Origin of the sequence: Tistrella mobilis KA081020-065, assembly GCF_000264455.2 — a bacterium.
GTDB classification, from domain to species: Bacteria; Pseudomonadota; Alphaproteobacteria; order Tistrellales; family Tistrellaceae; genus Tistrella; species Tistrella mobilis.
In genome coordinates this window covers 2,298,043-2,353,908 of the sequence record NC_017956.1, presented here as the reverse complement: position 1 = coordinate 2,353,908, position 55,866 = coordinate 2,298,043, and the positions used below count along the sequence as shown (strand labels likewise).

The window sequence follows — 55,866 nt, the reverse complement described above, 5'->3', positions numbered from 1 at the left end:
CGAGCGCGATGCCGGTCATCGGCAGGAAGATGGTCATCGGCGCCATCGGCAGCAGGCCGGCCGCCAGGATCAGCGAGCCGTAGCCGGCAACCGCCGCAATCGCGCCCGCGGCCAGCATGCGCATCGGCCCGACGCGCGAGGCGAGGCGCGCGGTGATGATGTTGCCGATCATGTAGCCGCCCGAGGCGACGATATACCAGAGCCCGAATTCCGCCGGGGTGCGGCCCATCAGTTCGATGATCACATAGGGCGCGCCGGCGACGAAGGCGAAGAAGGCGGCGGTGCCGAAACCGGCGGCGCCGGCATGGCCCAGGAAGCCGCGATCGGCCAGCAGGCCGCGATAGGCGCGCAGCATGGGCGCCAGGCCCGGCATCGGCCGGCGGTCGTGATGGGTTTCGGGCAGGCGCAGGGTCACCGCCACGAAGATCGCGGCGGCGATCGAGGTGATGACCCAGAACCCGGCCCGCCAGCCCAGCCATTGATCGGCATAGCCGCCGACCGCGGGGGTCAGCATCGGCGCCAGCATCATGGCGAGCGTGACGGTGGCGATCCGCGACGCCGCCTCGGACGGATCATGGCGGTCGCGGATCATCGCCCGGCCCAGCACCAGGCCGGAACAGCCGCCGATCGCCTGCAGCACCCGGCCGCTGACCAGCTGCACGGCATCTTCGGCAAAACCCGCGACGACACTGCCCAGCGCCAGGCACAGCATGCCGAAGATCAGCGGCGGCTTGCGGCCGAAGCGGTCGGAAACCGGGCCATAGATCAGCTGGGCCCCGGCCAGCGCCACCAGATAAAGGGTGAGGGTCAGCTGGATCGCGGCATCGCTGAGGCCCAGCCCGCGCTGCGCCGCCGGCATCGACGGCACGAACAGGTTGAGCGCCACCGGCCCGATCGCGGTGATGACCACCAGGATCCAGAGCGGCGCGTCGCGACCCGGCCTGCCGTCCGCCGGGCTGCCGACGGTCGCTGCACGCAGTTCAGGCGGTGTGTCAGACCTCGGCATCGCGGGCTGCCGCTGCCGGCCGTATCTCGAAGACGTGCTCGATGTCGGCGGTCTTGCCCATCATGATCGAGGCCGAGCAGTATTTCTCGGCCGACAGCTTGATCGCCCGGTCGACCTTGGCCGGGTCCAGTCCGTCGCCATAGACCACATAGCGCACGGTGATCTTCGTATAGACCTTGGGGTCGGTCTCGGCGCGGTCGCCTTCGATCTCCAGCCGGCAGCCCTGGATCGGCTGGCGACCCTTCTTCAGGATCTGGACGACATCGAAGGCGCTGCAGCCGCCCATGCCGAGCAGCAGCATCTCCATCGGCCGGATGCCGTGATCGCGGCCGCCATGCTGGGCGGCCCCGTCCATCACCACCGTATGTCCCGAGCCGCTTTCGCCCACGAACATCATGCCGTCCAGCCAGGACACGCGCGCGGTCATCGTCGTCATCGTCATCCGTCCAATCACACCGGGTCCGTATGGCGGACCATTCATCCCGTCACCCGCATTTTCGGGCGGCCGTCGAGTAAACCACGCTCCCGGTGGCGCGGCCAGCGCGGAAGCTGACGGGACCAGGGCAATCGGGTGAAACAGTGCGTGACAGGACGGAAAAAGTCTGAATCTCTCGTTGTCGACGTTGCTGGCTTGGGAGGGATGGATGGAACCGTGTGGGGCCTTGGGCGAAGCGATTGGGTTTCTTGAGCATTTTGAGGAGCTTCCGGACGGGCGGCAAGCTGGCAAGATTGTGTATCCGCTTGATGAGGTGCTGCTCCTGAGCCTTCTGGCGGTGCTGGCGGGAGCGGAGACCTTCACGGACATCGCGCGCTTTGGCCAAAAGAAGCTCGATCTGCTGCGGCGCTTCCGGCCATTCGCGGATGGCACGCCGCCGCACGACACGCTGGGTGACATCTTCGCGTCGCTGGACGCGGAGAGCTTTCAGCGGTGCTTCGTGTCGTGGGTGGCGTCGGTTACCGGGACGCCTGAGGGCGTGATCGCCATTGATGGCAAGACCGTGCGGCGTTCGGGCGGGAAGAAGGACGCGAAGGCGCCCATCCACATGGTCTCGGCCTTCGCCGCCCGGCAGCGTCTGGTGCTGGGTCAGGTCAAGGTGGACGAGAAGTCGAACGAGATCGTGGCCATTCCCAAGCTATTGGACCTGCTGGCGATCGAAGGGGCCATCGTGACCATCGACGCCATGGGATGCCAGCGCGACATTGCGGCCAGGATCACCGACAAGAAGGCCGATTACGTGTTGGCCCTCAAAGGCAATCAAGGATCGCTGCGCGAGGACGTCGCCCTGTTCGTCGCCGAACAGCAGGCCAAGGGCTTCCAGGATACGACCATCAGCCAGCACGAGACCGTCGACGGCGATCATGGCCGGATCGAAACCCGCAAGACCACCGTCATCCATGATGTCGCCTGGCTCCGGGCGCGACATGACTGGCCCGGCCTCAAAAGCATCGTCGTCGTGGAAAGCACGCGACGGATCGGCGACAAAATCGACAGCGAAACCCGGCTCTACATCACATCATTGGCGCTCATCGCCGCTCTCGTCGGGCCGATCATCAGAAGTCATTGGGCCATCGAGAATAGTCTCCACTGGGTCATGGATATGGTCTTCCGTGATGACGAATGCCGGGTGCGTACCCAAAACGCCCCAGCCAACTTCACAACCCTGAAGCACATGGCACATAACCTGCTGCGACAAGCACCGGGAAAGGACTCCCTACGCCTCCGACGCAAGGTCGCCGCCTGGGACGACGACTTCCTCGCAAGCCTCATCGCAGTTTAAAAACTTTCACCCGATTCCCCTGCTGACGGGACGGGGTGGCGCGGATCGCGCGGCCGGTGCAAGATCGGCGCGTTCGTCCTGCCTCGCCATCCACCATAAGGGGAGAAGCCCATGTCCGCTGCCGACGTCCCGGGGCGCGCCTTTCTGACGGCCGACGTCTTCACCGATCAGCCCTTCGGCGGCAATCCGCTGGCGGTGCTGCCCGATGCGGACGGGCTGGACGAGGGAGCGATGCAGCGGATTGCGCGCGAATTCAACCTGTCGGAGACGACCTTCGTCCTGCCGCCGACCCGGCCGGATTGCGATCTGCGCTTCCGGATCTTCACGCCTGAGATCGAGCTGCCCTTCGCGGGCCACCCGACGATCGGCGGCGTGCTGGCGCTGGCCCATCTGGGGCGGATCAGCCCCGCCTGCGACGGCAGCCCTGTCCGGGTGGTGATCGAGGAAGCGGCGGGCCCGGTGCCGGTCGACATCCTGGCCGATGGCGCGGGCAGACTGCCGCGGGCGGTGATGGGGGCACCGCGCCGGCCCGAGCCGGTGGCCGATGCCCCGGCACGTGCGGATCTGGCTGCACTTCTGTCGCTGCCGGAGCGTGCGATTGCCGATGGGGCGCTGGTCGCGTCCGCCGGCATGCCCTTCCTGTTCGTGCCGCTGGCGCAGGATGCCGATCTGGACCGCTGCCGGCCGGATGCTGCCGTGGCGGCCCGGCTGCTGCCGGAAGGCGCGCCATCGCGTCTGGTGTATCCGATGGTTGTGGACCGGGCGGCGCGGCAGGTGCGGTCGCGGATGTTCGGGGCGGCAGCCGGCATCGGCGAGGATCCGGCAACCGGTTCGGCCGCGATGGCCCTGGCGGCCTGGCTGGCGGGGATAGAGCCGGTGCTGGTGCCACGGACGGTCGCCTGGACCATTCTTCAGGGAGAAGCGATGGGCCGCCCCAGCCGGCTGGATCTGGAACTCGACCTGGATCACACCGGGATTTCCGCGGTGCGCCTGGCGGGCAGCGCTGTGATCATGAGCAGCGGCAGACTGATCAGCGGCATATGAGGGTGTGGTCTCAGACACCATACGTCCACAGTATAAACGGACATTTGCTACAGATGCCGCAGTCCTGTTGTTTTTGTGCAACAGAGGCCCGATGCGATGCGGCGCCGTGCGGTCCGCCCTCCGCAGACCGGTGAAACGTGACGGGTGTTGTGCTACGGTCGCCTCGGTACGCATGTGGGTGCGCCACATGCTGCCCAGACAACTGGAGATGTGCCATGACCATGAACCGTATCAAGCGCGTTGCGCTGCCCCTCTTCGGCGCCACCGCCCTGATCGCGGTCGCCGGCTGCGCGAACCTCTCGGACGAGGATCGTATGCTCCTCAACGAGGCGAAGGCTGCCGCCACCTCGGCGAAGCAGAGCGCCGACGCCTCGCGCGCTTCGGCCGCCGAGAGCGCCCGCAGCGCCCAGGCCGCTGCCGCTTCGGCCGACCGTGCCGAGCGGGCCGCCGAGCGCGCCGAGCGCGCCTTCAGCGCCGGCCAGCGCAAGTGATCGCTCGCGCCGGGTGACCGGCGCGACGGAAACCCCCGGTCGGGCCTGGCCTGCCGGGGGTTTCGCTTGGCTTCGGTTTCCGCTGCGGCGGAGGACGTCCACCGGAGCCGGGCATCACCGGACGTCGACGAAAAGAAGGGCCGGCGGAGCATCTCCGCCGGCCCTTCTCGTTTCTCTGTGCTGATCCGGTCAGCGTTGCAAAGCTGCAATCGGAGCGCGGCGCGTCAGTCCGCGACCGGCTGGATCAACTGCACCGGGGCGCCGCGCGGGATGCGCGTGTCCACGGCTGCCGGCGGCGCCGGCTGGTTGATCGGTGCGGCATTGGCGGTGACGGGCGGGATGGCGGCGGTGGCCGTCGGAAGGGCCGCAGGGGCAGGCGTCGCCACCGGCTGCACCGCCCGGGCTTCGGCGGCGGCGCGGGCGGCCGGTGAGACGCTCAGCGTCACCACATTGGCGGGCTCCGCCGGCCGGGCGATCGGCTGGGCAGGCTTCAGCTCGGCCGGGAAGGTATGGGCGGTCAGCGGATCCTTGCGCGGATCGACCGCGGGTTTCGGCAGGCTGTCCGCCGCCGCCTGGGGGGCTGCGGTCGCCGAAACCGGTGTCATCCGCGCCGGCCCGCCGTCTTCCGCCGGCACCGACTGCTGGCCGGGCAGGGTCTTTTCCACCGGGGTGCGCGTGGGGTTGATCGGCAGCGCCGCCAGTTCGGGGATGGTGCCGCCGCCCAGGCTCACCTTCACCGGCAGGCCGGTGCGCTCGATCACGGCGCGGGTCACCGCTTCCCAGTCGACCTTGATACCGGCCTTGGTCGCGGCGGCTGCCACCTTGGGCTCCACCTCGGGCATGGCTTCGGGGGTGAAGCGGCCGACTTCCTCGATCTGGTCGACCTGCAGCTGGGTGGGGTGGACCTCCAGATACAACTGACCGTCGATCACCTGCACCTTGGCCGGCTGGTCGATCACCGTCACCTTGGTGCCGCTTTCGGTCATGCCGAACAGCTTGATGATGTCTTCCGGATAAAGCCGCACGCAGCCCTGGCTGACCCGGCGGCCCACGCCATAGGGGCGGTTGGTGCCGTGGATCACATAGTTCTGCCAGCCCAGATTCATCGCATGCGTGCCCAGCGGATTGTTCGGGCCGGGGCCGACGAAGGCGGGCAGGTTGGGGTTGCGGGCGCGCATCGAGGGCGTCGGTGTCCAGGTCGGCCCGTCGCGCTTCATGGTGACCCGGGTCACGCCATAGGGCGTGGCGAAGCCTTCGCGCCCGATGCCGATCGGGAAGCTGAGCGGCGCTCCGCCGCTCTTCGGGAAGTAATAGAGCCGGAGGTCGCCCATATTGACCACGATGCCTTCGCGTGGCACGTCGGGCAGCAGATGGGCGGCGGGCACGGTGATCTTCGTGCCTTCGCCCGGCAGCCAGGGCTCGACGCCCGGATTGGCCGCCAGCAGTTCGACATAGCCGATGCCCAGCGTGCGGGCCAGATCGACCAGCGTGTCTTCATGCTTCGCGGTCAGCGTCTCGATCCGGCCGATGATGCCGCGCGGTCCCTGGGGTACGGGTTTGGCCGCAGCCGCCTTTTGCGCGGCGGCCCCTGTGGCGCCTGCGGCAACGCCCTGCGCCTGGGCGGGCAGGGCGGCGCCCACCGCGGCGGCGATCAGGGCGGCGGTGGTCAGATGTCGGAGAGCGGCAGGGACCGTGGTCACAGGAATTTCTCCACAAGGTCGATGCTCGACCGCTTGCCGACCAGATCGGCATTGGCGGTCAGCCACGTGTCGGCAGAGGCGCGGCCGATGTCGCGAAGATGCAGGATGAAATCCCGATCGGCGTTCATTTTAGAGAAACTGCCGAGCGGCACCATCTCCTGTTCGCCGTCGATCCAGTGAACCCGCATGCGCTTGTAGCGCTGCGGATCCAGGCGGTTCTCGTCGAGCAGGCGGGCGACGAAGCCGATCGCACGCATTTCCCGCATCAGCGACGAATTGAAGCTGATCTCGTTGACGCGTTCCCAGATCTCGGTCGCGGTCTTCGGGATCTCGTCGCGATTGATCGGGGTCACCTGCACGATCACCACATCGGCGCTGCGGGCGCCGTAGATCAGCGGAAAGATCGCGGGATTGCCCATATAGCCGCCGTCCCAATAGGCATCGCCGTCCATTTCGACCGCCTGGAAGACATAGGGCAGGCAGGCGGAGGCGAGCAGGGCTTCGGCGGTGATAGCCTCGTTCTCGAACACCTTGATCTTGCCGGTGCGGACATTGGTGGCGGACACGAACAGCTTCATCGCCCCGCATTTGCGCACGGCATCAAGGTCGATCGCCTCCGAGACCACATCGCGCAACGGGTTGATGTTGAGCGGGTTCAGCTGGTAGGGCGACAGCACCCGGCTGGTCAGATCGAACAGCATCCGCGCCGGGCTCATATCCATGTTCCAGCCGCCCATCAGCCGGTCGAGCAGGGTGCGGCGGAGCGGGCTGTAGCGTCCGGCCTCCATCACTGCTTCCCACAACCGGTTCAGCGCGTCGCGGGCGCCCTGGCGGCCGCCGGTCGCAAAGCCTGCGACCAGGGCCGCCCCGTTCAGCGCGCCGGCGCTGGTGCCGCTGACGGCTTCGACGCCGAAACGGTCGTCTTCCAGCAGCCGGTCGAGCACGCCCCAGGTATAGGCGCCATGCGAGCCGCCACCCTGCAGCGCCAGTGTGATCGGTCGGGTCTTCGCGGGAGAGCGCGCCTCGCGCTCGGCATGGGTCTGCGGGCGGTGCCGGGCATCCGTCACCTGCGCAGTGTCACCCACCGGGTCGTCGACATGGTCCCTGACCCGGCGGTCGGGCGCGCGGTCGGTCATGCGGTCGTTCCTGCCCCTCATCGTCCCGGAAACCGCCGGAACACGGGTGCCGCATTGCGGCACGAAAGCTGACCCAAGCGATATAGGCGCAGACCGGGGGTCCTGCAAAGTCTGCTGGTGAGCCCGCGCCCGGAATGCCACGGGTTGTGGCTGTGCCGCAACCATCGCCGCCCCGTCATTTCCCCCAAAAAAAACGGCGGCCGCGCAATGCGGCCGCCGCGAGAGGCGACAGGGTTGAGGCTTGCTGGAGAGCGTGCGTCCACTCGGCCTGGTTGGGCGTCGCGGTCAGGGTCGATTGCCGGGCGAGGCATATCGACCGCTCACCATCGGGATTGATCATGCCCCGGCAGACCGTGCCCTGGGCGTGTCAAAACCCCGCCGGCTGTGACCTTGAAGAGACATCCACCAGCCGCGGGCCGGATCCGGGCCGATCCACCGATCATACGATCCACCGATCATACGTTTGCTTGACGCTCCGGTCGGGCGCGGCCCAGGATCACCCCTCGCGGCGGCGGATGATGGCCATGCAGGCGACCAACAAGCAGGCGGCCAACAGGATCGGGAGGAGAGACCCATGGAAGGCAAAGGGGCGATGCGGGCAGGAGCCAGCGGCACGCCGGGCAGCGATACGCGCGGGCCGTATCAGAGTGGGGTCCTGCAGGTTCTGACGGTCGCGGCGATCTGGGGGGTCAATTTTCCGATCGCGAAATCGGTGCTGGATCAGATGTCCCCGCTCGCCTTCTCGGCGACGCGTTATATTACGGGCGCGGTGCTGCTGCTGATCCTGCTGCGGCTGCGCGGCGTGCGTCTGCATCTCCAGCGGCGCGACATTCTGCCGCTGATCGGGCTGGGGCTGGTGGGCATCACCGCGTTTCAGGGCTTCTGGGCCACCGGCCTGCACATGACCAGCGCGTCGAGTGCTGCGATCGTGATGTCGGCCGCGCCGATCTTCGGGGCGATCTTCGGCCATCTGACCGGCCAGAAGGCGGGGCCGCGGGCCTGGGCGGGCATTCTGGTGGCCTTCGCCGGTGTGGCGCTGGTGGTCAACAACAGCCTGACGGGACTCCATCTCGAGACCGGTGATCTGGCCGGCGATCTGGTGATGCTGGGCGCCGCGGCGGCCTGGGCGCTGTATTCTGCGCTGTCGCGCCACCTGCTGGCGCGGCTGGGCGCCCTGGCGGTGACGGCCTGGACCATGCTGTTCGGCGCCCTGGCGCTCTGTCTGCTGGCGCTGCCGGGGCTGGCCGATCAGCCCTGGGCGGCGCTCGGGGCCGCCGACTGGGCCGCCTGGGGGTTCAGCGTCGTCTTCGCCTCTGCCCTTGCCTTCGTCTGGTGGTACGAAGGGATCGCCCGGCTGGGTGTCGCCCGGGCGATGGTCTTCACCTATCTGACCCCGGTGATCGCGGTTGCGGTTGCGGTTCTGCTGCTGGGGGAAGAACTGACGCTCGCCCGTCTTTGGGGTGCAGCTGTGGTCATTACAGGTGTTCGCCTTGCACGGCGCGGATGAACAATGGATTTCGATTGGTTTTTAAGAAAATTCTCCATAAATTCTATTGCCTGCCTCTGTACGTTCCGGCATCAATACCTATACACTCCCAATCGCGAGCAACCGGGTTGCAGGATGCAACGGTGCTCGATCCGGGGGCGAGGGGTTTAAGGTGTCACTGCTGTCGCGGGGTCTTTATGGATGGATCGATCGGACGGGGGTTCGCCGCAGCTGGTTGATGCCGCTCCTGTTCGCCGCGGCCCTGGCGGGAGCGGCGCTTGCGCTCGCTGGTGGAGAATTCGTCGCCCGGCGAATGTCGGATGCGACGCTTGAGACACATCTGACCGAGATGGTGGCCCGATCGGACGAGATCGCCGACGAGGCGGCGCGGATGCTTGTGGCCGCCAACACGGATATGGCGGCCACCTGTTCCGAGCTGGATCTGGCCCTGCTGCGCGAGCGGATCTTCGTTTCGCGCTTCATCCGCGATGTCGGCCGGCTGGACGGGGACCGGATCCTGTGCACGGCCGCCTGGGGGCAGCTGGACCTGCCGACCCCGCTGGATCCGCCGGATTACGAAGCACCGAGCGGCGCGCGGGTCTGGACCGCCTCCCGCAATCCGGCGGCCCGGCGCATCACCACCGACATGGTGAGCCTCGGCCGGACGATCGTGTTCATCTCGGACGCCGCCTACGATTTCATGCGCAACGAAGGCCGGCTGGTTTTCAGCTATGCGCGCAGCACCGGCCGGGTTTTCCGCACCGGCGACGGCACGCCGACCCGCAGCCTGAACGTGCGCCCGACGGCGGGTGGGGTCTTGCTGGAGGGCCGCGTCTATCCCGCCGCCTGCTCGCGACGGTTCGATATCTGCATCGCCGTTGCCTCGGGTGATCGGGGCATGCTGGGCCAGCCGATGCCGGTGGTCGCAGGCGTGGGCCTGCTGGGGGCGCTGGCCGGCGCCGCCTCGGCCCTGGCCATGACCCAGTGGCGCCGGCCGGGCGGGTCGATCGAACACGATCTTCGCCGGGCGCTGGCTGCCGGTCGTCTGCGACTGGTCTATCAGCCGGTGGTGCGGGTCCGCGACGGGGTGGTCGTGGGGGCGGAAGGTCTGATCCGCTGGGACCGGCCCGATGGCGGCGAGATCCCGCCCGACCTTTTCGTACCGGTTGCCGAACGGACGGGGTTGAGTGGCGAACTTGCCCGTTATGTCCTGATCCGCGCGCTGGACGAAATGGCGCCGCATCTGACCGGGCCGGGCGATTTCCGCCTGGCACTCAACGTCACCACCATGGATCTGCTCGATCCGGACATCTTCGATCTTCTGGAGACGGAAACCCGCCGGCTCGGCATCGCGCCCGAGCGGATCGCCCTGGAGATCACCGAGCGGTCGACCGCCGAATATCAGCAGCTGGCGCCGGCGGTGGCCCGGTATCGCCACCGCGGCTATCGCATTCATATTGACGATTTCGGTACCGGCTATTCCAGCCTGGCCCATCTGGGCGAACTGCCGGTAGATGCGATCAAGATCGACCGGCTGTTTACCCGGGCGATCGGCACCGGCGCGATCAGCGCCTCGATCGTGCCGCAGATCTTCGCGCTTGCGGGCCTTCTGGGGGCCGAGGTGATCGTCGAGGGTATCGAGACCGAGGCCCAGGCCTGCCATCTGGCGGTGGAACATCCCGATGCGCTGGGGCAGGGCTGGTTCTTCGGCCGGCCGGTGCCGGCCCGAGATTTCACCATATGAAACTGGACGTCATCGCCCGATTGGCCCTGGAGGGTCAGAACCCGTCGGCGACCGCCTCCGGATCCTCGCCCTGCAGCACCGCCAGGAAGGCGTCGCCATAGCGGCTGAGCTTGGTGGAGGCGACACCCGGGATTTCGGCCAGTGCGCGCTCGTCCAGCGGCCGGTTGCGGGCCATCTCGACCAGGGTCGCGTCGTGGAAGATCACATAGGGCGGCACGCCCTGGGCGCGGGCGAGCGCCAGGCGCAGGCGGCGCAGCGCCTGGAACATGGTCTCGTCCTCGCCCGCCAGGCTCGGGCGTTCGGGCCGGCTGCGGTCGCGGGCGGGGCCCCGGCCGCGGCGGCGCGGCGCCGGATCTTCGCGCAGCGTCAGGCTGGTTTCGCCGCGCAGCAGCGGCCGGCAGGTCTCGTTGTCGCCCAGCCTGAGCCCGCCATGGCCGGCGGTGTCGACCACCAGCAGGCGATGGGCGACCAGCTGGCGGAACACCGCCTTCCAGCCGCGCTTGTCCAGCTCGCTGCCGATGCCGAAGACACTGAGCTTGTCGTGGCCGAACTGGCGGACCTTGTCGGTGACGGTACCGGTCAGCACGTCGATGACATGGGCGGCGCCGAACAGCTGGCCGGTGCGATACACCGCCGACAGCGCCTTCTGCGCGATGACCGTGCCATCGAAGGTGCGGGCGGGCTCAAGGCAGGTGTCGCAATTGCCGCAAGGCTGCGTGCCGTGTTCGTCGAAATAGTCCAGCAGCACCTGGCGGCGGCAGCGCGTGGTCTCGCAGAAGCCGACCAGGGCATCGACCTTGCGCCGCTCCACTCGCTTCTGGGTGTCGGCCGCTTCCGACGCCTCGATCAGCTGATAGATCCGGGCGATGTCGGGCGTGCCGTAGAGCATCAGCACTTCCGAGGCCAGGCCGTCGCGGCCGGCGCGGCCGGTTTCCTGGTAATAGGCTTCCAGCGATTTCGGCAGGTCGAGATGGATGACGAAGCGCACATCCGGCTTGTCGATGCCCATGCCGAAGGCGATGGTCGCCACCATCACCAGCCCGTCTTCCTTCAGGAACCGGTCCTGGTTGCGGGCGCGGGCATCCTTGTCGAGCCCGGCATGATAGGGCAGGGCGTCGATGCCCTCGGATGTCAGCCAGGTTGCGGTCTCTTCCACCTTGGCCCGCGACATGCAGTAGATGATGCCGGCCTCGCCCTGGTGGCGATCCAGGAAATCCTTGATCTGCTGGCGCGGCGTCTCTTTGGGGGCCACGCGGTAGCGGATGTTGGGGCGGTCGAAGCTCGACAGGAACACCCGGCCCTGGCCAAGGTCCAGATGGGTCTGGATGTCGGCGCGGGTGGGGGCGTCGGCGGTGGCGGTCAGCGCCACCCGGGGGACATGACGCCACTGTTCGTGCAGCACCGTCAGCCGGCGGTATTCCGGCCGGAAGTCGTGGCCCCATTGCGAGACGCAATGCGCCTCGTCGATCGCGAACAGCGCGATCTCGATCTCGTCGAGCAGACGCAGGAAGGGTTCGGTCAGCAGGCGTTCGGGCGCGACATAGACCAGGTCGATCTCGCCCCGGCGCATCGCCTGCTCGATCGCCATCGCCTCGCGGAAGGGGATGGTGGAGTTGAGTGCGGCGGCGCGCACGCCCAGCTGCCGCAGCGCCTCCACCTGATCCTGCATCAGCGCGATCAGCGGCGAGACCACGATGCCCGACCCCCGGCCGGCAGAGCGCCGGGATCTGGTAGCAGAGCGACTTGCCGCCGCCGGTCGGCATCAGCACCAGGGCGTCACCGCCCCGGGTGACGTGGTCCACGATCTCGGCCTGAAGGCCGCGGAACGCCTTGTAGCCGAAGACCTCGTGCAGGACTTCGGCCGGGTCGCGCGTCGCGGCCTTCGAACCGGTCGTGATGTCCGGGGTGTTGCCGCCCCCGGACGTGGTGTCTGGCGTATCCAAGGTTGCGTGTCAGCCCTGGATGTCGGCCTTGACCTTCAGGCTCTTGATCGCATCCGGCTTCCGCGGCGGCTCGCCGCGGGCGATCTTGTCGATCGCCTCCATGCCCTCGACCACCTCACCCCAGACGGTGTACTGGCCGTCGAGGAAGCGGGCCGGGGCGAAGCAGATGAAGAACTGGCTGTCGGCGCTGTCCGGATCGGGGGTGCGGGCCGCACCGATCACGCCGCGCTCGAACGCGGTCTTGGTGAACTCGGCCTTGAGCTTCTTGCCCGAACCGCCCCGGCCGGTGCCGGTGGGGTCGCCGGTCTGGGCCATGAAGCCCTCGATCACGCGATGGAAGACGATGCCGTCATAGAAGCCTTCGCGCGCAAGTTCCTTCATGCGGGCGACATGGCCGGGCGCGAGGTCGGGACGCAGGCGGATCACCACCGTCCCGTGGTCCAGGGTCATCACCAGCGTGTTCTCGGGGTCGAGCGCGGTGTCGGTCATGAGCGGAGGGCTCCGTAACGGGTGGTCGGAAGGATGTGGATGCAGGATCGTCAAAAAGCCACACGGCACCGCCCGCAACCGGGTTCACCGCTGACGCGCCCCATCCTAGCCCGATCATCCGCCGATGCGAGCGAAAAAGCCGGAGGGGTGAAAAAGGCGGCGGCGGTGAGGTGGGCCGTCGATGGCATGAGCGACGCAGCGGTTCGATAACGCCCGGCTCGGACGCGGGCGGACCGTGAAGGAAGGCAACGCCTTCACTCGATGTCCTCATAATAGATCAACGCCGGCAGATGGCGCTTCTGATGCAGAATGCGCAGTATGACTGTGCGGCCGCCCGCGGAGCGGATCGGTGCATAAAATATAATGTGCCGGCCGAAGCCGACCGATCGCATGCCCGGCAGGAAAAGATCTCGTGGCCGTCCGGCCTCGGGCGCGTGTTCAATCTGCTCGAAGACGGACACCAGGCCGCGATAATAGCGCAGCCACTGCTCTCTGCCCCACTGCCGGATGGTGTACTGCCGGATTTCGTCCAGATCCCGCAGGGCGAGATCAGAGAGCTTGATCGACATTCAGAAGATCAGCTCTTGAAGGCATCAGGCTCGAACCCTCGCGGGTCGAATTCGATGAAAGCCCCACCCTCCGCCGCGGCAGCGGCGGTCTCAAGCTCGGCTTTCAACGCATAAAACTGCCGGGCGCCGTCCTTCTCCATCAGCAGGCGGATCCCTGCGCGTACAACTTCACTGAGATTGGCATAGGCCCCCGACCTGATCAGGCCGTCGACATAGTCCCGCATCGGTTCCGTCAGATGGACATTCGGCATGATCGCACCTCCTGTATGCTCAATCATATCAGATTCGAGCATATGGGCAAACGGGAGCCGGACCGCAGCAGGCCGCTCCTGTGCTGTTTCCGCAATGCGGAAAGGATTTGCAACGGAGCGCCACCCAATCCGATGTGAACCGGATCAGTTCGTAAGTGCTGTGCGGACAGCCATCAACGCCTGATTGCTTGCGTCCGAGCCCGAATTTCGGTTAAGTATGTTAATAGGTCACAACTTTGTTGTATTTGGCTATCGCAGCAGGGCGTCGAAAGCCTGCTGAGCGGATATCCTGGGGGCGCTGTCGGTCATGCCATTCTCTGATGAACTTATTACTGAGGCGGTTGCCCGCTATCGTCGTGAACGTGATCGCTACGTCAAACTTGCTGATCGTGTGGCGGAAATCTGCAGAGAGGATGTGTGCGAGCAGAATGCGATTCGTGCTCACGTAACTTTTCGTATCAAGACGGAAAAATCATTTGAGGGTAAACTTCGCCGCTTCGCGTCTCGCGAGGACCGCAATTATACGTCTATAGACGAGATATTCGCATCGATTAGTGATCTTGCTGGAGTTCGTGTATCTGCTTATCAAGAAAAAGATTGTAATCAAATTGTTCAAAAAATGGAAGAATTGTTTTGTGGCCCGGCCGGACAGCAAACAATCGAGATTGATCGTAAGGATAAGAAGACTGATTTAAATGAAAATTATTATCGAGCCACTCACGTTCAGGCTGCATTGCGCCAAGATCAATTGATTGGAATTTACGATAATGTCGGTGATATTAGTTGCGAAATTCAGATATGTACGATGATAGCTCATGTCTGGAATGAAGTTGAGCATGACATTGGCTACAAGTCGGACGATGCTGGACCTTCACCTGATGAGGCCTACCATCTCAGTGACCTGGGGAGACTTGTGCGTCGAGGAGATCATGTTATTTCCGCTCTCATGGCTGCGCATGAGAGACGTCTTACAGCAATCAATCCGGCGTCCAACTCTGTCGATCCTGAGCGGCCGTTCATGGATGTCCATGATTTTGTAAGTCGCATGCGAGATTTCTGGGGTGACGCCATGCCGAAATTTGCGGAGAATTCAGGGCAACTTTTTGATCTTTTGAATGACCTGGGAGTTAATTCGCCAAAAGCTGTTCAAGATACACTTCAGGGAATGAACGCGGAATGCGCGCGCGCCCTTCTCTCTCGCCTCAACGACCGACTCGCCGAGGAAGGCGTTACGGAGTTGTCGCTGAAGCCTGAAACATCGGATTTGATGCTGGTCCCACTAGCTAACAAGATGCCAGATCAAATCCGTGCGGCACTCCAGGGCCGGGCGGGCCGGGGGAGGGGAAGGCCAACCCGCCTGCACCGGGTCATGTTGCGCCATCTCAGCCAAGCTTGAAGCGCTCTCCACATAGTTGTATGTCGCCGCTCAAAATAAAAAACGGGTGACCGCCGAAGCGATCACCCGTCGTCGGTCTGACCGGCCAAAAGCCAGGCCGTATTCTACTGGTCAGGCTGCCGGCAGCAGGGCCTGGATGGGCCAGGCTGCGGCTTCCGCGGTCGGGCGGGCGACCAGCAGGCGGGCGCGGTAGAAGCCGTCGATTTCGGCACCGCCGGTGTCGATGCCGAAATCGGCCAGGCGGTCGAGCGCGGCGGTCTGCTCGCTCTGGTCGTGGAAGCGGCGGTGGCGGAACGTCTTGGAGCTGTGCTCCACCGCATAGCCGTGATCGGCCAGCATCTCTTCAAGGCCGTGCGTATCCACGGTGCGCACCGGCATCGACAGCACCCAGGGCTTGCGGCCGTCCTCGGCCGCCGAGATCAGCTTGGAGATGGTCGCCTCGCCGACATAGCCCATGCCGCCGGCCTCGACGATCACGTCGGTATCGGCCGCCCAGCGGGCCAGCTCGGCGCTCGGCGCGTCGTTCTCCAGATCCTCGACGAAGGCCCGTTCGATCAGGCCGACGGTGCGGGAATAGCGCAGCGCATTCTCGGCCACGTCGACACCGGCGATGCGGTGCTGGGCGGCCGCCTTGCGGCGTTGGAGCATGTTGCGGTCATAGGCGATGCGGCCGGCATCATCGGGCTGAGCCGCGCGCTTGGGATCGGTATAGAGCCGGTGCAGCGTGCCGGGCTGCAGATCGTGGTTCAGCATCATCGGCAGCGCGCCGTAGCCGCTGCACAGATCGATCAACTTCAGCGACCCGCGGCCGCGTGCCACCGCCAGGCTGCCGAGCAGCGAGCGGTAGAAGCCTGCGGCGATCTCGGGGGTCTGGTAATCGAGAGGTGCCAGGCGCTGCCAGTACGCTGCCGGATCCGAGAGGTTGTACACATCATCGAACATGGCCTTGCCGGGGCCCCAGAGACTGGTATCGGGACGGCCGCTGTTCATGGGAGATCCTCCTTGCATGTTGATCCGGAAAGTCTGCTGCATCACCTATCAACTTCGAGTTGATAAACGGACAGATGGAACGGTCCGCGGCGGCCTTTCGGGCCGCCGCGGCTGTGGGATTACTTCGGGGCTGCGTCGGCCAGGACCTGCATCTTCTCGATGCGGTCCGGGCGCCGCGGCGGTTCGCCGGGCGCGATGCGGTCGACGAGATCCATGCCTTCGATCACCTCACCCCAGACGGTATAGCTGCCGTCGAGATGGCCGGCACGGTCGTAGCAGATGAAGAACTGGCTGTCGCCGCTGTCCAGATCGCTGCTGCGGGCCATGCCCACGGTGCCGCGTCGGAAGGGCGTGTTCGACAGCTCCGCCTTCAGCTTCTTGCCCGAGCCGCCACGCCCGGTGCCGGTGGGGTCGCCGGTCTGCGCCATGAAGCCGGGGATGACGCGGTGGAAGACCACGCCGTCATAGAAACCCTGCCGGGTGAGTTCCTTGATCCGCGCCACATGGCCCGGCGCGATGTCCGGGCGCAGGCGGATCAGAACCTTGCCTGACGCAAGGGTCATGACCAGGGTGTTCTCGGGGTCCGGTGCCCCTGCGGGGGCCGGATTGGTCTGGGCCAGGGCGTTTCCTGCGATACCCGTGGCAGCTGCGGCGCCGGCAAGAATGCCGAGGGCCGCGCGTCGGCTGATCGTCACCAAGCGAGGGGTCCTGATCATGGTCGTTGTGGCGGGTTCGACGGAAATATAGGGGATCGGCGCGCCGAAACCAACCCGTGGACCGAAATTCGCTGCAGGGATCTGCCGTAAGTCGCTGAGCTGGCGGTGAAAATTCTCTGGCGTCACGCCATGGTCGGCGCGGGCGCCGGCGATTTACATTGATGTCGATGCATCGGTTCTGTCGGTTGCATCCGGGTTGCGCGGGTCGGTGACGATCTGCACCCGATCGCCGGCAAAGAGGGTGATGCCGTACTGCACCGGCCGGCCATTTACATCGACGTCGATGTATTCCGTCTTGAGCACCGGCCGGTTGGGCGGCTGGCGCAGCAGCCCGGCCTCTTCGGCAGAGGGCATGCGCGCGGTGATGCGGGTGCGGCCGCGGGTGTAGTCGTGGATGTCGAAGCGGGTGAGGGCGAGGGTCATGGAGGGGGTTTCGCGGAACACCTCGTCGATGCCGCGGAAGCGGTCGAAATCCAGGTAATGCCGCCCCAGGCTGACCGGCACGTTGTCGGCGAAAGAGAGGGTGGTGAGATAGATCAGCGGCGCGCCTTCCGCGACGCCCAGCCCCTCGGCGACGCGGCCGGTGGCGGCGACGGCGGCTGCCTCCAGCAGCATGCCGGCCGGCCGGCGCTCCTGCGCTTTCAGATTGGCGCTGAAGCGTGTGCGCGGGCCCAGGGCATAGTCCATCACGTTTTCATGCACGAAGGTGCCGCGGCCCTGTTCCACGCGGATCAGCCCGCGGGTCTTCAATTCGCGGATCGCCCGGCGGACGGTGTGACGGTTGGCCCCGAAGCGTTCCGCCAGCTGGTGTTCGGTGGCGAGCTGGGCGCCCGGCGTCATGATGCCGCGCTGAATCTCGTCCGCGAGCACCCGTTCGATCTGCCGCCAGAGCGTCACCCCCGGTTCCCGGTCAATGGCCATCCGATCCCCCTTCTGGTCCTGCTGCGGTACCGCATCGTCATGCAAACGTCACCCTCCCGGTCTTGCCCTCGGGCGGGGATGGAGGCATCATGCCCATGAGAGATACGGATGTCTATACAAATATACCAAGTTGTCGACATCCGCTTCGACGCGGGTACGGAAGGAACAAGTCCGATGACGATGACGGCGGAGATGGCCGGCGGCACGGCGGAAACGGCCGGTGGCACGGCGGACCAGGCGGCGCGCAGGCGCTGGCTGGCGGTGCTGGCCCGTGCCGATCGCGGCCGGTTGCAGGCGGCGCTGGATGATCTGCCCGGCGGCCGGGCCGGTGTGCTGGCGGGGGCGGTGGCCCTGCGCCGCCCGGAAACCGGTCTGGCCATGGTCCGCGGCCGAGCGGGCGGGGCAGGGGCCCGGTTCAATCTGGGCGAGATGACCGTCTCGCGCGCCGTGGTGCGGCTGAAGGACGGCGAGGCCGGGGTCGGCTATGTCGCCGGACGCGACCGGGCGAAGGCCGAACTGGTGGCGGTTCTGGACGCGCTGCTCCAGACCGGCTCCCACGGCCCCCGGCTGATGCGCGACCTGGTCGAGCCGCTGGCGGCCGAACAGGCCGCGGCCCGGGCCCTGGCGTCGCGCAAGGCGGCGGCGAGCCGGGTGGAGTTCTTCACCATGGTCCGCGGGGAGTGACACGGATGAGCCTGACCCTTGACATGCCGGCGGTGGCCCCGCTCGCCAGCCTTGCCCCCGGCTTCCCCGACCCGGTCGGCGATGCCCAGACCACCTTTCGCGCCGTGCTGGACGCCATGGCCCGCCCCGGCCGTATCGCCAGGGTGACGGCGGTCCCGGGGCTGGACCGGCCGCTGTCGCGCGCCGCAGCCGCCGTGCTGCTGGCGCTGGCCGATCACGACACCCCCGTCTGGCTGGACCGGGTCTCGGCCCCGGCGCTGCCCTATCTGCGCTTTCACACCGGCGCGCCGCTGGCGGTCGCCCCCGACAAGGCGGCCTTTGCGGTGATCGGCGATCCCGAGGCGATGCCGGCGCCCGATCGTTTCGCCCTCGGCACCGATGCCTATCCCGACCGGTCCACCACGCTGGTGATCGAGGTCGAGACGCTGTCGGCCGGGCCGGCGGCAGGCTGGCGGCTGGAAGGACCCGGCATCGATGGAGCGGCACATCTGGCGGTCACCGGGCTGCCAGCCGGCTTCGTTGAGGCCCGCGCGGCGCTGGCGCCGCTCTATCCCCGCGGGCTCGACATTGTGCTGACGGCGGGCGACCGGCTGGCGGCCCTGCCGCGCACCACCCGCATCACCCCGGAGGGCTGATCCGATGTATGTTGCGGTCAAGGGCGGTGAGGCGGCGATCGCCAATGCCCACCGGCTGCTGGCGGAAGACCGCCGCGGCGATCCGCAGGTGGCGGAGCTTGGCGTCGACCAGATCACCAGCCAGCTGGGCCGGGCGGTCGACCGGGTGATGACCGAAGGCTCGGTCTATGATCCCGAACTCGCCGGGCTCGCCATCAAACAGGCCCAGGGCGACCTGGTCGAAGCGATCTTCCTGCTCAGGGCCTATCGCACCACCCTGCCGCGCTTCGGCGCGACGGAGCCGGTCGATACCGCGCGCATGGCGATCGCCCGGCGCATCTCGGCCACCTTCAAGGATCTGCCGGGCGGCCAGGTGCTGGGCTCGACCTTCGACTATACCCATCGCCTGCTGGATTTCGGCCTGCTGGACGGCGAGACGGCGCCCGAACCGGTTCTGCCGCTGGCAGAGCCGCTGGACGACGCCATGCCGCGGGTCACCGATCTGCTGAACCATGAAGGGCTGATCGAGCGCGAGCTGCCCGCCGTGGACGAGGACGAAGAGACGGTCCCCGACCTCACCCGCGAGCCGCTGGATTTCCCCGCCGACCGGGCGCTGCGGCTGCAGAGCCTGGCCCGCGGCGACGAGGGTTTTCTGCTGGCGCTCGGCTATTCGACCCAGCGCGGCTATGCCAACAGCCACCCCTTCGCGGGCGAGATCCGCATCGGCAAAGTCGCCGTCGAGATGGTGCCCGAAGAGCTGGGTTTCGCGGTCGAGATCGGCGAGATCGAACTGACCGAATGCCAGATGATCAACCAGTTCCGCGGCACGGCTGCGGCGCCGCCGCAATTCACCCGCGGCTATGGTCTGGGCTTCGGTCAGGTTGAACGCAAGGCCATGGCCATGGCGCTGGTCGACCGGGCGATGCGCGCGGGCGAGCTGGGCGAAGCGGTGATGGGCCCGGCCCAGGACCCGGAATTCGTGCTCTACCACGCCGACAATGTCGAAGCCTCGGGCTTCGTGCAGCATCTGAAGCTGCCGCATTATGTCGACTTCCAGTCGGAACTCGACATGGTCCGTCGCCTGCGCCGCGCGCATGGCGAGCGGCACGGTGGCCAACAGGACGCTGACGACCAGGACGCCGACGACCAGAACAGGGATGCGGCAGAATGACCTCCCCCGCGACGACCACCGTTCTTGCCGCTGACGCCGATGGCAGCAGCGCCGACGGCTACAACTTCGCCTATCTGGACGAGCAGACCAAGCGGATGATCCGCCGGGCGATCCTGAAAGGCGTCGCCATCCCCGGCTATCAGGTGCCCTTCGCCAGCCGCGAAATGCCGTTGCCCTATGGCTGGGGCACCGGCGGCATCCAGGTGACCGCCGCCGTGCTGGGCCGGGACGACGTGCTCAAGGTCATCGACCAGGGCGCGGACGACACCACCAATGCGGTGTCGATCCGCCGCTTCTTCGCCCGCACCGCCGGGGTTGCCACCACCGAGCGGACGCGTGAGGCGACGATCATCCAGACCCGCCACCGCGTGCCCGAAGCCCGGCTGACCGAAGACCAGATCCTGGTCTATCAGGTGCCGATCCCCGAGCCGCTGCGCTGGCTGGAGCCGCGCGAGACCGAGACCCGGCGCATGCACGCGCTGGCCGAATATGGCGCGATGCATGTGAAGCTCTACGAAGACATCGCCCGCCACGGCCGCATCGCCACCACCTATGACTATCCGGTGATGGTGGCCGGCCGCCATCTGGCGCGGCCCTCGCCCATCCCCAAATTCGACAACCCGAAGCTGGATGATGCGCCCTTCCTGCAGCTGTTCGGCGCCGGGCGCGAGAAGCGGATCTACGCGATCCCACCCCATACCACCGTGCGCAGCCTGGATTTCGAGGACCACCCCTTCGACGTGGAAGGCTGGGACCGGCCCTGCGCGCTGTGCGGTGCCACCGACAGCTATCTGGACGAGGTGATCGTCGACGACCGGGGCGGGCGGATCTTCGTCTGTTCCGACACCGATCACTGCACCAGCCGGCGCGAGGCCGGCCATGAGGGGCCGGGCATGGATGCCCCGTTCCATCCGGGCGAGGAGGGCGCGCGATGAACGCGATCGCAAAGGCCGCCGAGACCCTGTCCCCCGCCCGGCCGTTGCTGGCGGTGGAGGGGCTGGAGAAGCGCTACGGCACCGCCATCGCCTGCACCGACGTCTCGTTCCGGATGTGGCCGGGAGAGGTGCTGGGCATCGTGGGCGAGAGCGGATCGGGCAAGACCACGCTGCTCGGCATGCTGTCGGGCCGGATCGAAGCCGATGGCGGTCAGGCGCTCTATACCGACCGCGCCGGCACCACCCATGACGTGGTGACCATGGGCGAGGCCGAGCGCCGCCGGCTGGCCCGCGAGGAATGGGGCATCGTCCACCAGAATCCGCGCGACGGGCTGCGGCTGGATGTTTCCGCTGGCGCCAATGTCGGCGAGCCGCTGATGGCGACGGGCGCCCGGCATTACGGCCGGATCCGCGACCGGGCGCTCGACTGGCTGGGGCGGGTGGAAATCGATGGCGGGCGGATCGACGATCTGCCGCGCACCTTTTCCGGAGGCATGCAGCAGCGCCTGCAGATCGCCCGCAATCTGGTGATCGGTCCCAGGCTGGTGTTCATGGACGAGCCGACCGGCGGGCTCGACGTTTCGGTGCAGGCGCGGCTGCTCGACCTGATCCGCGAACTGAACGAGGATCTGGGCCTGTCGGTGCTGATCGTCACCCACGACCTGGCGGTCGCCCGCCTGCTCGCCGACCGGCTGATGGTGATGCGCCGCGGCCGGGTGGTGGAACAGGGGCTGACCGACCAGATCCTCGACGACCCGCAGCACCCCTATACCCAGCTGCTCGTCTCTTCCGTGCTCCAGGTCTGATCCGATGGTGACCCCGATGACGCAAGATCTCGCCGGAACGGCGATGCCGGTCGCGGACGGCTGGCGGCTCAAGGCCGAAGGCATCTCCAAGACCTTCGTGCTTCACACCCAGGGCGGCGTGCGGCTGCCGGTGCTCGACCGGGTCGATCTGGAAGTGGCGCCCGGCGAATGCGTGGTGCTGGACGGCCCTTCCGGGACCGGCAAGAGCACCCTGCTCAAAACCCTCTACGCCAATTATCTGGCCGATCAGGGCCGGGTTCTGGTCCGCCATGGCGACGAGGTGGTCGACATGTGCACGGCGGAGCCGCGCGAGGTGCTGGATGTCCGCCGCCGGACCATGGGCTATGTCAGCCAGTTCCTGCGGGTGATCCCGCGTGTCGCAACGCTCAGGATCGTCGCCGAGCCACTGCGCCGGCGCGGGGGAGGGGCGGCCGAAGCCGAGACGCGCGCAGCGGAACTGCTGGTCGCGCTGAACCTGCCCGAGCGGCTGTGGTCGCTGCCGCCCGCGACCTTTTCGGGCGGCGAGCAGCAGCGGGTGAACATCGCCCGCGGCCTGGCCGCCGGTCATCCGGTGCTGCTGCTGGACGAACCCACCGCCTCGCTCGACGCCGGCAATGTCGATGCCGCCTGCGGACTGATCGAAGCCGCCCGCAGCAATGGTGCCGCGATCGTCGCCATCTTCCACGACCGGGCGGTGCGTGATCGCCTGGCGACCCGCCTTCTGCCCCTCACTCCCGCCGGAGCCGCCGCATGACCGCCCAGACCATCCTGACCAATGCCCGGGTGGTGACGCCCGACACCGTGCTGGCGCGGGCGACCGTGGTGGTCGCGGACGGCCGCATCGTCGAACTGGCCGAGGGGATCTCTCGGGTGCCGGGTGCGATCGACCTTGAGGGCGATCATCTGATCCCCGGGCTGGTGGAGCTGCACACCGACAATCTGGAGCGGCATTTCGCGCCGCGGCCAGGGGTGCGCTGGCCGGCGTTGCCGGCCGTGCGGGCGCATGATGCAGAACTGGCCGCGGCCGGCATCACCACGGTCTTCGACGCCGTGACCATCGGCGATCTGAAGCAGGGCAACCGGGCGCGCGATCTGGCCGACATGATCGATGCAGTGGCCGATGCCAAGACCCGCGACCTGCTGCGCGTCGACCATCTTCTGCATCTGCGCTGCGAGATCGCTCATGAACGGATGCAGGCGCTGGTCGAGCCGCTGATCGACCATCCGCTGACCGGCATGCTGTCGATCATGGACCACACCCCCGGCCAGCGGCAGTTCGTCGACGAGGCGAAATACCGCGAATATTATATGGGCAAGCATGGCGTCAGCGCCGACGAGATCGGGGAGATGATCGTCAACCAGAAGCGCATGCAGGCGGAACACGCCCCGGCCAACCGCGCCTATGTGGTGGCACAGGCGCAGGCGCGCGGCTATGCACTGGCTTCCCATGACGACGCCACGGCCGAGCATGTAACCGAAGCCGAGGCCGATGGCTGCTCGGTGGCCGAGTTCCCGACCACGATCGAGGCCGCGCGCGCATCGAAGGCCGCCGGCATGGCGGTGCTGATGGGGGCGCCCAATCTGGTGCGGGGCGGCTCGCATTCCGGCAATGTCTCGGCCCGGGCTCTTGCCGAAGCCGGGCTGCTCGACGTGCTGTCGTCGGATTACGTGCCGGCGAGCCTGCTGCATGCGGCCATGATGCTGGCGGATGTGGAGGGCGTGGGGCTGGCGGCCGCCATTCGCACCGTCACCGACATTCCGGCGCGTGCGGTCGGGCTCAAGGATCGCGGCCGGATCGCGGCCGGCGCGCAGGCCGATCTGGTGCGCTTCGCCGTGGTCGACGGCCATGTGCCGCTGATCCGGGCCGTGTGGCGGCGCGGCCGGCAGGTGCTCTGATCATGGCTGCGGCCGAAGGTGAGACCGGGGGCCTGCTCTGTCTGGTGGTGGGGCCGTCGGGCGCGGGCAAGGACACGCTGATGGCGCGCGCGCGGGCCGAACTGGCCCCGAGCGGCCGTCATGTCTTCGCCCGGCGGGTGATCACCCGGCCGGCCGATGCCGGGGGCGAGGATCACGAGCCCGAAACTGTTGCCGGTTTCGAAGCCCGGGCGACGGTCGGCGACTTCCTGCTGCACTGGCAGGCCCACGGCCTTTGCTACGGCATCCCGGCGACGGTTGCGGCGGCGCGGCGCAACGGGCTGACGGTGGTCGCCAATGTGTCGCGTGCCGTGCTGGACGATGCCCGGCGGCGGGCGGCGCCGGTCAGGATCGTGGTGGTCGATGCCCCCGATGCGGTGCTGGCCGAACGGCTGGCCGCCCGCGGCCGCGAGACGCCGGAGGACATCCGGCGCCGCCTGGCCCGGGCCCGGGCGGAGATGCCCGCAGGACCTGATGTGGTTGTGGTCGACAATGGCGGCGCGCTGGACGACGCCGTTGCCGCCTTCATCCGCGCGATCGGCGGCTGACGGCGGCCAGCCGCCGGCATGTATCAGTAGCCGGTGTGCAGAGGGTCGGGACCGAACCGGTTCGGTCCCTCGGTGCCGCGCAGGAAGCCGATTTCGACCAGCAGCCAGATCCAGCCGATCAGCGGGATCAGCATGATCAGCTGAAACCAGCCGCTGCGGCCGCGATCATGGCAGCGGCGGGCGCCGATCGCGAGGCTGGGCCAGATTGCCGCCAGAGAGAACAGCCCGCTGAACAACCCGCCCCCGGTTTCGGCATTGTAGGTGCCGAGGCCCACATCGAGCAGGGTCAACAGGATGCTGATCACGAAGACCGGCAGGATCAGATACAGCCAATAGGGTTTGCGGGTGGTGCGGCCACGGAACGAGAAATAGAACGCCCACCACGAGAAGCCGTCCCCGTCCCGGGCGGCGGCCGGCGCCTGCACCGGAAAGATCGCCTGGGCCATCTGGCCCTCGGGATGGAAGTCCACCTGAACACCGGCTTCGGGGCGGATGACGCTTCGCCATTCGGTGCCCGAGAATTCATAGCGCAGGCCGTCTTCGCCTTCGATGGCGCCCGTGCCCGTCCGGCTGTCGAAGCCGATGACCTTGCCCTTCATGGAAATTCTGCCTTCGGATGCGGTAGGGGGATGTCGTGCTTTTGCGCCGTTGTCGTTGACGTGTCAGCATCCCATCCTGCGTCTGCCGCATCAACCGCGGAGCGCGAAGCGGCGGTGGCAAATGAAGGGCGCGCCCGGCTCTGCCTCTACCGCGACCGCGACGGCATCGATGACGAAGGGCCGGGTGGCAAAAGCCGTGGTGGCGCCGGCCAGGGCATCGAACAGCCGGGCAACCGCCGGCTCGTCTTCGGGTAGCCGGCCGGTCAGGGTCATGTGGAAGCGGAAATCCTCCAGCACATGGGGATAGCCCCAGCGGTCCAGCAGCTCGATCTGTCGCGGGCTGAGACGGCTTTTGGCCAGCCGTTTCGCGCGGTCCTCGGTATCGAGCGGCCGGCGCAGATCATTGGTGCCCTCCACGATCCGGGCGGCGAAATCCTGCAGCGCGTCCGAGTGCGCGGCCGGTACCAGCGCCAGGAAATGCGCGATCCGGCGGAGCTGCAGCCCTTGCGGGATCACCACCCGGGGCAGGGCGGCGGCAAGCTCCGCCGCCCGGGCCTCGATCGCGTCCAGATCGACGCCGTCGGCCGGGCGGAAGGGCGCGCGCAGGGTGGCATGAAAGCCATAGCGCCGTGGCTCTGCCGTCACGGTATCAAGGGCAGTGGCGGACCAGGTCTCCGGTACCACCGGGCGCGGCGCCAGGGGGCCGCCATCTGCCGTGCGGCCGAGCCAGGCAGCCCCGAAGGCACCCAGCGGGTCCGAGGTGCCGGGCATGACGTAAAGGGCGGCACGGTACGGTACCGGCATCGGCGCGGATCTCCTGAAGACCAAGGGGCGACATCCCTCCGGATAGATCCGGAATTGCGGATGTGTATCAAGGATTTGTCTAGGGGGCAGGGCCCTCCGGCAGCCCCGTGATGCCATGGGGGCGGCCCTTCATCAATGCTTTACCGCGTCGTCACCGAAACGTCATCGAAGCCGGCTAATCAGATAGCCGACGGGGCCGCGCAATGTGGCCGCCCGGGGTACGGCCGCAGGTGATCTGAACCCGCCTGGCCGGCCTGACCGGGACGTCTCCGACGGGGGTACCCCTGCGCGAGGCGACATTGCCCCCCGATGCAGGACATTCGGAAGGACCGACCGGCGATGACCGACAGCGCCAGCGCACCCGCCATCGAGGTGGCGCGCCTGACCAAGACGTTCCGTGGCCATCGTGCGCTGGACGGCGTGAGCTTCCAGGTCGCCCGGGGCGAAATGGTCGCCCTGATCGGTGCCTCGGGCTCGGGCAAGTCGACGCTGATGCGCCATCTTTCTGGCTTGATCGCCTCAGACCGCACGGAAGGCGGCGAGATCCGCATGCTGGGCGGTTCGGTGCAGAAGAACGGCCGCATTGCCCGCGACATCCGCCGGCGCCGCGCCCGGATCGGCGTGGTCTTCCAGCAGTTCAACCTGGTCGGCCGGCTGACGGTGATCACCAATGTGTTGACCGGCACGCTCGGCAGCCTGCCGCTCTGGCGGGTGATCACAGGGCGCTTCCGTCGCGACGACCGCATGCGGGCGCTGGCAGCGCTGGAGCGTGTCGGCATCGCCGAATGGGCCCATCGCCGGGCCTCGACACTGTCGGGCGGCCAGCAGCAGCGCGCCGCGATCGCCCGCGCTCTGGTCCAGCAGGCCGAGGTGATCATGGCCGACGAGCCGATCGCGTCTCTGGACCCGGAAAGCGCCCGGCGGGTGATGGACACGCTCGCCCGGATCAATGCCGAGGACGGCACCACCGTCGTGGTCTCGCTGCACCAGGTGGATTACGCGCTCCGCTACTGCTCGCGGGTGATCGCGCTGGCCAAGGGCAGGCTGGTCTATGACGGCCCGTCTGCCGCGCTGACCAACGACATGCTCGCCCGTCTCTACGGGACCGAGATCGAGGATATCGGCCTGCCCGTGCGTGACCGCGCCGCGCCGGCCGCTGCCTCTGCTTCTGCGGGGCAGGCGCTGGCGGTCTGACGCCGCGCCCTGCCACCCAGTGCTTCCGCCTCACGCATCCCACGCCCCATGGAAGGCATGCACCCCATGTTCCTGAAGCGTCTGACCCAGGTGGCCGTGGCGGCCGCCATCGCCGTCGGTTCGGCCCTGCCGGCCGCCGCCGCCGAAGACATGAAGATCACCTCGATGAAGGAGATCAACTTCGGCATCATCTCGACCGAGTCGACCCAGAACCTGAAGAGCATGTGGGACCCGTTCCTGGCCGACATGTCGCGCAAGCTGGGCGTCGAGGTGAAGGCCTTCTTCGCGCCTGACTATGCCGGCATCATCCAGGGCATGCGCTTCGACAAGGTCGACGTCGCCTGGTACGGCAACAAGTCGGCGATGGAAGCGGTGGACCGCGCCGGCGGCGAGATCTTCGCCCAGACGGTCGCGGCCGACGGCTCGCCCGGCTACTGGTCGCTGCTGATCACCCAGGCCGACCGCACCGACCTGAACACGGTCGACGACATGCTGGCCAAGGCGAAGGATCTGACCTTCAGCAACGGCGATCCCAACTCGACCTCGGGCTTCCTGGTGCCGAGCTACTACGTCTTCGCCCAGAACAATGTCGATGCCCGCACCGCCTTCAAGCGGACGCTGGCAGCGAACCACGAGACCAATGCGCTGGCGGTTGCCAACGGCCAGGTCGACGTTGCGACCAACAACACCGAGAACATGGCCCGCCTTGAGAAGACCTTCCCCGAGAAGGCCAAGCAGATCAAGGTGATCTGGAAGTCGCCGCTGATCCCGGCCGACCCGATCGTGTGGCGCACCAGCCTGCCGGCCGAGGCCAAGGAGAAGATCGCGAGCTTCTTCCTGACCTATGGTGTCGAAGGCCCGGACGCCGAGAAGGAAAAGGCGGTTCTGCAGGGTCTGACCTGGGCGCCGTTCCGCAAGAGCAGCAACGACCAGCTGATCCCGATCCGTCAGCTGGAGCTGTTCCGCTCGAAGGCGAAGCTCGAGGCCGATACGGCCATGGCCGCCGACGAGAAGGCGAAGAAGATCGCCGAGATCGACGCCCAGCTCGACGCGCTGAACAAGCGCGCCGCCGAGATCGAGAAGGCCGCCAAGGCTTCGTGATCCATCGGCCTCAAACGACCGGCGGCCCCCGCGCCGCCGGTCGTTCTTCATGTCAGACCAGTCTCGACCATCGACGTCGTTTTCTCTGAAAGTTCCGGCCGCCATGACCGATCTTGCCCAGCCCCGCACGCCCGGCATCACGCCGCCGCGCGACCTCAAGGGATCGCTGCTGCGCTACGTCACCTACGGCCTGCTCGCCGCCGTGCTGGTCTGGTCCTGGGACGGCGCCGAGATGCGGCCGCTCGACCTGTTCCGCGATGCCGGCAATATGGGCGTGTTCGGGGCCGAGTTCTTCCCGCCGAATTTCCACCAGTGGCGCTTCTATCTGGACGAGCTGCTGGTCACCATTCAGCTGGCGCTCTGGGGCACGGTTCTGGCGGTTGTTTTTGCCATTCCCTTCGGCATCCTGTCGTCGTCGAACGTGGCGCCGGTCTGGGTGGTGCAGCCGGTGCGGCGGATGATGGATGCGCTGCGCGCCATCAACGAAATGGTCTTCGCCATGCTGTTCGTGGTGGCGGTGGGCCTCGGCCCCTTCGCCGGCGTGCTGGCGCTGTTCGTCCACACCACCGGCGTGCTGGCCAAGCTGTTCTCGGAAGCCGTGGAAGCGATCGACCCGCGGCCGGTGGAGGGCATCCGCGCCACCGGTGCCGGGCCGCTGGCCGAGGTGATCTATGGCGTGATCCCGCAGGTTCTGCCGCTCTGGGTGTCGTATTCGCTCTACCGTTTCGAAAGCAATGTCCGCTCGGCCACGGTGGTCGGCATGGTCGGTGCCGGCGGCATCGGCGTGGTGCTGTGGGAAGCGATCCGCGGCTTCTATTTCGCCGAGACCTGCGCGGTGATGATCATGATCATCGTCATGGTCAGCCTGCTGGATGTGATTTCAAGCCAGCTGCGCAAGCTGTTCATCTGACCGGAACCTTCCGCCCCGATCTCCTGTATCATCCCTGTCGAACCGCCGCCGGCCGGTGCCGCGGCGGTTCGTGGCGTTTGCAGGCAGGAGAAGACCGATGCGGTATCGCTGCGCGATCCTGGACGATTACCACGATGTCGCAACCGGCTTCGCCGACTGGTCGGCGGTGGAAGACCGGGCGGCGCTGACGGTCTTTCATACCGGCTTTGCCGACGAGGAGGCGGTGGTGGCGGCGCTCGCCGGGTTCCACATCGTCTGCGTGATGCGCGAGCGCACGCCCCTGCCGGCACGGGTGCTGGAACGGCTGCCGGATCTGCGCCTGATCGTCACCACCGGCATGCACAATGCCGCGATCGACATGGAGGCGGCCGGGGCACAGGGCATCACGGTCTGCGGCACCGAAGGCCTGGCGGCCCCCACGGTGGAGCTGACCTTCGCGCTGATCCTGGAGGTGATGCGTGGGGCCGGCGCCGAAAGCGCCCGCATGAAGGCGGGGCAGCCCTGGCAGACGGTGATGGGACGGGGGCTGGAGGGCAAGACCCTGGGCGTGCTGGGCCTTGGCCGGCTGGGCGGACGGGTGGCAGAGGTGGCGCAGGCCTTCGGCATGAAGGTCGTGGCCTGGAGCCCCAATCTGACCGATACCCGCTGCCGGGAGGTGGGGGCCCGACGCGTCTCGAAAGAGGATCTGCTGGCGACGGCGGATATCGTCACCATCCATCTGAAACTGGGCGACCGGTCGCGCGGGCTGATCGATGCGGCGGCGCTCAGGATGATGAAACCGGGGGCGGTGCTGATCAACACCTCGCGCGGGCCGATCGTCGACGAGGCGGCGCTGATCGACGCCCTGTCGACCGGCCGCCTGGCCGGCGCGGGCCTCGATGTCTACGACCGGGAACCGCTGCCCGCCGACCACCCGTTCCGGCAACTGCCGACGGTGGTGGTCTCCCCGCATCTGGGCTATGTGACGGCCGAAAACTTCCGCATCTTCTATCGCCAGACCGCCGAGGCGGTGGCCGCCTGGCTGGATGGGGCGCCGGTCAGACGGATCGTCTGAGCAGGGATGACAGATATGCAGGGAAATATTCAGGTATGCATAGAAATACTCAGGCCCTGCGAGCAGCCAGTGCTTCCCGGAGCAGCACCGCGAAATGACGATCGAGGTCTTCTTCGTCAAGATCTGGCCGAGGGTCGGCATCGGCCTCGGCGATCTTGCGGCGAAGAACGTCTAAGTCGAGCATATCAAGGCCCAACGGGTCGACGTTTTGCATGAGAGCCTCCATCTCCGGCGCATCGTAGCAGAAGATGGGGTGCGTGCCATCGAAGGTCAGCCCCGCGGCACGCCTTCGAGCGATTCGCTGCCGCCGCGATAGCGGAAGGTGCCCTGGGCCGAGGCGATGAGCGCGCCGGTCTCGTCGGTGACTTCGCCCGTGACCATGAAGATCTTGCGGCCGCCGCCCATCACCCGGCCGCGGGCGGTGAGGTGCCTGCCGCGGGTCTGGGAGATGAAGCCGATGGTGAGCGACAGGGTGACGCAATAGCGCGCCCGCGTGGGGTCGGGGCAGTAATTGCCGGCATAGCCGCAGGCGCTGTCGAGCATCGAGGCGATCACCCCGCCATGGGGCACGCCGGCACGGTTCAGGTGCTGGGGGCCAAGCTCGATCGAGACCTCGGCGTAATCGGGCTGCCAGCGGACCAGCTTTGTGCCGATCAGACCATTGTAGGCGCCCGGCGGTTCACCCTCGGCCAGGATTGCGGCCAGTTCCACCGCATCGGGCGGGGAGGCGGGCGAGACGATGGTGGGGCGTCCGGTCATGTCGGGTCTGCAACTCCTGGGGGCGTCGGTCCTGGGGGGGGCGTCGGTCGTGGCGGTCAGCGGCGGACCAGCGAGGCTTCGATCTGCTGGGCGATGCGCACCAGACGGGGGCCGATATCCTTCTCGATCCGCTCGCGATGGACGATGAAACTGGGGCCGCCGCAATTGATCGCCATCAGCCCGCCCGAGGGCCGGCGCAGCGGCACGCCCACGGCATTGACGCCGGTGGTCCATTCGCCGATCGAGGTGCAGAAGCCGCGGGCATTCACCTCGTCCAGCGCCTGTATGATGCCTTCCTTGATCTTGGGCCATTCGGCGCCGGAACGGCGCTGGATGTGTTCCATCAGGAAGCCGCGCTCCTGTTCGGGCAGGCCGGCGAGGAAGGCGCGGCCGATGGCGCTGGTCGCAATCGGGATCCGCGAGCCCACGTCGAGGCGCAGCGTGACCGCGGTATCGGCCCGGCAGCATTCGACATAAAGCACGTTCAGCCGGTCACGGTCGCCCAAGGCTGCCGACACGCCGGAATAGTCAGCGATCTCCTGCAGCAGGGGACGTGCGATGTCGCGCACCGTCAGCCCGGCCAGCATGCTGTAGCCCAGCGTCAGCACCGCTGAGCCCAGGCGATACTTGCCGATCCGCTCGTTATAAGAGAGATAGCCCAGCCTGGTCAGCGTATAGGTGAGCCGCGAGACCGTGGGCTTCGGCAGGCCGGTGATCTCGGCCAGTTCCTGATTGCCCATGGGCTGGTTGCCGACGCGGAAGGCGCGCAGCACCTCGAGCCCGCGGGCCAATGCCGTCACGAAATTCCGATCGCGTGCGGCTTCTTCCGGGTCGAGCTCTGCAATGGGCTCGATCTCGGCACGTTTGCGCATGCCTGTACTCCCAACTTCCTCCCCTGGGGCGCTTCCGATCGTCTGCCGGAATTCATACCCCGCCGCTCCGTCGTTTACCCGTGAAAATTGTCCGGACGAGGCTCGGCCTCGGGCAAATTCCGCGGATGCGCATGCTGATGGATTGCGGTTGCAGGCCAATCTGACACTGCCTAACCTCCCCGTCAACGCGATGGAATATGAGTCCGCCCTGCGGAAATCGCATGGCGGCGCCTGCCGGAGGACCCCGCCCGTGACCGATTTCGCTGCCCGAACCGAGACTTCCGCCCCCCGACGGATCGATATCGCCGGGGTGATCGGCACCGGATCCATGGGCCGCGGCATCGCCCAGGTTCTGGCCGAAGCCGGGGTCGAGGTCCGCCTGGCCGATGCGAAGCCGGGCGCAGCCGATGCGGCGCGTGGCTTCATCGCCGACATGCTGGCACGCAAGGCCTCAAAGGGCCAGTGTGACCAGTATCACATCGACGCAACCCTGGGTCGGCTGAAGGTTGTGGAGGCCGCTCCGACCTCGTTCGCAGGCGCCGATCTGGTGGTCGAGGCGATCGTCGAGGCGCTGGAGGTCAAGCGCACGCTGTTCCGTGATCTGGAACCGGCGGTGGGGCCGGGCTGCATCCTGGCCTCCAACACCTCGTCGCTGTCGGTGACCGCGATCGCGGCGGCCTGCGCGGCGCCCGAGCGTGTCGCGGGCTTCCATTTCTTCAATCCCGTGCCGCTGATGAAGATCGTCGAGGTGGTGGCGGGGGCCCGCACCGCCCCCTGGGTGACCGCGGCCCTGACCGATCTGGCCGGCCGCACCGGCCATCTGCCGGCCAATGTCACCGACAGCCCCGGCTTTCTGGTCAATCATGCCGGTCGCGGTTTCGGGGTGGAGGCGCTGCGCATCCTGCAGGACGGGGTGGCGCGGCCGGTGGATATCGACCGGATCATGCGCGACGCGGCCGGGTTCCGCATGGGGCCGTTCGAGCTGTTCGATCTGGTCGGGCTCGACGTCTCGCAGCCGGTGATGGAATCGATCTACGACCAGTTCTTTCAGGAGCCGCGCTTCCGCCCGTCGCCGATCGGCCGCAACCGGATGGAGTCCGGGCTGCTGGGGCGGAAATCCGGCGCCGGCTTCTATACTTATGAGAACGGGCGCGCGCGGATCGAGCCGGACCCCGAGCCCGACCCGCTGGCTGGCCGCGCGGTCGACGGGCCGGTCTGGGTGGGGCCTGCCGCCGATCCGGCCTGGCGGGCGGCGGCGCAGGAGCTGGTGGCGCGGGCCGGCATGGTGGTGGATGCGGGCGACCGGCCGGGCGAGGGCGCGATCGCCCTGCTGCTGCCGCTTGGAACCGACTGCACCACGGCGGCGCTGGAGGCGGGGGTCGATTCGGCCCGGGCGCTGGCGATCGACCCGCTGTTCGGCTTCGAGCGGCGGCTGACCCTGATGACCTCGCCCGCCACCGATCCGGCGCTCGCCGCCGGCATGGCGGTGCGGCTGGAGCAGGGCGGTGTGCCGGTGACGCGGATCCGCGACAGCGCCGGTTTCGTCGCCCAGCGCATCGCCGCCCAGATCGTGAATGTCGGCTGCGAGATCGCCCAGATGCGCATCGCCGCCCCGGCCGACATCGATCCGGCCGTAGAGTTGGGCCTCGGCTATCCCAAGGGGCCGCTGCGCCTGGGCGATAGCCTGGGGGCTGCCCATGTGCTGACGGTGCTGGAGGGGCTGCTGGCGGCGACCGGCGATCCGCGCTACCGGCCCAGCCCCTGGCTGTCGCGCCGCGCCCGCCTGGGCCTGCCGCTGACCCGCGACGAAGCCTGAGACAAGACCAGAGAAAAGCCCGGAGGAACCGTTCCCATGTCCGCCACCACCGACGCCTTCATCTTCGACGGCCTGCGCAGCGCCTTCGGCCGCCAGGGCGGCGTGCTGTCGCGCATCCGCCCCGACGACCTGCTGGGCCAGGTGATCCGGGCGCTGATGGCAAAGACCGGCGTCGATCCGACCGCGATCGAGGATGTGCTTGCCGGCTGTGCCTGCCAGGCGGGCGAGGATGCCCGCAACGTCGCCCGCCATGGCGCGCTGATGGGCGGCCTGCCGGTGGAGGTGGCGGCACAGACCGTCAACCGGCTTTGCGGCAGCGGCATGGCGGCGGTGATCGATGCGTCGCGTGCCATCCGCCTGGGCGATGGCGAGCTGATGATCGCGGGCGGCGTGGAAAGCATGACCCGCGCGCCTTTCGTGGTCGCCAAATCGGAACAGGCCTTTGGCCGCGATTTCAAGGTCTATGACAGCGCCATCGGCGCCCGCTTCCCGAACCCGAAGGTGATCGCGGCCTATGGCGGCGACACCATGCCCGAGACCGCCGACAACATCGCCCGCGACCTGGCCATCGGCCGCGAGGAGAGCGACGCCTTTGCGGCGCGGTCGCAGGCGAGCTATGAAGCGGCGCGCGCGGCCGGCTTCTTCGAGGGCGAGATCACGGCCGTCACCGTCGACCAGGGCCGCAAGGCGCCGGCGCTGGAGGTGACGGCCGACGAGCATCCGCGACCCGACAGCACCCTGGCGGCGCTGACGAAGCTTCGGCCGCTGGCGGCCGATGGCGTGGTGACGGCGGGTAATGCCTCGGGCATCAATGACGGTGCGGCAGCACTGCTGCTGGGCACCGAAGCGGCCGGTGCCCGTTTCGGCCTGAAGCCCCGGGCGCGGATCGTGGCGGCGGCGGTGGCCGGGGTGGAGCCCCGGGTGATGGGGCTGGGTCCGGTGCCGGCGGCACGCAAGGCACTGGCCCGCGCCGGGCTCTCGCTTGCCGATATGGATGTGATCGAAATCAACGAGGCCTTCGCGACCCAGGTGCTGGGCTGCCTGAAGCAGCTGGATCTGGCCTATGACGATGCCCGCGTGAACCCCAATGGCGGTGCGATCGCCGTCGGCCATCCGCTGGGGGCTTCGGGCGCGCGGATCACGCTGACGGCGCTGCGCGAACTGGAGCGTCGCGGCGGGCGCTACGCCCTGGTGTCGATGTGCATCGGCATCGGCCAGGGCATCGCGCTGATTGTCGAGAAGGTCTGATCAAGGAATGGGGGCCGGGCCTGGTCTTGCGGCTCAGCCGCAGAGCAGGCCCACCCAGTCCATGGAGATGACGCCAGAATAGCGGCCCCAGCCGTAGAGGGCGGCCCCGAGCACGAGGCCGATGCCGATCGCGGCGGCGTGAATGGTCCAGGCTGGCAAAGGCCGGTCGCCGTCGGTTGCTTCGTCCTCTGCCGCTTCGTGCCTCATATGCATCCGGTCGACGGGCAGCATTTCGCTCATCACGTTCGCCTCCGTAACGGGATATCCGGAAAGTATAGCCCGGATCGCCGCCCCGCTCACGCGGCTTTCGGCTGCCGGACCACCGGCCGATCGGAAATCGGCAGGTGCATCAGGGCTGCAATCGCCGAGATGACGGCCATCGCCGCCCAGACCGCATCGTAAGAGCCGAGCAGGTCGTAGGCATAGCCGCCGCCCCAGGCGCCGAGGAAGGCGCCGACCTGATGCGACAGGAAGACCACGCCATAAAGGGTTGAAAGGTAACGCGGTCCGAAGATCCGCGCCACCATGCCGCTGGTGAGTGGAATGGTGCCGAGCCAGGTGAAGCCGAAGAGCGCGGCGAAGGCCAGGATCAGCGGTGCCGAGGGCGGCAGAACGACCACCGCCAGAACGAAGATCGTGCGGAGCGCGTAGATGGCGACCAGCATGTTGCGGCCGCGGAAGCGGGCGCCCAGGCTGCCCAGCACATAGGCGCCGACGATGTTGCAGGCCCCGATCAGCCCCAGCGCCCAGGCCGCCACCCAGCCGGGGATGCCGACATCGCCGACATAGGCCGGCAGGTGCACGCCGATGAAGGTGATCTGAAAGCCGCAGACCCCGAAGCCGAGTGCCAGCAGCCAGAAGCTGCCGCTATGGGCGGCTTCGTGAAGCGCCTGGCCCAGCGTGTCGGCACCGGACGGGGCGGGCAGGGGCCGGCGCGGCCCCGGCGGTGCCCTGCGGTCTGCGCCGGCGTGCCCCGTCGAGCGCGAAGCCGAAGGCGGCCATGGCACTGGCGGCGATGGCGAGCAGCAGGATCGCATCCCGCCAGCCGAAGGCGTCGAGCATGGCATATGCCCCGGGGACCACCGCGAACATGCCGAAAGAGCCGCCGGCCGTGACCAGGGCGAAGCATTGCGGCCGCCGCGCTTCGGGCACGGCCCGGCCGACCGCCCCCAGCACCACCACGAAACTGGTGCCGGCGAGGCCGAAGCCCACAGCCACGCCCAGCGTGACCATCAGCCCGGTGGGGGAACCGGTCGAGGCGGCGAGCACCAGCCCCGCCACATAGGCGGCGGTGCCCGCCAGCACCACGCGCGAGGGGCCGAAACGGTCGGCGATCATGCCGATGAAGGGCTGCATCAGCCCGAAGAGCAGGTTCTGCACGGCGATCGCAAAGCCGAAGACCTCGCGACCGATGCCGAGTTCGGCGACGACGGGGGTAAGGAAGACGCCGAATGCCTGGCGCACGCCCATCGAAATGGTCACGACCACGGCGGCCGCAATGAGCACGAGGCGGGCTGTCCGGTCGAGCCCGGGACGTGTGTCGCGTATCCGAGGTGACTGGGGCGGCTGGCCGATGGCGGACGGGGCGGCACTCGGATCCTGGCTCATGGGCATCTCACGCGTAAATATGCTTATAAACCATCGTAAAGGTTGTGTTTTGGCTGGAAGAAAAATCCCGCCACAACGCCCCGGGAAGGGCGGTGTGGCGGGTAAAGTCAACCATACCGGGAACACAGGTAGATCATAATGTCGGATCTGATCATGACGCCAATGCATAATAGACATAATGATCATTACCGGATCGTGGCAGCTCCACCTGTAGTGGTGGCACGTGGGCCGATGGGAGAATGGTCACGGCCGCCACGGACCTGCCCCGCTTTTGACGCGGGGGATCCACATTATGCCCCTGTACCGGTTGAAGCCTGGTGCGTTGCAATGGTGTTGCTGGTAAAGCAGCGGGCCACCTTCACCAAGGACAAAACCGATGGACGCGACACGGCGCGGCCGGCTGAACGAGATCGATACGGTACGGGGCCTTGCCCTGGCCATGATCTTCATCGATCACGTGCCGGGAAACCCTTTGGAAAACATCACGATCCGTAACTTCGGATTCGCGGATGCGACCGAAATCTTCGTCTTCCTGGCAGGGTTGGCGGCGGCGCTCGCCTATTTCCGCAAGTTCACCGCCGACCGGCCCTGGCTGGCCAGCGCCAAGGCGGCAAAGCGCGGTTTCGACCTCTATCTGGTCCATGTCTTCTGCATCGCCGTAGTGGCGGCGCTGGTGGCCTGGATGGCCGGCGCCACCGCCGATCCGGAGCTGTATTCCTGGATCAATCTGGGCCCGATCTTCAATGACCCCGCCGCCGGCCTGATGGGGGTGGTGACGCTGGGCCATCAGCCCGGCTACTTCAATATCCTGCCGATGTATATCTGCTTCATGCTGGCCCTGCCGGTGATGATGCTGATCGCACGGGCGAGCGTCGGCGCCATGCTCGTGGCCTCGGCCACGGTCTGGGTGGTCGCCAACATGACCGGCATGAACGCCCCGCAATGGCCGAACGGCGGCGGCTGGTTCTTCAACCCGCTGGCCTGGCAGTTCGTCTTCGCGATCGGTTTCGTGGTCGGTGCCGGCATCCTGGGCCGGGCGCAGGTGGTGCCCTACCGGGCCTGGGCCTGGTGGCTGGCGGCAGCCTATCTGGTGCTGGCGCTGGTGATGAAGCTCGTGGCCTTCTATCCCGCGCGCGACATGCTGCCGATCCCCTTCTTCCTTTATGGTCAGGACAAGACCTTCGTCACCCTGCCGCGCATCCTGCATCTGCTGGCTCTGGTCTATGTCGTCGCCTATTCGCCGGCCGGCCGCTGGCTGCGGGATCTGGGGGCCAACAACCCCTTCGCGGTGATGGGGCGCCAGGGTCTGGCGGTCTTTGCCACCGGCTCTCTGCTGGCGGTGGCGGCGCAGCTGGTCCGGGTTCCGCTGGGTGGTGGCGTGGTTCTCGATGTGGTACTGGTGTCTGCCGGTCTCGTCATTCTCGTCCTGCTTGCCGGGGGCCTCGAATGGTTGAAGCGCAGCACTACCCAGACGCCCGCTCGTACGACCGTGACTCCTGCCCGCACCGCGCCCGCGGCGCCGTCCGCAGCCGTCCCGCCGGCCAAGGCCTTCGGTCCCGTCCGCGCCTGATCATGACCCGCCTGCTGCACCACGTTCTTCGCCCGCTGGCCGTTACCGCCGCCATGCTCCTGCCGGGGCTGGCGGCGGTGCCGCCTGCGGCACTGGCTGCCGAGGCAGCGGTGACACCGAAGCGGGCGCCGGAACAGGATGCCGGCAGCTTCGGCCTTGCCCTCGATACCAGCATCGATGGCGTCTGCCGTGTGCCGGAAGACGGCCCGGATCTGGCGGGCGATCTGCCGGTGACGGATGAGAAACTGGAAGAGGGCCGGCCGCTGGTGGTGCTGGCCATCGGATCCTCGTCCACCCAGGGCTATGGCGCGCCGCGGCCCGAGGCGAGCTATCCCTTCCGGCTGGAGCGCGACCTGGCCCGCCGTTACCCCGAGAGCCGCATCCGGGTGATCAATGCCGGTGTGGGCGGCGAAATCGCCGCCGATCAGCTGACGCGGCTGGACGAGCTGCTGGCCGAAAACGATCCCGATCTCGTCATCTGGCAGGCCGGTACCAATGACGCGCTGCGTGCGGTCGACCGTGCCCGGTTCACCGATCAGCTGCGCGAGGGGCTGGAGATGATCCGCGAGAGCGGAGCCGATGCACTGCTGATGGATCTGCAGCTCTATCCCGGTGCGAAGGATCCCGGGACCTATGCCGCCTTCGTCACCCTGATGCATCAGGTGGCGGAGGAGACCCATACGCCGATCTACAGCCGCTATGCGCTGATGACCGCCTGGGAAGAAGACCGCGCGCATCCGACCCCGGACCTGCTGTTCACCGACCGCTTCCATCTGAACGCGTTGGGCTATGCCTGCATCTCCCGCGCGCTGGCTGCGGCGATTGCCCATACGGTGGATGAAGACGAGGCGGCACCGGCAGGTCCCGGCCGGGTTCAGACGGCGGCGACGGCGACGGCCGGGGCTGCGGCGGGGGCCCAGAGGGCGGCGAGCGAACCTGCCAGATGATCGATGGCGGGGGTGAGCCGACCGGCGAGGGATGAGCGCAGCACCCAGACCGCCAGGGAGAGGTCCAGCCCCCGCACCTCGATCCGCCGCAGGTCACCGGCCTGGGCGCTCTGCATCACCCGGCGGGCCGGCACCAGCCCGAACCCGACACCCCGAGCGATCAGCGACAGCTGGATATCTGGTCCCAGAACTTCGGCCGCAACCTCCAGTCGTGCCCCCATACGGTCCAGCAAACGCTGCACCACCATGTGATAGCCGCAGCCTTCGGGGTTGAGCACCCAGCTTGCGCGAGCCAGCTCTTCGGGCGCGATCGGACCAGAGGAGGTTTCGTCACATGCGGAGCCCACGATCCAGACCGGTTCGGAGCCGACCCGCACCCCTTCGATATCCTGTGGGGGGTGCTCGTTGGGATCGATCAGGACAACGGCAGCGTCCAGGCGACCATCACGGACCTGATCGATCAATTCCCCGGTCCAGCCGCTGCCGATCTGCAGGGCGACCAGCGGGAAAGCCGCGCGCAGCTCGTCGATCGGCCGGGTGACGGCCAGATCGACCACGCCATGGGCAAAGCCGAGGCGGAGCCGTCCGGCGGTGGCGCCCTCGGCCATGCCCATCGCCTTCAGATCTTCCACCGCACTCAGCACACGGCGGCAATGCTCCATCGCATCGCGACCGGCGGCGGTCAGCGTCGGCGGTTTGCTGCGCCGGTCGAGCAGAATCAACCCCAGCTCCGCTTCCAGCCGCTGGATCTGCCGGGTGACGGCCGGCTGTGTCAGATGCATGCGACGGGCGGCGCCGTTGATTGACCCCGCCTCGGCGACCGCGAGGAACGTTTCGATCTCGCTGAGCTTGATGCCAAGCATCGTGGATGATCCTCCGGACAGGTGAACGGCTCATTTCTGCGGTGAGCGCATGAGATGATCGTTGCGCGCGATATGTGGTCGCGTCAATGCCACTTGCGCGCCGGGCCCGCCCCTGATCGGGCCGGTTCCAAAATTCGTCACGGCACGAAGGGGGAGCCCGGCTTGCCGTCCGGGGGCGGGGATCGTTAAGGTGAAGCGGCGCCCGTCGCGCATGATGCAGCTTGATCCGGAGGCCTCTCACAGGTGCCATGTCGCAAGATCGGCCCGTCCCACACTTCCCGTCTTCCGCTGGTTCCGGCGCTGTTTGCCGCAGCCCTGCTCGGTGGATGCGGGACCGTCAATGATGTCGGCCGCAGCCTTGGTCTGGTGGATGAGGAACCGGTGGCCGAAAGCGGTGAGCCGCTTTTCGCGACCGTGGGCGGGGTGACCTACACGACGCAGATCACCGTCGAGGGGCTGGATCCGGAAGAGGCGGCCGAACAGCAGCGCCTGGCCGAGGCCCGGGCCGAGAAGCGGGCGCGGGAGGAGAAGGAGGGGGCGACCGGCAGTGTTACCGGCAGCCAGCCGCAGGTAGACGAGTTGGCCGATGCGCCGCTGGACGAGCTGTTCGACAGCCTGTCGGAGCTGCGCCGGCTGGAGGACCGCCCGCCGCCGAGCCTGGCGGCGCTGCGCCGCCGCGGGCAGGGCGATGTCGAGCTGTTCCAGAAGGCCCTGCGCTCCCGCGGTTATTTCGACGGCGAGGTGCGCCTGCGCATCGATCGCGATGCCGAGCCGCCGGCGGCGCAGATCACGGTGCGCCCGGGGCCACGCTACAAGCTGGCCGGCTGGACGGTCGACTGGGCGGCCGGTCAGCCGCCGCTGGTCGATGCCGAAAAGATGACGCCCAAGGCGCTGGGCCTGCCGATGGGGGCGGCCGCCGAGGCTGCGGAAATCGTGGCCGGCGAGCGCCACCTGCTGACGACGCTGGGCGCCAACGGCTATCCCTTCGCCCGCCAGACCGGCCGCCGCGCGGTCGTCGACCATGACACCCGCAGCATGGCGGTGACGGTCGACATCGACAGCGGCCCCTTCACCCGCTTCGGCGATACCAGCGTCGAGGGGCTGGAAGACGTGCTGGCGACGGTTGTGGAGGGCAAGCGCCCCTGGCAGCCCGGCGACACCTATGATGTCGGCAAGATCGAAAGCTTCCGCGCCGACCTGCTGGCCACGGGGCTGTTCTCCTCGGCCGTGATCGAGACGCCCGAGACCCCGCCGGCCGACGGCAGCATGCCGGTGAAACTGACGGTGGTCGAAGGTCCCCCGCGGAGCATCGGTGCCGGCGTGCGTTATTCGACGACGGTCGGGCCGGAACTGCGTGCCTTCTGGGAGCATCGCAACCTGACCGGTCGTGGCGACAAGCTGCGCACCGAACTCGACATTTCGCCGGTGCTTCAGGAACTGGACGTGAACTACAAGCGGCCGCACCCGCGCGAGGACCGGTTCAATTTCGGTACCGTCAAGCTGATCAACGAAGACACCGACGCGTTCCAGCAGAGCGGTATCGAGACCCGTTTCGGCCAGGAACGGGCGCTGGGCGACGGCTGGCGCGGCTCGCTGGCGCTCGCCCCCGAATACAAGATCCTCGACGACGAGAAGGGCGAGCGGACCAGTTATCTGCTGGGCATGCCGGTAACCCTGTCGCGCGATGCCTCGGACAGCCTGCTGGACCCGCGGCGCGGCTATCGCATCTCGGGCGAGGTGATCCCCTATACCGGCGCGATCGAGGGAGCGGCGATCAGCTTCCTCAGGGCCGAACTCAACGGCTCGATCTATGTGCCGCTGGACGAGCTGGGGCGCTGGGTGCTGGCCGGCCGCGGCCGGATCGGCTCCGTCGCCGGTGCCGCAACGGCAACGCTGCCGGCGGACAAGCGCTTCTATGCCGGTGGCGGCGGGTCGGTGCGCGGTTACGGCTATCGCATGCTGGGGCCGCTGGACGGTGATGGCGACCCGCTGGGTGGCCGGTCGGTGGCGGAAGCCGGGGTCGAACTGCGCATGCCGGTGACCCAGGACATTTCCGTCGTGCCCTTCATCGAAGCCGGTCAGATCTCGGAAGAGCCCTGGCCGGATCTGTCCACCAATCTGCGGACCGGCGCCGGGCTGGGTCTGCGCTATTACACGCCGCTCGGTCCGTTCCGCTTCGATGTGGCCTTGCCGCTCGACCGCCGGGATGCCGACGACCCCTATCAGATCTATATCAGCCTTGGACAGGCATTCTGACCGACCGGTGACCCGGATGCGGCCTTCCGAGGCGGAGTGAGACCGAAACGTGAGCAGTGACACGCCCGAACGGGCACCCGATCCGACGACCCCGTCCTCCAGCGGCGGAGCCGAGCCACCCAAGCCCGGACCTGACAAAGGCAGGGCGAAACGGCGCCGTGGCCGGATCCGGAAGATCCTGGGCTATGGGGTGGTGGGCCTTGTGGTGGTTGTGGCCGGCGGCATCGGCGGCGCGGCGATCTGGGCCGACAGCGATCAGGGGCGCCGGACCATCGCCGGGTTTGCCCGTGACGGGATCGAGGCGGCCGGTCTGGGGCCGGTGGAACTGCCGGCGATCGAGGGCAGCCTGTTCGGGCGCCTGCATCTGCCGCGGCTCCGCATCGGCGATCCGGCCGATCCCTGGCTGGTGGCCGACGACGTCACCTTCTCGTGGCGGCCCTCGGCCCTGCTCGCCGGGCGCATCGAGATCGCGACCATCGCGGCGGAGCGGATCAAGGTTGCGCCGCCGCCCGATGACGGCACGCCGCCGCCACCGTCGGAGCCTTTCGATCCGCGGACCGTGCGCCTGCCCGACGAGGGCATGCTGCCGCCGCTGACACTCGATCTCCGGCAGCTGAGCGTTTCGCTGCTCGAACTCGATCCGCGGCTGACCGGTCTGGATGCGCCGGCCATGCTGGGGGTCGACGGCGCGGCGCGGGTCGGGCGTGGCGATACCTCGTGGGCCAGGCTCGACATCCATCGCCTCGACGGCCCGGCGGGACGGGTATCGGCTGCCCTCGAAACCGATCTCAAGGCCGGCACGCTGGATGTCGATCTGGTGGCCGAAGAGGCGGCAGGCGGGCTGGTCGCGACCATGGCGGATCTTCCCGGCCGGCCGCCGATCACCGCCAGGCTTGAAGGCTCGGGCCCGCTGGAGGGCTGGACCGGTCGGCTGACCGCGGATGTGGAGGGGCTGGCCGATCTTAAGACCGGCATCGCATTGGCATTGCGTCCCGATCCCTCGCTGCAGCTTCAGGGCGAACTCGACTGGGCCGGCATGGGCCGGGCGCTCGCCGGGGCCGATGCAGCCGCACCCGCAGCGGGCGATGCACCCGTCGAGGGCGATGCATCCCTCGCGCGTGACGCATCTGCGGATCAACCGGTGCCGCCGCTGGTGCTCGCCTCGGAAACCCCGCTCTCTTTCGATCTGTCGGCGCGGCAGCCGGATGGCCAGACGCTGGCCGTCGACCGGCTGGCGCTCTCGACCGGCGGCGTCAGCCTTTCGGGCACGGCCGGGATGGATACCGGCACCGGTGCGGTGCAGGCGCGGCTGACCGGCAATGTCTCGGGCACGGCGCCGCTTCTGGCGCTGGCGCAGCCGGCGGCGATGTCGGCGGCGACCCTGACGCTGGATGTCGATGGTACCTGGCCCGCCGTCGATGCCCGGCTGGCGGCGACGCTGGCGGCGCCGCGGCTGCAGGGCATCGGCGATGGCGGGCCCTTCGCCAATGCCGCCCGACTGACCGCGGCGGTGACCGGTCGCGCGCCGGCCCAGGACCTGCCGGCCGATCTGGATCTGGCGCTGGATCTGGATCTCGACGGGCCGCGCCCGGCGGCGCTGGGCCTGCCGCCAGAGGCGGCCGACGGGGTTCTGTCGCTCAAAACCCGGGGCAGCTTCGACGGTGCCGCGGACAAGGTGGTGATCGATGCGGCACTGCTCGACATCGGCACCGCCAACCTTTCGGCCACCGGCAGCTACGCCCTGGGCGACGGCACCATCGACGCCCAGGCCGGGCTGTCGGCCGAAAAATTGAGCCGGCTCGCCACCCTTGCCGGCCTGCCGCAGCTTGCCGGCACGCTGGGGCTCGATGTCACGGTCACCGGCAATCCGGCGAGCCGTCTGGTGGCGGATGTCTCCGCCGAAGGCCGGTCGTTGCAACTCGGCATTCCAGAGGCCGATGCGGCGTTGGCCGGGCGGATCGATCTCGCCACCCGGGTGACCGTTACGGGCGAGGGCGGGGTCATGGCCGAGAACCTGTCGCTTGCGACCGGAACCACCCGCCTCGCCGGACGGGCGGCGCTGGGGGCTGCGGGCGGGCTCGACGGCACGAAACTCACTCTTGCGGTGCGCGATCTGGGGCGGCTGGCGGATGCGGTCGGCGCACCGGCCACGGGCAGGCTGGAAGCTGATATCGCGCTCGGCGGCAATCTTTCCGATCCGGCGGCGCGGGTGACGGCCCGGCTGGCGGATGGCCGGCTGGGCACGATCGACGTCCAGCGCCTGACGCTCGATCTCGACGGTCGCAATCTGCTCACGGCCCCGACCGGTCGCGTGGCCCTGGATGGCGAGACCGCGGAAGGCCCGCTCAGGCTGACGGCCGAGGCGGCTTCGGCCGATGGCGGCAAGCGCCTGGACGTGAATGCGCTGACCCTCGATTTCGCCGGCACCACGGCACGTGGTCAGGCGGCGGTGACCCTCGCCAATGCGCTGGTGCGCGGCCGGTTCGACATCAATTCGCCGGATCTGGCGCCGCTCGGCCGGCTGGCCGGGCTCGATATGGGCGGGCGGCTGTCGCTGGATGTCGATCTGGGTGCCGACCGGCGCGGCCGCCAGACGGTGAAGGCCGATGGCGAGGCGGCAGCCCTTTCCGTGGCCGGCAGTGTCGCGGCCGAGCGGCTGACGCTGGATGCCGACCTGGTGCTGGACCAGGGCCGGCCGGGTGGACGGGCGACGATCGCGGCCGAGCGGGTGACCGCCGGTCCCGTGCAGCTGGCCACGCTGAAGGCCACGGCCACGCCACAGGGGGCGGCGACAGGATTCGATCTGGCGGCGACCGGCAATTTCAAGGGCCGGCTGACGCTGGATGCCGGCGGCAATCTGGCGACCGACCGGCAGGGGGCGATGGTGCTGACGCTCGACCGGCTGAAGGGCCAGGCGCTGGGTGAAGAACTGGGGCTGGGGGCGCCGGCGACGGTGCGCCTTGCCGATGCCACCCGCGTCGACCTGCCGGAATTGCGGATCGGCAAGGCCGGCCGCATCGTGCTCGATGCCGTGATGGCGCCGGATCGGCTGACCGCCGAAGGCCGGCTGACGGCGGTGCCGCTCGACCCGCTGCGCCGGTTCCAGGCGCCGATCGGCAATGGCGGCCGGCTGGACGGCACGATCGATCTGGCCATGGGCCCGCGCGGGCGGGAGGGCGCGGTGACGCTCACAATCCGCGACCTGCCGGTCGATGCCGAGGTCGAAGGCATGGAAACGCCGATCATCTCGGGCGATGTGAAGGCGACGCTCGGCGACCGCACGGCGGATCTGGACCTCGCGATCGCAGGTCTGGGCGAACAGCCGCTGACCGTCACGGCAAAGGCTCCGCTCCAGCCCTTCCGGCGCGGGGCGCCGACGGAGATTGCGCTGGATGACGCCGGGCCGGTCGAGGGCCGGCTGCGATGGCAGGGCGATCTGGGCCGGCTGGCGCTGGCCGCCGGCATAGACGGCCAGCGCTTCGCCGGGCGGATCGATGCCGACATGACCGTGAACGGTACCGTCGCCAATCCGGATGTCGCAGGCGGTATCCGGCTGACCGGTGCGGCCTATGAGAACCAGGATGTGGGCACGCTGCTGACGGGCATTACCGGTGAGATCGGTGTCTCCGGGCGGTGCTGTCTGGCGGTGAAGCTGGATGCGCGCGACGGTGGCAGTGGTACGGTCACCGTGAACGGTACGGTCAATCTGGATGACCTTGCCGACCCGCGCATGGACATCAAGGTGAAGATCGATCAGGCGCGCCTGGTGCGCCGCGACGATGTCGATGCGGTGCTCGACGGCAATCTGGCGATGACCGGCGGGCTGGGCGACGGACAGCTGGGCGGGACCGTGACGGTGCGTCAGGCGGAGGTCCGGCTGATCGACAGCGGCGGGCCGTCGATCCGCACGATCGACGTGGTCGAGGTCAGGAACGGCCGGGTGGTGGCGGATCCGGGCTCGCCCGAACAGCAGCAGCAGGCATCGGGCGGGCTGGCGCTCAACATCGATGTCCGGGCGCCGGGGCGGATCTTCGTGCGCGGCCGTGGGCTGGACACCGAATGGCAGGGCAATCTGAAGGTGCGCGGCACCACCGGCGCGCCGGTGATCAACGGCGAACTCAGCGTGGTGCGCGGCGAGGCCGATGTGGTCGGGCGGACCCTGACCTTCTCGAAGGGTGTCATCACCTTCGACGGTCTGGCCGATATCGATCCGCGGCTCGATATCGAAGCGACGCTGACCAATGCCGATGTCACCGCCATCGTGCAGGTCACCGGCCGGGCCTCGGCACCGCAGCTGACGCTGACTTCGGAACCGGCGCTGGCGCAGGACGAGATCCTGGCCCGGGCCTTCTTCGGCAAGCCGGGAGCGAAACTGTCGGCCGTGGATGCGATCAGGGTCGGGCAGGGGCTGGCGACGCTGACCGGCGGCGGGGGCGGCGGTTTCGATCCCACCGGCTTCGCCCGTGACCTGTTCGGGCTCGACGTGCTGGATGTCGGCACCGACGATACCGGCTCCGGCGCCTCGGTCAGGGCCGGCAAATATCTGAGCGACGACCTGTTCGTCGGTGTCGAGCAGGGGGCCGGCAGCAGTGCCGTGACGGTGGAGCTGGAGGTGCTGCCCAACATCAAGGTCGACACCGAAGTCGGTGCCGAGGGCGGCAGTTCCGTGGGTGCGACCTGGAGCTACGACTACTGACGGAAGATGATCGACGGAACGAGCGGCGCGGCGTCAGTCGCGCCGCGCCGCCGCCAGCACATGACGTGCGAAGCTGCGGAAGCGGGGCAGCACGAGATTGCGCTGCTTCGCCCGGTCGCAGTAGCGCCGGAGTCTGAGGGCGGTATCGGCATGGCGGCGGATGCGGAACACCGTCGCCTCTTCCTGCGACATCGCACCGCCACCGGCGGAGAGGGCGACACGGGCGGCCGGGGTCAGCGTCGCGGCATAGCCGGCATCCGATGCCGCCAGATAGCGCTTGGCCTGGACATGCAGGCGCACCGCCTCTGCCACCTCGGGCAGGAAATAGCTCGCGAGGAAGTCACCGCCGACCCGGGCATGCTCTTCGTCGTCGGCCAGGCGATGGGCGTCCTCGGCGGCGCCGCGGATCAGCTGACCCACATCATGGAGCAGGGCGGCGGCGATCATGGTCGGTGCGGCACCGTCGGCCTCGGCGATCATTGCCGATTGCACCGCATGTTCGTAGACCGTCACCGGCTCGCCCAGATACAGATCATGCGCCCGGCGCTCATAGAGGCCTGCGACGAGGTCGGGCAGGTCGGACGAGGACTGGTAGAGCACGGACATGAGGCGGGGGCCACCGGCACAAAGCGGGGTCGGTCGCCGGGATCTGCGACCGCAACCAGAGGGGGTGAACCCTATTCTTAGCCGCGCAACCCTCGGATCAGAAATGAAGTGTTGGTGACAAACCCTTGGTGCCTGACCGGTCTTACTCAGCCGATCAGTGCCAGGGCTGCGGCGCGACCGCTGTCCACCGCGGCCTCGGCACGCCCGCCGATGCACCAGTCGCCGGCGATGGCGATCCCGGTCCCGGTATCGGCCAGGCAAAGTGAGCCAAGCGGCACCTCTGCGAGAGCATAGCGCCAGCGATGGGCCTGGATCAGGCGCGGGGTGATCGCCCGGCCGATCAGGCGTTCGAGTTCGCGGAGCAGGGAAGCGGCGGCCACCTCCGGCGTTTCCTCAAGATGGATCCGGCTCCAATGCGGCGTGGCATGGACGACGAGGCTTTGCGGACCTGCCGCGCGGCCGGGCAGGGCGGTCTGGTCGCCGAGCCAGGCAATCGCCTCGTCCTCCGGCCGCCAGCGCGGGCCGGGCAGGGGCAGTGCCTCGTCCACCGCCAGCATCAGCGCCCAGCAGGGGGCGACGATGGTGGAGGCGATGCGGCGGCGCCAGCCTTCGGGCAGCAGGACATCGATCAGCAGGTCCAGCGTCTGCTCGGGCGGGGCGGTGACGATCAGCCGGCGCGCCTGGACCAGTGGCAGACCGTCTTCGTCCTCCAGCCGCCAGAGGCCGCGGCCGGTGCGGACGACCCCGCCGACGCGGGTGCCGGTGCGGATGTCGAGACCCTGGGCCAGATGTTTCGCGATCGCCGTCATGCCGCCCATGCCCACCCAGTGGGGCTGGCCTACCCAGCGGGGCTGGTCGCGTTCGGGTGCCGGCGGTTGACCATGCAGGGATGGGCCATGCAGGGGCGGGGCGGGCAGGCGGCGTGCCAGATTGGCGGCCTCGGCCCCGGCCATGGCGGCGACCAGGGCGGGGCTGCGGGCGGTCATGAACTGGGCGCCGTGGTCGAAGCGGAGAACCGTGCCGTCGTCGAGCGTGGCGCGGCGGGTGGCGAGCCGGCCGCCGATGCCGCGTCCCTTGTCGAAGATCAGGGGCGTGACGCCCTGGCGTCTGGCCAGCCGGCCGGCGGATATGCCGGCAAGGCCCGCACCGATGATCGCAAGCCCGATCGGGTCTTCGAAGGCAGGGGGCGGCGTTGAGGTCACGGACGATTACTCCCTCGACAGATGCCGAACGGGTGATCCGTTGGCTTCCGCCGTCGGTATATGGGGCGGAGACCGCGAATTGTGAGACCTGACCACCCGGGAGACATGCGATGCCGAAAATGCGACGCAAGGCCGATCTGCCGGCCAGGCTGTGTGCGGCATGCGGGCGGCCCTTCGCCTGGCGGCGCAAATGGGCCCGCGACTGGGAGGCGGTGCGTTACTGTTCGGATGCCTGCCGGCGCGGGCGTGGCGGGGTTGACCGGCGGACCGTGGTGGCCGGCCTGCTGGGGGGCGGGCTGCTGCTGGCGGCGCCGGTTTTTGCCGGCCGCGCCCTGGCGGCTGCCGCCCCGGGGACGGGTGAGCTGGCCTTCGACGTCTTCCGGGGCGATGCCCCGATGGGCCGCCATGTGCTGCGGTTCACGCCCGAGGCCGATGGCCGGCTGACGGTGTCGGTGGAGATCGATCTTGCGGTCTCGTTCGGGCCGATCACGGTCTATCGCTACACCCATCGCAACACCGAAAGCTGGGCCGGCGGCCGGCTGGTCGCGATCCGGACCCGCACCGACGATGACGGCACGGCCTATGCGGTCGATGGGCGGGCAGAGGGCGACAGTTTCGTGGTGGAGGGGGCCGACGGCCGGGTGGAGGCCCCGGCCGACGTGATCCCGACCAGCTATTGGCATCCGGACACGCCGGCGCGGCCGCGCTGGCTGGACACACAGCGCGGCCGGCTGCTGGAGGTGGCGGTGGCCGATCGGGGCACCGTGGAGCGCCCGGCACCGGATGGCGGCAGCATCGCCGCCCGCGCCTATGACGTGACCGGCGACCTGACCATGACGCTCTGGTACCGCGCGGCCGAGCCGCGCTGGCTGGGGGTGGCCTTCGACGGGCGCGGGCGCGAGGTGCGCTATCGCCTGGCGCGGGACACGGCGCCGTCGCCGCTGCGCCTGGCCCGCGGCGACTGGCAGGGGCCGGCCGCCGGTGCCTGAACGCCCGGGCATGGACGTCAGTGGACATGACCGGCCGGCATCCCCTGGGTGGCGGCCCAGAGCTTGATCACCAGCACCAGCGCATAGAGCAGCACGGGGGCCGCCGCGGCTGTCGTGGCGAGAAAACGGCGGCCGCGGGGTGTGCCGGCGGGCAGGACCAGCGCCGTGCGGCGATGCATCACCCGAAGTGACCAGAGGATGGCGATCCAGGGCAGCAGGTCGAAGATGCCGAGCCAGGGCGTGCCGCGCGCGACCAGCGGCCCGATCTCCGCGGCCGGCAGGCCATAGGCGGCAATGGCGCTGTTCCAGAGCTTGGGTGCATAGACCGCCAGGAAGAACACGATGCCGTGGGCGAGCATGGCGATGCAGGCGAGCGGCGCCAGACCATGGCCGAGCACGGCGGCAACTTCCGCCCGATTGCGGCCGGCAAGACGGGCGACCAGGCCCCAGCCTGTCCGGGCAGCCCCCAGTGTGAGGGTGATGGCGAGCAGCAGCGCGACCAGACCCGACCACTGGAACCAGGCCGGCATCGGGATCCGATCGGCCAGCAGCCCGCCCGCCAGGTTCCAGGGCATCATGGCGGCGAGCGGGGTGTGGTTCAGCCCGTGCTGGAACTGGACGCCGACCGCGGCAACCGCCGTCAGCCAGAGCAGGACCCGAGCGGTGCGGCCGTCATCCCGGGCCACCGGCCGCGCCAGCTGATGACCGGGACGGCGCAGTTCCACCTTGACCGAGGTACAGGCGGTTGCGCAGTCCATGCACAGCGTGCAGTCGGCCATGTCGTTGCGTTCCTCGAAACGGAACGGGCTGAGGTGGTGGGGGCAGGCGCGGGCGCAATCGAAGCTGCGGCAGGTGGCGCAGTTTTTGGCCTCGGTGGTGATCCAGGCCGACCCGGCGCGGGCATAGGCGGTGAGCACCCCGCCCAGCGGGCAGATATGGCGGCAATAGGCCATGTCGCGCCAGACGAGGAAACTGGCGGCGGCAAGCAGGGTATAGGCCAGGAAGAAGCCCGCGGTGATGTCGGCCGAGCGGGCGAAGGCGGCAGGTGCTGCGAACGAGACCGCCCAATAGGTCACCATGACCAGCACCAGGCCGATATTGGCCCGGATCAGCCAGCGCGGCGCATGCCGCTTCAGGCCGATCCGGCTCAGATACTTGCCCATGAAGCCATGCGGGCACACCGAGCAGAAGGCATTGCCCAGCGACGGCGTGACCAGGCTGGTGAAAAAGGGCCAGAAGATCCCCCACATCAATGCGAGTGTGAAGGCGCCGCTGCCGGCAGGGTCGGTCAGCCCGAACCAGATGGCGGAGGCAAGCAGGAAGACGGTCAGGCCGCGCAGCGCGTTCAGCACATGCGGCCGCCGCAGCACACCGGCGATACCGGGGAGTGCGGTGAGTTCGATGGCGCGCGCGGGTGCAGGCGGGCGCGGTCGGATGAGGACGGCCATGGCGAGGTCTCCTTCCGGGCTCAATAGCGCAGATTGACGCCGAGATAGAAGAAGCGCTCCGCCGGCTCGAAGGGCTGGAGGTTGTCGGGCACATGCGTGCCGATCAGCCCGTCGACGCCGCCGGTGATCTCCACCAGCTGCGTCAGCCGGTGGCTGACCTTGACGTCGATCCGGCCGTAATCGGTGGAGACATTGCCGAGATTGCTGGCGCCGAAACCGACCGGTGCGTAATAGGACAGCATGCCGGTGCCGGCCAGATGGACCAGGGTGTCGTCATCGGCCGCCCAGTCGAGGCCGATCTTGCCCTGCTGGCGCGGCCGGCGGCCCAGCCGTTCGTCGGCGGTGGTGTCGCGGGCATCGATCCATTCGAGGGAGCCCGTCAGCATCAGATCATCGCCGATCGGCGTGCGACCGGTGATTTCGACGCCGCGGATCCGGGCGGTGCCGATATTGGTGTAGTCATAGCGCCCGGGCGTCGTCAGCCGGGTGGTGATCAGGTCCTCGACTTCGGAATTGTGGACGGTGACGCCCAGCTCCGCGCCATCGGCGAAGCGATAGGCGGCGGCGGCTTCGGCCGTCCACGAGGTCTCGGGTTCCAGGTCGGCATTGCCGTAGATGACCGATCGGCCGCGATGGATGACCGAATAGAGCTGCAGATAGGTCGGTGCCTTGAAGGCCGTGCCGGCACCGATGCGGAAGGTCCAGGGCCCGGGCGTCCAGGAGAGCGTGGCCCGCGGATTGGTGGTGGTGCCGACATCGCTGAAGTCGTCATAGCGGATGCCGGCGAGCAGGGTCCAGTCTTCGGCGAGCGTCCATTCATCCTGGGCGACGGCTGCCCGGCTGCGCCGGTCGGCGGAGCCTTTGGCCAGAACCGACAGGTCGATATCCTCTTCCAGATATTCGAAGCCGACGGTCGCGACGTGATCGGCGCCGAGCGGCACGGTGTAGAAGCCGGTCAGCTCGCGGCCGTCGATGCGGGTGGTGTCGAGCGAGCCGGTGCGCAGCACGTCGCCTTCGGTGTGGTAGGCGCTGCCCGAGAGGGTGATCCGGCCGGGGCCGACCTCGCCCGCCCAGGTGAGCGCCCCGGTGCGGCTGGTCTCGTGCTCGCGCGAGTCGACCGGCATCGGCACCCGGCCGCCATTGGAGCCGAGCCCTTTCGCTCGCAGCTCTTCATAGCCGAGATCAAGGGTGATCTCGTGACCGGGGGCGACATCCCAGGCCGTGCGCCAGGCGGCATGGCGCGAGGACTCGCCCTTGAGGTCGTCAAAGGCGGAACCCGCCTCGCTCCACGGATCGCGGGAGCGGATCGAGAGGTCGAGCCGGTTGCGGGTCTGGCCGATCCGGCCGGTTTCCACGGCAGCCCGGCCGATGCGGGTCAGCCTTTCGCCGTTTTCCGACACGCCGGCCAGGGTCTGAAGGCTGGTCCCCGGTTCGGTGGCGGCATCCCGGCTGATGATGTTGACCACGCCCGAGACCGCGTCGGCGCCGTAGAGCGCCGACATCGGCCCGCGGATGATCTCGATCCGGTCGACCGATCCCAGGTCGAAGGCCGAGAGGTCGACATTGCCGAACCGGCCGCGGCGGCGGTGGCCGTCGACCAGGATCAGCGCCTGGCCGTCTTCGAAGCCGCGGATGGAGAAGCGGGTGGTGGAGCCGCCATCGGCGATGATCACACCGGTCGCCTGTTCAAGGGCCCGGGCGACGGTTGTCGCCGGCACGGCGTCGAGCCGGGTCCGGTCGATGATCTCGATCGCGGCCGGCACGTCTTCAAGTGCCTGCGGACTGCCGCGGCGGGCGGTGACGCTGAGCGCGGGCAGTTCGGTGCTGCCGACACCGGTGGCTTCCCCGGCGCGGGCGGGCAGAGGCATGGCGGTGCCGGTGAGGGCGAGGGCGGCGACGGTGGCACGGGCCGTCGCGGGCAGCAGCCGGCGGGTGCCGGCCGCGGTCTGGCGGAGGATCATGTCGGATGTCCTGGATCTGATACCGGTTCGGAGCGAACGAGGCGGTGTCAGGCCAGGGGTGGGGCGCGGGCCGGTGGGCGGGGGGCGAGGCGGTCCCGCGGCAGCGGCAGGCCGCGGGCGACCGGCTGCAGCCGGGCCAGGACCTCCGCCGCCGGTTCGGGCAGGGCGGGGGCGGTCGCGACCAGGGCGGGCGCAAGGCAGAGCCCGCCGCAGGGCAGGCCGTGATTGATGCGGATATGGCCGTCGCCATCGACCGGACGGCCGTCGTCGTCGACGGCGATCTGCACCAGACCTGTGGGTGTGCAGATCACCAGCCGGCCGGTCTCGGCAGCTTTTGCGGCGGAGACGTTGAGCGCAGCACCGCCCAGGATCTGGGCGAACAACACCACCAGCATGACCAGGGCGGCAGGCAGTTTATGGCCGCGAACGGCCGAAAGGCCGTGCGTCACCGCACGGCCGCTGCTGCTGCCCCGACCTTGATCCCGTGCTGTCGCCACTGCCCGTCCTGCTGATTCAGCAGCATATTATCGTCTGATCTTCAGCCGCCCGCGACGCGACATGCGGTCGCAGGCGGGTCAGAGCCAGCCGCGACGCTTGAACAGCCAGTAGGGCAGCACGGCGGAGCCGACCATCATCAGCAGGGCGAGCGGATAGCCCAGATGCCAGGAGAGTTCGGGCATCACCTCGAAATTCATGCCGTAGATGCTGGCGATCAGCGTCGGCGGCAGGAAGACCACGGCCACGACCGAGAAGATCTTGATGATGCCGTTCTGCTCGATCTGGATCAGGCCGAGTGTGGCATCCAGCATGAAGGAGAGCTTGTTGGCGAGGTAGCTTGCGTGATCGGACAGCGAGACCACGTCACGGGTGATGGTCTTCATCGCCGCCAGGCCGGTCTTGCTGGCCCGGCCGCGCAGATTGCGGCCGGCAAAACCCGCCAGACGGCCGATCGAGACCAGGCTCTCGCGGATCTTGGAGGTGAGGTCACCCATCCGGCCGATCGCGGCGATCAGCGCCTCGTAATCAGGCGCCGGCGGTCGCTGGTTGCTCTTGCCCGTCTTGCCGGTCTTGCCGCCATTGCCGGGGGTGATGCCGCGGGTGCGCTGGCCGGCTTCGAACACCGTCTGCGAGACCTGGTCGATCTCGGCGCCGACCAGCTCCAGCACGTCGGCCAGCCGGTCGACGATCGCCTCCAGCAGGCCGAAAAGCACGCCTTCGGCACCGGTCACGGCACCGGGATGCCGGTCGACATGGGTGGTGAAGGCGCGGAAGGGCAGAGGGTCGGTGTGCCGGACGGTGATCAGCCGGCCATGGGTCAGTACGAAGGTGATGGCGCTGGCGACCGGGCTGCCGGTTTCGACCGAACTCAGCACCGTCGCGGTCATGTAGAGCGCGCCGTCTTCTTCGTAGAGCCGGCTCGACGCCTCGATCTCGCGCATCTCCTCCTTGGTGGGGATGTCGACGCCGAGGGCCTGGTCGACGCGCTGGAGTTCCTCCATCGACGGATCGACCATATCGATCCAGACCACGGTCTCGCCGATCGGGCTGCCGGCGGGTGCGCGGCGGAGCACACCCGGTTCGGTGACATAGAGATTGATCATGCGCAGGGCCTCGCCGTGCTCGGGCGCAGCCGGGGCCTGGTGCCGCCGGCTGCGCCCGGTTTAGGCGTGCCGATCGTTTCAGGCAAATGAAAACTCCGTGTCGGTGGCAGGGATCCCCCGCATCATTCGCGCGGCGCCTGCATCGCCATCGCCGGCCGGCGATCGGTCTGCAGGCCGAGGGCGGGGGTCATGCGCGGCCGGTCCTTCTGAAAGAAGATGGTGGCGGTACCGAGTTCGATGCCGAACTTGGTGACTGTGGCGCGGTTCAGCACCACGCCGTCTTCCTGCAGGAACATCCAGTCGTCGAAACGGACCTCGATCTCGCGGCCCCCGACCTTCAGGTTCATGCGATAGGTCCAGTTGAGCGCATTGCCGAAGGCGGCACCGCGGGCCTCGCCCAGCACGTCGTCGGCCTGGCCGACATAGCCGTTGGGGCCATCGGGCCGAATGGTCCAGACCCGGCGGTCCAGCTCGCCATCGGCATAGCGGAAATGCTCGTCGAGCGTGAGGGTCTCACCATCCCAGTCGCCGTCGATGTCGACCACGAACTGACGGCGCAGATTGCCGAAGCGGTCCTCGAACATGCCCCAGGCCCGGGTTTTGCCGGTGAAGTAGTCTTCGAGGCGGAAGGCCGGTCTGGCGCCGGCGAAATCTTCGACTTTCATGGTGCTGCATCCGGTGATCGTCAGGAGGCTGAGGAGCGCGAGCACGACGCCCGCGGTGCGGCGACGGAGAGAGAACATGAGGGTTTCCGCGAAGAGGGTGGACCGCAGCCCGGCGGGGTGGCGACCGCCGGGCTGCGGCGCCGGGCGATTTCTTCCGCCAGACCGGACTGGATCTCCCGGGTCAGGGGGAAGCGGCGGACCAGCAGGATCGCCCAGATCTTGAAGGGCACCGGCAGGGCGCCGTAGACCAGGGCCAGCACGGTGAGAGCCAGAGCCCCGCCACCATCGTCGGCGGCCGGATCGAAGCCGGCGGCGTCGATCAGCGGAAAGGCGGTGCCGATGCCCAGTGCCAGCGCCGCCTTGGTGGCGAAGCCCCAGAGGGCGAAGAACAGGCCTGCCCGTTCCTGCCCGGTTTCCAGGCGGTCGATGTCGATCACATCGGCCTGCATGGCGTTGGGCAGGGCCAGATCGGCGCCGAGCGTCGCACCGGTGGCGATGCAGATGATCAGGAACGGCACGACGTCGCCGGTACCGAGGAAGGCCGCCGGCAGGAAGGCGGCCGTGGCGATGGCCATCGCGATCGTCCAGGCCCTGTGCTTGCTGGTGCGGGCGGCAAGCCGGAGCCAGAGCGGCGCCGCCAGGATGCCGGCGGCGAAATAGACGAAGAGCAGGGGTCCGGCCAGATCGGGCCGACCGATGACGTGCGAGACGTAGAGCAGGAACAGCGTCGCCGGCAGGCCGTTCGCGAAGCCGTTGGCGATATAG

General features: G+C 68.3%; 52 protein-coding genes and 2 pseudogenes (2 of these 54 cut by a window edge). 26 read left to right on the top strand and 28 right to left on the bottom strand.

The genetic code is table 11. From position 1 onward, the window contains the following. Positions 1-1,006, bottom strand: the 5' portion of a protein-coding gene (locus tag TMO_RS10660) for a multidrug effflux MFS transporter (RefSeq protein WP_051045365.1). 245 nt of this gene lie to the left of the window's left edge; only the first 1,006 of its 1,251 coding nucleotides appear in the window; its start codon is at positions 1,004-1,006; the stop codon falls past the left edge of the window. Then, positions 993-1,433, bottom strand: coding sequence for an OsmC family protein (locus tag TMO_RS10655; RefSeq protein ID WP_041606012.1), 441 nt, complete (start codon positions 1,431-1,433; stop codon positions 993-995). The genes TMO_RS10660 and TMO_RS10655 overlap by 14 nt, the downstream gene beginning before the upstream one ends. Positions 1,434-1,668: 235 nt before the next feature. On the opposite strand from TMO_RS10655, the gene TMO_RS10650 reads away from it, so the two are divergent. From TMO_RS10650 to TMO_RS10640, 3 genes are all read left to right on the top strand, one after another. Next, entirely contained in the window at positions 1,669-2,784 is a 1,116-nt protein-coding gene (locus tag TMO_RS10650; protein ID WP_014744391.1) for an ISAs1 family transposase, read from the top strand. A gap of 111 nt (positions 2,785-2,895) precedes the next feature. Continuing rightward, on the top strand, positions 2,896-3,828 hold the full coding sequence (locus tag TMO_RS10645) for a PhzF family phenazine biosynthesis protein (RefSeq protein ID WP_014745631.1): 933 nt from the start codon (positions 2,896-2,898) through the stop codon (positions 3,826-3,828). Between the two features lie 215 nt (positions 3,829-4,043). Continuing rightward, positions 4,044-4,319, top strand: a complete 276-nt coding sequence (locus tag TMO_RS10640; protein ID WP_014745630.1) for a hypothetical protein — start codon at positions 4,044-4,046, stop codon at positions 4,317-4,319. Between the two features lie 224 nt (positions 4,320-4,543). On the opposite strand, the gene TMO_RS10635 is transcribed toward TMO_RS10640, so the two are convergent. Next, entirely contained in the window at positions 4,544-6,019 is a 1,476-nt protein-coding gene (locus TMO_RS10635) for a L,D-transpeptidase family protein (protein WP_014745629.1), read from the bottom strand. Then, complete coding sequence (locus tag TMO_RS10630) at positions 6,016-7,155, bottom strand: patatin-like phospholipase family protein (protein ID WP_014745628.1); 1,140 nt, start codon at positions 7,153-7,155, stop codon at positions 6,016-6,018. The genes TMO_RS10635 and TMO_RS10630 overlap by 4 nt, the downstream gene beginning before the upstream one ends. 574 nt (positions 7,156-7,729) lie before the next feature. Here TMO_RS10630 and TMO_RS10625 point away from each other — a divergent pair. Together TMO_RS10625 and TMO_RS10620 are read left to right on the top strand one after the other, a co-directional pair. Next, positions 7,730-8,662, top strand: a complete 933-nt coding sequence (locus tag TMO_RS10625) for a DMT family transporter (RefSeq protein WP_014745627.1) — start codon at positions 7,730-7,732, stop codon at positions 8,660-8,662. A 217-nt stretch (positions 8,663-8,879) separates the two neighbouring features. Beyond that, entirely contained in the window at positions 8,880-10,385 is a 1,506-nt protein-coding gene (locus TMO_RS10620) for an EAL domain-containing protein (RefSeq protein ID WP_014745626.1), read from the top strand. Between the two features lie 34 nt (positions 10,386-10,419). Here the strand turns inward: TMO_RS10620 and recQ are convergent. The 4 genes and pseudogenes from recQ to TMO_RS10600 all read right to left on the bottom strand — a co-directional run bounded on the left by recQ (position 10,420) and on the right by TMO_RS10600 (position 13,679). Further along, positions 10,420-12,283: pseudogene (gene recQ / locus TMO_RS10615) on the bottom strand (DNA helicase RecQ). Positions 12,284-12,337: 54 nt separating this feature from the next. Next, positions 12,338-12,817 (bottom strand): peptidylprolyl isomerase, encoded by a 480-nt coding sequence (locus TMO_RS10610; RefSeq protein WP_014745624.1) that lies wholly within the window; start codon positions 12,815-12,817, stop codon positions 12,338-12,340. A gap of 254 nt (positions 12,818-13,071) precedes the next feature. Then, positions 13,072-13,386 (bottom strand): type II toxin-antitoxin system RelE/ParE family toxin, encoded by a 315-nt coding sequence (locus TMO_RS10605; protein ID WP_014745623.1) that lies wholly within the window; start codon positions 13,384-13,386, stop codon positions 13,072-13,074. Positions 13,387-13,394: 8 nt separating this feature from the next. Beyond that, positions 13,395-13,679, bottom strand: coding sequence for a type II toxin-antitoxin system ParD family antitoxin (locus TMO_RS10600; RefSeq protein ID WP_228382217.1), 285 nt, complete (start codon positions 13,677-13,679; stop codon positions 13,395-13,397). 265 nt (positions 13,680-13,944) lie between these two features. Here TMO_RS10600 and TMO_RS30380 point away from each other — a divergent pair, with 265 nt between their 5' ends. Beyond that, on the top strand, positions 13,945-15,033 hold the full coding sequence (locus TMO_RS30380; RefSeq protein ID WP_081598868.1) for a GTP pyrophosphokinase family protein: 1,089 nt from the start codon (positions 13,945-13,947) through the stop codon (positions 15,031-15,033). Positions 15,034-15,144: 111 nt separating this feature from the next. Here the strand turns inward: TMO_RS30380 and TMO_RS29400 are convergent, their stop codons facing one another. The 3 genes from TMO_RS29400 to phnF form a co-directional block, all read right to left on the bottom strand. Then, on the bottom strand, positions 15,145-16,023 hold the full coding sequence (locus tag TMO_RS29400) for a hypothetical protein (protein ID WP_014745621.1): 879 nt from the start codon (positions 16,021-16,023) through the stop codon (positions 15,145-15,147). 119 nt (positions 16,024-16,142) lie between these two features. Further along, on the bottom strand, positions 16,143-16,718 hold the full coding sequence (locus tag TMO_RS10585) for a peptidylprolyl isomerase (RefSeq protein WP_014745620.1): 576 nt from the start codon (positions 16,716-16,718) through the stop codon (positions 16,143-16,145). Positions 16,719-16,892: 174 nt separating this feature from the next. After that, a complete protein-coding gene (gene phnF, locus TMO_RS10580; RefSeq protein WP_145978111.1) occupies positions 16,893-17,660 on the bottom strand; it encodes a phosphonate metabolism transcriptional regulator PhnF in 768 nt (255 codons plus the stop codon). Between the two features lie 174 nt (positions 17,661-17,834). On the opposite strand from phnF, the gene phnG reads away from it, so the two are divergent. From phnG to phnN, 8 genes are read left to right on the top strand one after another with little or no spacing between them, the layout of a single operon-like run. Beyond that, the gene (gene phnG / locus TMO_RS10575; RefSeq protein ID WP_014745618.1) at positions 17,835-18,344 is read left to right on the top strand and encodes a phosphonate C-P lyase system protein PhnG; all 510 of its coding nucleotides are present in this window, start codon (positions 17,835-17,837) and stop codon (positions 18,342-18,344) included. A 5-nt stretch (positions 18,345-18,349) separates the two neighbouring features. Further along, on the top strand, positions 18,350-18,979 hold the full coding sequence (gene phnH, locus TMO_RS10570) for a phosphonate C-P lyase system protein PhnH (protein WP_014745617.1): 630 nt from the start codon (positions 18,350-18,352) through the stop codon (positions 18,977-18,979). 4 nt (positions 18,980-18,983) lie between these two features. After that, a complete protein-coding gene (locus tag TMO_RS10565) occupies positions 18,984-20,129 on the top strand; it encodes a carbon-phosphorus lyase complex subunit PhnI (RefSeq protein ID WP_014745616.1) in 1,146 nt (381 codons plus the stop codon). Further along, the gene (locus TMO_RS10560; protein ID WP_014745615.1) at positions 20,126-21,064 is read left to right on the top strand and encodes an alpha-D-ribose 1-methylphosphonate 5-phosphate C-P-lyase PhnJ; all 939 of its coding nucleotides are present in this window, start codon (positions 20,126-20,128) and stop codon (positions 21,062-21,064) included. The genes TMO_RS10565 and TMO_RS10560 overlap by 4 nt, the downstream gene beginning before the upstream one ends. Next, a complete protein-coding gene (gene phnK, locus TMO_RS10555) occupies positions 21,061-21,870 on the top strand; it encodes a phosphonate C-P lyase system protein PhnK (protein WP_014745614.1) in 810 nt (269 codons plus the stop codon). The genes TMO_RS10560 and phnK overlap by 4 nt, the downstream gene beginning before the upstream one ends. Before the next feature lie 16 nt (positions 21,871-21,886). Beyond that, on the top strand, positions 21,887-22,624 hold the full coding sequence (gene phnL, locus TMO_RS10550; protein ID WP_041606003.1) for a phosphonate C-P lyase system protein PhnL: 738 nt from the start codon (positions 21,887-21,889) through the stop codon (positions 22,622-22,624). Next, positions 22,621-23,766, top strand: coding sequence for an alpha-D-ribose 1-methylphosphonate 5-triphosphate diphosphatase (locus tag TMO_RS10545; RefSeq protein WP_014745612.1), 1,146 nt, complete (start codon positions 22,621-22,623; stop codon positions 23,764-23,766). The genes phnL and TMO_RS10545 overlap by 4 nt, the downstream gene beginning before the upstream one ends. Positions 23,767-23,768: 2 nt before the next feature. Beyond that, positions 23,769-24,332 (top strand): phosphonate metabolism protein/1,5-bisphosphokinase (PRPP-forming) PhnN, encoded by a 564-nt coding sequence (gene phnN / locus TMO_RS10540; RefSeq protein ID WP_041606001.1) that lies wholly within the window; start codon positions 23,769-23,771, stop codon positions 24,330-24,332. A 23-nt stretch (positions 24,333-24,355) separates the two neighbouring features. Here the strand turns inward: phnN and TMO_RS29395 are convergent, their stop codons facing one another. Both TMO_RS29395 and TMO_RS10530 read right to left on the bottom strand, forming a co-directional pair. Continuing rightward, positions 24,356-24,931 (bottom strand): DUF805 domain-containing protein, encoded by a 576-nt coding sequence (locus TMO_RS29395; protein WP_014745610.1) that lies wholly within the window; start codon positions 24,929-24,931, stop codon positions 24,356-24,358. 90 nt (positions 24,932-25,021) lie between these two features. After that, positions 25,022-25,735, bottom strand: a complete 714-nt coding sequence (locus TMO_RS10530; RefSeq protein ID WP_014745609.1) for a DUF1045 domain-containing protein — start codon at positions 25,733-25,735, stop codon at positions 25,022-25,024. 339 nt (positions 25,736-26,074) lie between these two features. Here TMO_RS10530 and phnC point away from each other — a divergent pair, with 339 nt between their 5' ends. The 4 genes from phnC (at position 26,075) to TMO_RS10510 (ending at position 29,994) form a co-directional block, all read left to right on the top strand. Further along, positions 26,075-26,929 carry a phosphonate ABC transporter ATP-binding protein gene (gene phnC, locus TMO_RS10525; protein ID WP_014745608.1) on the top strand — a complete coding sequence of 285 codons (855 nt, stop codon included), beginning with the start codon at positions 26,075-26,077 and terminating at the stop codon, positions 26,927-26,929. Between the two features lie 66 nt (positions 26,930-26,995). Further along, positions 26,996-28,030, top strand: coding sequence for a phosphonate ABC transporter substrate-binding protein (phnD, locus tag TMO_RS10520; protein ID WP_014745607.1), 1,035 nt, complete (start codon positions 26,996-26,998; stop codon positions 28,028-28,030). Positions 28,031-28,133: 103 nt separating this feature from the next. Further along, on the top strand, positions 28,134-28,940 hold the full coding sequence (gene phnE, locus TMO_RS10515; RefSeq protein WP_014745606.1) for a phosphonate ABC transporter, permease protein PhnE: 807 nt from the start codon (positions 28,134-28,136) through the stop codon (positions 28,938-28,940). Between the two features lie 97 nt (positions 28,941-29,037). Next, entirely contained in the window at positions 29,038-29,994 is a 957-nt protein-coding gene (locus tag TMO_RS10510) for a D-2-hydroxyacid dehydrogenase family protein (protein WP_014745605.1), read from the top strand. Between the two features lie 49 nt (positions 29,995-30,043). On the opposite strand, the gene TMO_RS31655 is transcribed toward TMO_RS10510, so the two are convergent. Genes TMO_RS31655 through TMO_RS10500 form a run of 3 tightly spaced genes read right to left on the bottom strand, consistent with a single transcriptional unit; the run spans position 30,044 to position 31,625 of the window. Then, complete coding sequence (locus TMO_RS31655; protein ID WP_014745604.1) at positions 30,044-30,208, bottom strand: hypothetical protein; 165 nt, start codon at positions 30,206-30,208, stop codon at positions 30,044-30,046. A gap of 56 nt (positions 30,209-30,264) precedes the next feature. Next, on the bottom strand, positions 30,265-30,753 hold the full coding sequence (locus TMO_RS10505; RefSeq protein WP_014745603.1) for a PaaI family thioesterase: 489 nt from the start codon (positions 30,751-30,753) through the stop codon (positions 30,265-30,267). 56 nt (positions 30,754-30,809) lie between these two features. Further along, a complete protein-coding gene (locus tag TMO_RS10500; protein ID WP_014745602.1) occupies positions 30,810-31,625 on the bottom strand; it encodes an IclR family transcriptional regulator in 816 nt (271 codons plus the stop codon). Between the two features lie 250 nt (positions 31,626-31,875). On the opposite strand from TMO_RS10500, the gene TMO_RS10495 reads away from it, so the two are divergent. Together TMO_RS10495 and TMO_RS10490 are read left to right on the top strand one after the other, a co-directional pair. Next, the gene (locus tag TMO_RS10495; RefSeq protein WP_014745601.1) at positions 31,876-33,441 is read left to right on the top strand and encodes a 3-hydroxyacyl-CoA dehydrogenase; all 1,566 of its coding nucleotides are present in this window, start codon (positions 31,876-31,878) and stop codon (positions 33,439-33,441) included. Positions 33,442-33,477: 36 nt separating this feature from the next. Continuing rightward, positions 33,478-34,689, top strand: a complete 1,212-nt coding sequence (locus TMO_RS10490; protein WP_014745600.1) for a 3-oxoadipyl-CoA thiolase — start codon at positions 33,478-33,480, stop codon at positions 34,687-34,689. A gap of 33 nt (positions 34,690-34,722) precedes the next feature. Here the strand turns inward: TMO_RS10490 and TMO_RS10485 are convergent, their stop codons facing one another. The 3 genes from TMO_RS10485 to TMO_RS32160 are packed head-to-tail and all read right to left on the bottom strand — an operon-like array spanning position 34,723 to position 36,297. Beyond that, complete coding sequence (locus tag TMO_RS10485; RefSeq protein ID WP_041604909.1) at positions 34,723-34,929, bottom strand: hypothetical protein; 207 nt, start codon at positions 34,927-34,929, stop codon at positions 34,723-34,725. Positions 34,930-34,985: 56 nt separating this feature from the next. Beyond that, positions 34,986-35,540 (bottom strand): MFS transporter, encoded by a 555-nt coding sequence (locus tag TMO_RS32165; RefSeq protein WP_267020229.1) that lies wholly within the window; start codon positions 35,538-35,540, stop codon positions 34,986-34,988. A 16-nt stretch (positions 35,541-35,556) separates the two neighbouring features. Continuing rightward, positions 35,557-36,297: an MFS transporter gene (locus TMO_RS32160; protein ID WP_322111251.1), complete on the bottom strand. Its 741-nt coding sequence runs from the start codon at positions 36,295-36,297 to the stop codon at positions 35,557-35,559. Positions 36,298-36,673: 376 nt separating this feature from the next. On the opposite strand from TMO_RS32160, the gene TMO_RS10475 reads away from it, so the two are divergent. Next, entirely contained in the window at positions 36,674-37,867 is a 1,194-nt protein-coding gene (locus TMO_RS10475) for an OpgC family protein (protein WP_014745596.1), read from the top strand. Between the two features lie 2 nt (positions 37,868-37,869). Further along, positions 37,870-38,814 (top strand): SGNH/GDSL hydrolase family protein, encoded by a 945-nt coding sequence (locus TMO_RS29380; protein WP_014745595.1) that lies wholly within the window; start codon positions 37,870-37,872, stop codon positions 38,812-38,814. On the opposite strand, the gene TMO_RS10465 is transcribed toward TMO_RS29380, so the two are convergent. Next, positions 38,742-39,677 (bottom strand): LysR family transcriptional regulator, encoded by a 936-nt coding sequence (locus tag TMO_RS10465; RefSeq protein ID WP_051045364.1) that lies wholly within the window; start codon positions 39,675-39,677, stop codon positions 38,742-38,744. The two genes, TMO_RS29380 and TMO_RS10465, sit on opposite strands and share 73 nt — an antisense overlap. Positions 39,678-39,920: 243 nt before the next feature. Here TMO_RS10465 and TMO_RS10460 point away from each other — a divergent pair, with 243 nt between their 5' ends. After that, positions 39,921-41,933 (top strand): autotransporter assembly complex protein TamA, encoded by a 2,013-nt coding sequence (locus tag TMO_RS10460; RefSeq protein WP_014745594.1) that lies wholly within the window; start codon positions 39,921-39,923, stop codon positions 41,931-41,933. Between the two features lie 49 nt (positions 41,934-41,982). Further along, positions 41,983-46,629, top strand: coding sequence for a translocation/assembly module TamB domain-containing protein (locus tag TMO_RS10455; RefSeq protein WP_014745593.1), 4,647 nt, complete (start codon positions 41,983-41,985; stop codon positions 46,627-46,629). A 33-nt stretch (positions 46,630-46,662) separates the two neighbouring features. Here TMO_RS10455 and TMO_RS10450 read toward each other — a convergent pair whose 3' ends face one another. Next, positions 46,663-47,235 carry an HD domain-containing protein gene (locus tag TMO_RS10450; RefSeq protein WP_014745592.1) on the bottom strand — a complete coding sequence of 191 codons (573 nt, stop codon included), beginning with the start codon at positions 47,233-47,235 and terminating at the stop codon, positions 46,663-46,665. Between the two features lie 146 nt (positions 47,236-47,381). Beyond that, a complete protein-coding gene (locus TMO_RS10445) occupies positions 47,382-48,437 on the bottom strand; it encodes an NAD(P)/FAD-dependent oxidoreductase (protein ID WP_014745591.1) in 1,056 nt (351 codons plus the stop codon). Between the two features lie 110 nt (positions 48,438-48,547). Between TMO_RS10445 and TMO_RS30370 the strand changes: the two are divergent. Both TMO_RS30370 and TMO_RS32155 read left to right on the top strand, forming a co-directional pair. Further along, positions 48,548-48,685, top strand: a pseudogene (locus tag TMO_RS30370) (DUF2256 domain-containing protein); the annotation flags it as partial. 21 nt (positions 48,686-48,706) lie between these two features. Continuing rightward, a complete protein-coding gene (locus TMO_RS32155) occupies positions 48,707-49,426 on the top strand; it encodes a DUF6134 family protein (RefSeq protein ID WP_228382312.1) in 720 nt (239 codons plus the stop codon). A gap of 17 nt (positions 49,427-49,443) precedes the next feature. Here the strand turns inward: TMO_RS32155 and TMO_RS10435 are convergent, their stop codons facing one another. From TMO_RS10435 to TMO_RS10410, 6 genes are all read right to left on the bottom strand, one after another. Next, positions 49,444-50,874, bottom strand: coding sequence for a 4Fe-4S binding protein (locus TMO_RS10435; RefSeq protein ID WP_014745589.1), 1,431 nt, complete (start codon positions 50,872-50,874; stop codon positions 49,444-49,446). 20 nt (positions 50,875-50,894) lie between these two features. Further along, positions 50,895-52,835 (bottom strand): TonB-dependent receptor plug domain-containing protein, encoded by a 1,941-nt coding sequence (locus TMO_RS10430; protein ID WP_014745588.1) that lies wholly within the window; start codon positions 52,833-52,835, stop codon positions 50,895-50,897. A gap of 47 nt (positions 52,836-52,882) precedes the next feature. After that, a complete protein-coding gene (locus TMO_RS10425) occupies positions 52,883-53,284 on the bottom strand; it encodes a DUF2946 family protein (protein WP_014745587.1) in 402 nt (133 codons plus the stop codon). A gap of 126 nt (positions 53,285-53,410) precedes the next feature. Further along, the gene (locus TMO_RS10420; RefSeq protein WP_014745586.1) at positions 53,411-54,436 is read right to left on the bottom strand and encodes a magnesium transporter CorA family protein; all 1,026 of its coding nucleotides are present in this window, start codon (positions 54,434-54,436) and stop codon (positions 53,411-53,413) included. Between the two features lie 122 nt (positions 54,437-54,558). Then, on the bottom strand, positions 54,559-55,101 hold the full coding sequence (locus tag TMO_RS10415) for a DUF3833 domain-containing protein (RefSeq protein WP_014745585.1): 543 nt from the start codon (positions 55,099-55,101) through the stop codon (positions 54,559-54,561). 20 nt (positions 55,102-55,121) lie between these two features. Next, positions 55,122-55,866, bottom strand: partial view of an MFS transporter gene (locus TMO_RS10410; RefSeq protein ID WP_014745584.1) — the 3' portion only. The gene runs 707 nt beyond the window's last position; the window shows 745 of its 1,452 coding nt (coding positions 708-1,452); the start codon falls outside the window, past its right edge; its stop codon occupies positions 55,122-55,124.

What these genes read in the sequence shown, in the direction of transcription:
- TMO_RS10655 (WP_041606012.1), bottom strand. Translation starts at nt 1,433, where the DNA reads ATGACCGCGCGCGTGTCCTGGCTGGACGGCATGATGTTCGTGGGCGAA.
- TMO_RS10645 (WP_014745631.1), top strand. Translation starts at nt 2,896, where the DNA reads ATGTCCGCTGCCGACGTCCCGGGGCGCGCCTTTCTGACGGCCGACGTC.
- TMO_RS10640 (WP_014745630.1), top strand. Translation starts at nt 4,044, where the DNA reads ATGACCATGAACCGTATCAAGCGCGTTGCGCTGCCCCTCTTCGGCGCC.
- TMO_RS10630 (WP_014745628.1), bottom strand. Translation starts at nt 7,155, where the DNA reads ATGACCGACCGCGCGCCCGACCGCCGGGTCAGGGACCATGTCGACGAC.
- TMO_RS10625 (WP_014745627.1), top strand. Translation starts at nt 7,730, where the DNA reads ATGGAAGGCAAAGGGGCGATGCGGGCAGGAGCCAGCGGCACGCCGGGC.
- TMO_RS10620 (WP_014745626.1), top strand. Translation starts at nt 8,880, where the DNA reads ATGCCGCTCCTGTTCGCCGCGGCCCTGGCGGGAGCGGCGCTTGCGCTC.
- TMO_RS10610 (WP_014745624.1), bottom strand. Translation starts at nt 12,817, where the DNA reads ATGACCGACACCGCGCTCGACCCCGAGAACACGCTGGTGATGACCCTG.
- TMO_RS10605 (WP_014745623.1), bottom strand. Translation starts at nt 13,386, where the DNA reads ATGTCGATCAAGCTCTCTGATCTCGCCCTGCGGGATCTGGACGAAATC.
- TMO_RS10600 (WP_228382217.1), bottom strand. Translation starts at nt 13,679, where the DNA reads ATGCTCGAATCTGATATGATTGAGCATACAGGAGGTGCGATCATGCCG.
- TMO_RS30380 (WP_081598868.1), top strand. Translation starts at nt 13,945, where the DNA reads ATGCCATTCTCTGATGAACTTATTACTGAGGCGGTTGCCCGCTATCGT.
- TMO_RS29400 (WP_014745621.1), bottom strand. Translation starts at nt 16,023, where the DNA reads ATGAACAGCGGCCGTCCCGATACCAGTCTCTGGGGCCCCGGCAAGGCC.
- phnF (WP_145978111.1), bottom strand. Translation starts at nt 17,660, where the DNA reads ATGGCCATTGACCGGGAACCGGGGGTGACGCTCTGGCGGCAGATCGAA.
- phnG (WP_014745618.1), top strand. Translation starts at nt 17,835, where the DNA reads ATGACGATGACGGCGGAGATGGCCGGCGGCACGGCGGAAACGGCCGGT.
- phnH (WP_014745617.1), top strand. Translation starts at nt 18,350, where the DNA reads ATGAGCCTGACCCTTGACATGCCGGCGGTGGCCCCGCTCGCCAGCCTT.
- TMO_RS10565 (WP_014745616.1), top strand. Translation starts at nt 18,984, where the DNA reads ATGTATGTTGCGGTCAAGGGCGGTGAGGCGGCGATCGCCAATGCCCAC.
- TMO_RS10560 (WP_014745615.1), top strand. Translation starts at nt 20,126, where the DNA reads ATGACCTCCCCCGCGACGACCACCGTTCTTGCCGCTGACGCCGATGGC.
- phnK (WP_014745614.1), top strand. Translation starts at nt 21,061, where the DNA reads ATGAACGCGATCGCAAAGGCCGCCGAGACCCTGTCCCCCGCCCGGCCG.
- phnL (WP_041606003.1), top strand. Translation starts at nt 21,887, where the DNA reads ATGACGCAAGATCTCGCCGGAACGGCGATGCCGGTCGCGGACGGCTGG.
- TMO_RS10545 (WP_014745612.1), top strand. Translation starts at nt 22,621, where the DNA reads ATGACCGCCCAGACCATCCTGACCAATGCCCGGGTGGTGACGCCCGAC.
- phnN (WP_041606001.1), top strand. Translation starts at nt 23,769, where the DNA reads ATGGCTGCGGCCGAAGGTGAGACCGGGGGCCTGCTCTGTCTGGTGGTG.
- TMO_RS29395 (WP_014745610.1), bottom strand. Translation starts at nt 24,931, where the DNA reads ATGAAGGGCAAGGTCATCGGCTTCGACAGCCGGACGGGCACGGGCGCC.
- TMO_RS10530 (WP_014745609.1), bottom strand. Translation starts at nt 25,735, where the DNA reads ATGCCGGTACCGTACCGTGCCGCCCTTTACGTCATGCCCGGCACCTCG.
- phnC (WP_014745608.1), top strand. Translation starts at nt 26,075, where the DNA reads ATGACCGACAGCGCCAGCGCACCCGCCATCGAGGTGGCGCGCCTGACC.
- phnD (WP_014745607.1), top strand. Translation starts at nt 26,996, where the DNA reads ATGTTCCTGAAGCGTCTGACCCAGGTGGCCGTGGCGGCCGCCATCGCC.
- phnE (WP_014745606.1), top strand. Translation starts at nt 28,134, where the DNA reads ATGACCGATCTTGCCCAGCCCCGCACGCCCGGCATCACGCCGCCGCGC.
- TMO_RS10510 (WP_014745605.1), top strand. Translation starts at nt 29,038, where the DNA reads ATGCGGTATCGCTGCGCGATCCTGGACGATTACCACGATGTCGCAACC.
- TMO_RS31655 (WP_014745604.1), bottom strand. Translation starts at nt 30,208, where the DNA reads ATGCAAAACGTCGACCCGTTGGGCCTTGATATGCTCGACTTAGACGTT.
- TMO_RS10505 (WP_014745603.1), bottom strand. Translation starts at nt 30,753, where the DNA reads ATGACCGGACGCCCCACCATCGTCTCGCCCGCCTCCCCGCCCGATGCG.
- TMO_RS10500 (WP_014745602.1), bottom strand. Translation starts at nt 31,625, where the DNA reads ATGCGCAAACGTGCCGAGATCGAGCCCATTGCAGAGCTCGACCCGGAA.
- TMO_RS10490 (WP_014745600.1), top strand. Translation starts at nt 33,478, where the DNA reads ATGTCCGCCACCACCGACGCCTTCATCTTCGACGGCCTGCGCAGCGCC.
- TMO_RS10485 (WP_041604909.1), bottom strand. Translation starts at nt 34,929, where the DNA reads ATGAGCGAAATGCTGCCCGTCGACCGGATGCATATGAGGCACGAAGCG.
- TMO_RS32160 (WP_322111251.1), bottom strand. Translation starts at nt 36,297, where the DNA reads ATGAGCCAGGATCCGAGTGCCGCCCCGTCCGCCATCGGCCAGCCGCCC.
- TMO_RS10475 (WP_014745596.1), top strand. Translation starts at nt 36,674, where the DNA reads ATGGACGCGACACGGCGCGGCCGGCTGAACGAGATCGATACGGTACGG.
- TMO_RS29380 (WP_014745595.1), top strand. Translation starts at nt 37,870, where the DNA reads ATGACCCGCCTGCTGCACCACGTTCTTCGCCCGCTGGCCGTTACCGCC.
- TMO_RS10465 (WP_051045364.1), bottom strand. Translation starts at nt 39,677, where the DNA reads ATGCTTGGCATCAAGCTCAGCGAGATCGAAACGTTCCTCGCGGTCGCC.
- TMO_RS10450 (WP_014745592.1), bottom strand. Translation starts at nt 47,235, where the DNA reads ATGTCCGTGCTCTACCAGTCCTCGTCCGACCTGCCCGACCTCGTCGCA.
- TMO_RS10435 (WP_014745589.1), bottom strand. Translation starts at nt 50,874, where the DNA reads ATGGCCGTCCTCATCCGACCGCGCCCGCCTGCACCCGCGCGCGCCATC.
- TMO_RS10430 (WP_014745588.1), bottom strand. Translation starts at nt 52,835, where the DNA reads ATGATCCTCCGCCAGACCGCGGCCGGCACCCGCCGGCTGCTGCCCGCG.
- TMO_RS10420 (WP_014745586.1), bottom strand. Translation starts at nt 54,436, where the DNA reads ATGATCAATCTCTATGTCACCGAACCGGGTGTGCTCCGCCGCGCACCC.
- TMO_RS10415 (WP_014745585.1), bottom strand. Translation starts at nt 55,101, where the DNA reads ATGAAAGTCGAAGATTTCGCCGGCGCCAGACCGGCCTTCCGCCTCGAA.